This window comes from Roseateles paludis (genome assembly GCF_039872745.1).
GTDB lineage: Bacteria > Pseudomonadota > Gammaproteobacteria > Burkholderiales > Burkholderiaceae_C > Pelomonas > Pelomonas paludis.
This window is the reverse complement of the sequence record NZ_JBDPZD010000001.1, coordinates 272,671-328,034: the sequence shown is the minus strand read 5'-3', so window position 1 is coordinate 328,034 and position 55,364 is coordinate 272,671. Positions and strand designations below refer to the sequence as shown.

Sequence of the window (55,364 nt, the reverse complement as noted above, 5' to 3'; positions counted from 1 at the left end):
GCTGGCCTGGGTCGAGGGCTTGTTGCGTGGCGCCGGTGTTGCTGACGCGACGGGCGAGATCTGGCTGCACACCTTCCCGCGCGTGCTGGGCTTTGTCTTCAAGCCCGTCAGCTTTTGGTACTGCGAGCGGGCCGACGGCAGCCTCGCCGCCATCGTGGCCGAGGTGAACAACACCTTTGGCGAGCGGCATGTCTACGTGCTCTCGGGCCCGCAGCTGGCCTGGGGCCACGAGCAGGTGGCCGACAAGGTCTTCCACGTCTCGCCCTTTTGCAGCACGTCGGGGCGCTACCGCTTCCGCTTCATGCGCACGGCCGACCGCCTCGTGGCCCGCGTGGACCACGACGACGCCCTCGGCCAGCCGCTGCTGCAAACCAGCCAGAGCGGCCGCCTGCAGCCTCTCACGCCCGCCAGCGCCCGTGCCGTCTGCCTGGCCATGCCGCTGATGACGCTGGGCGTCGTCCTGCGCATCCATTGGCAGGCGCTGCAGCTGTGGCTCAAGCGCGTGCCCTTCTTCAGAAAACCCGAGCCCCCATCGCAATTCGTCAGTCGGAGTTCGACATGAGCGCCCAGAGCACCCGCCTCCATCGGCCACTGCCGCAGTCCCTGCCCGCCACCATCCCCAGCGCCGCCCACCGCGTGCTGACCCTGCTGACCCATTTGCAGCACGGCCAGCTCGACCTGCAAACCCCCGAGGGCCAGATGCTGCACTTTGGCCAGGGGCAGCCGCGTGCGTCCCTGCGCATCCGCGACTGGGCGGTGTGCGAGGCCACGCTGGCTGGTGGTGACGTCGGCTTTGCCGAGAGCTACTTGGAGGGCCACTGGAGCACGCCCGACCTCGCCGGCCTGCTGCGCCTCTTCCTGCGCAACCGCGAGGCGCTGGAGCAGCTGATCTACGGCGGCTTCTGGGGCGGCCTGCTGCACCGCGTGCAGCACCTGCTGCGCCGCAACACCCGCGCCGGCAGCCGCAAGAACATCAGCGCCCACTACGACCTGGGCAATGCCTTCTACAAGCTCTGGCTCGACCCGAGCATGAACTACTCCAGCGCCTGGTTCGAGACCGGTGACCGCAGTGGTGACCTGCGCACCGCGCAAGACGCCAAGATGCGCCGCGCGCTGCAAGAGGCCGGTGTGCAGCCGGGCCAGCGCGTGCTGGAAGTGGGCTGCGGCTGGGGCGCCGTGGCCGAGCTGGCCGCGCGCGACTTTGGCGCCACCGTCACGGGCGTGACGCTCTCCACCGAGCAGCTGGCCTTTGCGCAGCAGCGCTTGCAGGCCCAAGGCCTCGCGGGCGACCTGCGCCTGCAGGACTACCGCGACATCCCCGACGGGCCCTTTGATGCCCTCGTCTCCATCGAGATGTTCGAGGCCGTGGGCCGCGAGTACTGGGCCGGCTACTTCGAGACCGTGCGCCGCCAGCTCAAGCCCGGCGCCCGCGCCTGCATCCAGACCATCACCATCCGCGACGAGCTGTTCGACCGCTATGTACGCGGCAGTGATTTCATCCAGCAGTACGTCTTCCCCGGTGGCCTGTTGCCCAGCCCGAGCGAGTTCCGCAAGGCGGCCGCACGCGCCGGCCTGCAAGTGGTGAACGAGCTGGCCTTTGGCCCCGACTACGCCGAGACCCTGCGCCGCTGGCGCGCCGACTTTTTGCGCCACGAGCCGCAAGTGCGCGAGCAGGGCTTTGACCTGCGCTTTGTGCGGCTCTGGGAGTTCTACCTGGCCTACTGCGAGGCAGCCTTTGACACCGGCAGCACCGATGTCATGCAGTTCACCCTGCAAGCCGTCGTCTGAGCATGGACCGCCGCGCGCTGCTCGGCTTGCTCGCGTGGCCGCTTGCGGCGCAGGCCAGTGAGGAGTGGGCGGGCTTCAGCGCCCGCAGCCGCGCCACCATGCGCTTCTTCGGCCTGCGGGTGTACGACGCCCAGGTCTGGAGCGCCACACCCCTCAGCGCCGAGGGCTGGGCGCAGCAGCCCTTTGCGCTCTCGCTCAGCTACCACCGCCGCCTCAAGGGCGATGAGATTGCCAAACGCTCGCTCGTCGAGATGCGCCGCCAAGGGCCCATCCCTGATGCCGACGCCGCGCGCTGGCTGGCCGAGATGCAGGCCGCCTTCCCCGACGTGAACGAGGGCGATCGCATCACCGGCCGGCACGAGCCGGGGCAGGGCGCCCGCTTCTTCGTCAACGGCCGCTTGCAGCGCGAGGTGCGCGAGCCCGCGTTTGCAACGCGCTTCTTCGGCATCTGGCTGAGCCCGCAGACCTCGGAGCCCGGGCTGCGCGAGCAGCTGCTGCGATGAGCTCGCACGCCGCCTCCGCTCGTTACGGCTTGCTGGGGGCTGCGCTGGCCTTTGTGGCCCTGCCGTTGCACGTGCACCTGCCTGCTCATTACGCCACACACCACGGCGTGCCGCTGGCCGCCTTGGGCGCGCTGCTGCTGGCGGTGCGCGGCCTGGATGCCGTGCTCGACCCTTGGTTTGGCCGCTGGGCCGACCGCTCGCTGGGCACGCCGCGCCTGCTGCTGCAACTCTCAGCCGCGGCGGTGCTGCTCGCTGCCGGCTTTGCCGCATTGTTTGCGCCCGCCGTCGCGGGCACGCCCGCACTGCTGGCCTGGGCCGGGCTGTGCCTGGTGGCCTGCTACGGCGCCTACAGCCTGCTCAGCATCACCCACCAAGCATGGGCCGCAAGGCTGGGTGGCGACGAAGCCGCGCAGACCCGCCTCGTGGCCTGGCGCGAGGGCTTTGCGTTGGTGGGCGTGATCGTGGCCAGCGTGCTGCCCACGGCGGCCGGCTGGGGTGTGACGAGTAGCGTGCTGGCCGGCGCGCTGGTGCTGGGCTTGCTCGTGCTGCGCAGCGCCCCAACACCCCCGGTGCGAGCCGAGCAGCAGCAAGCCGCGCCCCGCGTGGCCGTGTGGGGCGTGGCGGCCTTCCGGCGCTTGCTGGCCGTGCACCTGCTCAATGGCACGGCGGCGGCCATCCCGGCCACGCTGCTGGTCTTCTTCGTGACGGACCGGCTGCAAACGCCGCAGGACCAAGGCCTCTACCTGGCGGCCTACTTCCTGGCGGCCGCCGCCTCGCTGCCGCTGTGGCTGCGCCTGGTGGCCTGGATGGGCGGCGTGCGCACCTGGCAGCTGGGCATGGGCCTGGCGGTGCTGGCCTTTTGCAGTGCGGCCGTGCTGCGGCCGGGGGATGGCACGGCCTTCCTGGCCATCTGCATCGGCAGTGGCGCTGCCCTGGGGGCGGACCTGGCCCTGCCCACCGCGCTGCTGGCCGGCGTGGTGCAGCGGGCGGGTTACGGCGGGCAGGCGGAGGGCGCTTTCTTTGGCTGGTGGCATGCCGCCACCAAGCTCAACCTCGCGTTGGCCGCAGCCCTGGCACTGCCCCTGCCGCAAGCCCTGGGCTACACGCCGGGCACGCGCGATGCGGCGGGCCTGACTGCACTGTCCTTCACCTACGCGCTGCTTCCCTGTGTGCTCAAGCTCATGGCGGTGGCGCTGCTTCATGGAGTTCGCCGATGAAACGTCGTTTGCTCATTGCTGCCTCGGCCCTGCTCTCGGCGCTGCTGTTGGCCGGCTGCGGCAGTGCCCCTCGCATCGAGGACTACGCCAACCAATCACCGCGCCTCGACCTCAAGACTTACCTCAACGGCCCGCTGGTGGCCCACGGCGTGTTCACTGACCGCTCGGGCAGCGTCAAGCGCCGCTTCACCGTGCAGATGCAGGCGCACTGGATGGGCGATGTGGGCACGCTGGAAGAGGATTTTGTCTACAGCGACGGCAGCAAGGAGCGCCGCGTCTGGACCATCACCCAGCTCGGCCCCCAGCGCTACAAGGGCACGGCGGCCGACGTGCTGGGCGAGGCCCGTGGCGAGGCGGCCGGCAATGCGCTGCGCTGGAGCTACACGCTCAAGCTGCCGGTGGACGGCAGCGTCTATGAGGTCCAGTTCGACGATTGGTTCTACCTGATGGACGACAAGGTGTTGCTCAACAAGGCCACGATGAGCAAGTTCGGTTTCAAGCTCGGCGAGGTGACACTCGCCTTCGTCAAACCTTGATCGCCCATGAGCGCCGCCGCACGGCCGCCCGAAGGGGCGCGAATCCCTCCCTCGGGGAGGTGGTCACGCAGTGACCGGAGGGTCAGTCCATGAGCCTCAACCCTCAGCTCCACGACTGGCGCGGCAAGACCGTCTGGCTGGTGGGTGCCTCCACCGGCATCGGCCGCGCCACGGCTGCGCTGCTGCACAAGCTGGGGGCCACGGTCATCGTGTCGGCGCGGCAGCAGGCCCTGCTGGAGGGCTTTGTGCGCGAGCACCCGGGCAGCGAGGCCATCGCGCTCGATGTGCTCGATGCCTCCGCCCTCAAGGCCGCCGTGGTGCAGCTGCGCGCGCGGCATGCGCGGCTCGACCTCATCGTCTACGCGGCCGGCACCTACCGCCCGCTGTCGGCCCTGGCCTTTGACCGTGCGCTTGCACAGCAGCACTTCGACATCAATGTCGGCGGCGCGCTCAACCTGCTCGATGCCGCGCTGCCCTGGCTGCTGGACCAGGGGCGGGCTGGCGCGGGCGGCCACCTCAGCCTCATCTCCAGCATCGCCGCCTCGCGCGGCCTGCCCAAGGCCCTGGCCTATGGCCCCAGCAAGGCCGCGCTCACGCACCTGGCCGAGGTGCTCTACCTGGACCTGCACCCGCTGGGCCTCGGCGTCAGCGTCATCCACCCCGGCTTTGTGACCACGCCGCTCACCGCGCAGAACGACTTCAAGATGCCCGCCGAGATCAGCGCCGAGACGGCGGCCCGTGCGATGCTGGATGGCTGGGCGCGTGGCCACTTCGACATCCACTTCCCGCGCCGCTTCACCGGCGTGCTCAAACTGCTGCGCTGGCTGCCCGACGCGCTCTACTTCCGATTCGTCACCCGTGCCACACGCTAGCTTGCCCACCCTGATCGAGTTCTATGAGCAGCTCAAGCCGCAGGACCTCGACCGCCTCGCCCAGCTCTACACCGAGGACTGCCGCTTCAAGGACCCCTTCAACGAAGTCCAGGGCGTGGCGGCGGTGCGGCGCATCTTTGCCCACATGTTCGAGACGATTGAGGCGCCGCGCTTCGTCGTGCGTGATGCGTTCTCGGAGGGCGACCAGGCCTTCCTGAGCTGGGACTTCCACGCCGGCCGCTTCATCATCCGCGGCGCCACCCACCTGCGCTTTGCGCCCGACGGCCGCGTGCGGGATCACCGCGACTACTGGGACGCCGCCGAGGAGCTTTACGAAAAGCTGCCCGTGCTCGGCGCGCTGATGCGGCTCTTGAGGCGCAAACTCGCGGCCTCCTGAAACTTGCTGACGAGGCCGACATGCGATGGCTGCGCGGGGTGGTGCTGATGTTGACTTTGGCGTGCGCCACGCAGGCGCATGCGGCTGACCTGATCAGCTTCTGGCAGCGTCCGCAGCATGGCTCCAACTGCTTCAACGAGAGCCCGCCGGACGCCGCCTACTTCAAGGCCCTGCGCGACTACGGCGCCACCTGGGTGCGCCTCACCTTCAGCAAGTGGAAGTCAGCCTCCGGCGCGCGCGACTTCCTCTACGGCAGCCTCGACGACTACCGCGCCCTCAACCCCGACGACCTCGCCGTGCTGCGCGCCACGCTCGACCGCGCCCACGCGGCGGGGCTCAAGGTCGTGCTCGTCCCCTTGGGCCTGCCCGGGGCGCGCTGGGTGCAGCTCAACAATGACAAGGATGACGACCGGCTCTGGTCCCAACCCGGCTTTGCCGCGCAGGCCGCCGCCTCCTGGCGCGACCTGGCCGAGGCGCTCAAGGACCACCCGGCCATCGCCGCCTACAACCTGCTGAACGAGCCTATCCCCGAGAAGCACGACGGCCTGCCCGAGCATGCCAGCGACGAAGACCAGGCCCGCTGGTACGCCACCGCGCGCGGCGGCCTGCGCGACCTGCCCAAGTTCTACGAAGCCGTCATCCAGCGCGTCCGCGAGGTGGACGCAAACACGCCGGTCATGGTCGATGCCGGCTACTACGCAGCCGCTGATGCCTTTGGCTACTGGCCCCGCCCGCTGAGCGACGAGCGCGTGCTCTACGGCTATCACATGTACGAACCCTGGATGGCCACCAGCGCCCCGGACAAGCTGCGCAAGCGCCCGCTGCGCTACCCAGGCGTGGTGCCTTTTGCCAGCGGCGAGCAGCCCTGGGACGCCGAGGCCGTGGCCCGCTATCTGCAAAAGCCGCTGGACTGGGCGGCGCAGCACAAGCTCCCGACCTGGCGGATGGTGGCGGCCGAGTTTGGCTGCCGGCGCACCTGGCCCGACTGCGCCCGCTACATGGAGGACGTGCTCACCGCGCTCGACGCCCACCAGGTGCACTGGGCCTTCTATTCCTTCCGCGAGCACTGGGACGGCATGGACTACGAGCTGGGTTCGGGCCGCCTGCCCCAGGCCTACTGGCAGGCCCGCGAGGCCGGGCGCGACTACCCGCTGCAGCGGGGCCCGACCCCGGTCTTCGAGCCCATCAGAAAACGGCTGGCTGCTTCGCGCTGAAACTCGCCGAAAATGGCGTGATGCCCACCTACCGCATCGCCCCCAGCATCCTCTCGGCGGACTTCGGCAATCTCGGCCAGGAGTGCCGCGACGTGCTGGCCGCCGGTGGGGACTGGCTGCACTTTGACGTGATGGACAACCATTACGTGCCCAACCTGACCTTCGGGCCCATGATCTGCGAGGCCGTGCGCCGCCACGCGGTCCACGCCGATGGCCGCCGCGCCGAGATCGACGTGCACCTGATGGTGCAGCCGGTGGACGCCCTGGCCGCCGCCTTCGCCAAGGCCGGGGCCGACTGGATCAGCTTCCACCCCGACGCCTCCACCCACGTGGACCGCACGCTCAGCGTGATCCGCGACGCGGGCGCCAAGGCGGGCCTGGCCTTCAACCCCGCCACGCCGCTCGACGTGTTGGAGTGGGTGATCGACAAGGTCGACTACGTGCTGATCATGAGCGTGAACCCCGGCTTCGGTGGCCAGAGTTTTATCGACAGCGCGCTGCGCAAGACCGAGCGTGCCCGCAAGCTCATTGACCAATCCGGCCGCAACATCCTGCTGGAGGTGGACGGTGGCATCAGGGCCGACAACATCCGCCGCGTGGCCGATGCCGGCGCCGACACCTTCGTGGCCGGCTCGGCCATCTTCAGCCAGCCCGACTACAAGGCGGTGATCGACGCGATGCGGGCGGCGCTGCGCTGATATGCCTTCCATCCTCTTCGTCTGCACCGCCAACATCTGCCGCTCGCCCATGGCCGAGCACATCTTCAAGGCCAAGCTCGCCGAGTGGGGCCCCGATGCTGCGCGGGCCTTCAGCGTTGTCGGCTCAGCCGGCGTGAACGCCGACCCACGTGGTGGCCCCATCGATGCGCGGGCGGCGGCCGCCTTGCAGCGCAAGGGCTACGAGGTCGGCCGCAAATGGCGCTCGCGCCGCTTCGACCCGGCAGCAGACTTCAGCCGCCACGACCTCGTGCTCGTGATGGAGGAAGACCACCTCGCCTCGCTGCGCCGTAAGGCTGGCGCGGAGGCTGCCGCAAGCGCCCAGCTATTGCTCAACTTCGCCCCCGGCCTGCAAGGCCGCGAAGTGCCCGACCCCTACTTCGGCCCCGCCAACGGCTTTGACGCCGTCATCGAGCTGATCGAGCAGGCCGTCAATGGCCTAGGCGCCGCGTGGCGCGAAGGACGACTGAAGGCGGCGTGACAGCCGCCCGGCTCATGCCGTCATCCGCCCTGCCTCAACCACCCGCGTATCCGGCCCCGAGCCGCTGAAGCGGTCGAGCGCCAGGTAGATCACCGGGGTGATGTAGAGCGTCACCGCTTGCGAGACGATCAGGCCGCCGACTACGGCCAGGCCCAGGGGCTGGCGCAGTTCGGCCCCGGCGCCAAGGCCCAGGGCGATGGGCAATGCACCCATCAGCGCGGCAAGCGTGGTCATCATGATGGGCCGGAAGCGCAGGCGCGCGGCCTCGCGGATGGCCTGGGGTGGCGTCATGCCGGCGTTGCGCTGCGCGTCGAGCGCGAAGTCGATCATCATGATGGCGTTCTTCTTGACGATGCCGATCAGCATCACGATGCCGATGCTGGCGATGATGGTCAGCTCCATGTTGAAGAGCTGCAGCGTCAAGAGCGCGCCCACGGCGGCCGAGGGCAGGCCAGCGAGGATGGTGATGGGGTGGATATAGCTCTCGTAGAGCACACCCAGCAGCACATAGATCACGGCCAGCGCCAGCACGATCAGCAGCACCTGCCCGCCCTGCGAGTCCTGGAACACCGCCGCATCACCGCCGTAGCTGGTGATGATGCTGGAGGGCAGCTGGATCTCGTGCACATAGGCTTCGAGCTTCTTGGTCGCGTCACCGAGGGCGGTGCCCGGCGCGAGGTTGAAGCTGATGGTGATGGCCTGCAGCTGGCCCTGGTGGTTGACGGCCGTGGGCCCGAGCGAGCGCTTGACGGTGGCAAAGGCGCTGAGCGGCACCAGGGCCCCGTTCCTGCCCCGCAGGTGGATCTTGCTGAAGGCGTCTTCGCTGAGGCGGTCGGCGTCCGAGGCCTCCATGATCACGGCGAAGGTGTTGCTCTCGGCATAGATGCTGGAGACCTGGCGCTCGCCGAAGGCGTCATAGAGCACATTGCGCAGGTCCTGCATGGCCACGCCCAGTAGCGCGGCGCGCTCGCGGTCGATCACCAGCTCGGCCTGCAGGCCGCGCAGCTGGGAGTCACTGGTCACGTCGCGGAACAGCGCATCGCCCCGCAGCTTCTCCATCACCTTGCTGGCCCAGGAGTTGAGCTCGCCGGCCGAGACCGACTGCAGCGTGTACTGGTAGCGGCTCTTGCTCTGGCGGCCACCGAGCTGCAGGTTCTGCACCGGGCGCAGGTAGACGGCGATGCCGGGCACGGCGCGCAGCTTCTTGCGCAGGCCCTCGACGACCTTGGTCATGGGCTCGCGCTCGGCACGCGGCTTCAGGTTGATGAACATGCGGCCGGTGTTGCTGGCCGAGCCGCCCGGGCCGCCGCCCACGGCCGAGGAGACGCTGGCGACGTTGGGGTCGGCCTGCACGATGGCGGTGGCCTTCTCCTGCAGCACCGTCATGGTGTTGAACGAGGTGTCCTCGGCGGCTTCGGTGCTGGCCGAGAGCTGGCCGATGTCTTCCTCGGGGAAGAAGCCCTTGGGCGACACCGCCCAGAGCCAGAGGGTCAGCGCCAGGCTGCCCACGGCCACGCCCAGCACGGCCGCGCGGTGCTGCAGGGCCACGTCGAGGGTGCGCGTGTAGGCGTTCAGCAGCCGCTCGAAGCCGCGCTCAAACGCGCGGCCGAAAGCGCTCTCCTCGTGCGCCTCGTGGTGCTTGAGCAAGCGGCTGCACAGCATGGGCACGAGGGTCAGCGACACGCCGGCCGACACCAGGATGGACAACATCACCACCACCGCAAACTCGTGGAACAGCAGGCCGATGACGCCTGGCATGAAGAAGATCGGGATCAGCACCGCCACCAGGGAGACCGAGATCGACACGATGGTGAACGCCATCTCGCGCGCGCCTTGCAGGGCGGCCGCAAAGGGCTCCATGCCGTTCTCGACGTGGCGCACGATGTTCTCCAGCATCACGATGGCGTCGTCCACCACCAGGCCGACGGCCAGGGTGATGCCGAGCAGCGAAATGTTGTCGAGCGAGTAGCCCAAGCTGTAGAGCAGGGTCAGCGCGCCGATCAGCGAGATCGGCATCGACAGCGTGGGGATCAGCGTCGCCATGGCGCGGCGCAGGAAGATGAAGATCACCAGCACCACCAGGGCCACGGTCAGCGCCAGGGTGCCGTAGACGTCGTGCAGCGAGTCGCGGATGGAGATGGAGCGGTCGTTCAGGGTGCTGACCTGGACCGAGGCCGGCATCTGGGCCTGGAAGCGCGGCAGCAGCGCCTTGACGGCGTCCACCACCTTGACGGTGTTGGCGTCGGGCTGGCGGAACACGGCCAGGGTGATGGAGCGCTCGCCCTGGAACATCGAGAAGGCCTTGATGGTCTCGACGCTGTCCTGCACCTCGGCCACGTCACGCAGGAAGACGGGCGCGCCATTGCGCGTGGCCACCACGATGGCGCCGAACTCGCGCGCGCTCTTGAGCTGGCGGTTGGCTTGGATGGTGAGGGTCTGGCGGTTGCCATCGAGCACGCCCACCGGCGTGTTGGCATTGGCGGTGCGCACGGCGGCGGCCAGCTCTTCGAGCGTGAGGTTGCGCTGGGTCAGCAGCTCGGTGCGCACCTTGATGCGCACGGCATAGCGCTTCTGGCCAAAGATGGCCACCTGGGCCACGCCGTCGATGGTGGACAGCCCGGGCGAGATCAGGTTGTCGGCGTAGTCGTTGAGCTCGGTGAGGTTGATGGAGGGCGAGGTCAGCGCCACCATCAGCACCGGCGCATCGGCCGGGTTGACCTTGCGGTAGGACGGCGGCTGCGTCATCTCGGCCGGCAGCGCGCGCAAAGACCGGAACAGCGCGGCCTGCACGTCGCCGGCGGCCGAGTCGATGTTGCGTGAGGGGTCGAACTCCAGCGTGATCGAGGTGTTGCCCAGCGAGTTGACCGAGGAGATGGTCTGCAGCCCGGCGATGGTGGAGAACTGCTTCTCCAGCGGCAGCGCCACCGACGAGGCCATGGTCTCGGGCGAGGCGCCGGGCAGCGTGGCCTGCACGCTGATGATGGGCGTGTTGTAGGACGGCAGGGCTGCCACCGGAATCTTGCTCCAGGCCGCAAGGCCCGCGATGACCAGGGACAGGTTCAGCAGCACGGTCATCACCGGCCGCCGGATGAATAGCTCAGTCCAGTTCATCGGGCGGCACCCGAGGCGCTGTCAGGGCTGGAGGCGGCGGAAGCAGCGCCCCCAGGGCGCCCACCGGCTGGATTGACCTGGGCCGGCTGTACTTTCAGCGGCGTGCCGGGCCGCAGGTTCTGCTTGCCGTCCAGCACCACTTGCTCGCCGGGCTGGATGCCTTCGATGGCCGCCAGCTCGCCAAAGGGCTGGCGCAGCTTGATGGGCACCAGCTTGGCCTTGCCCTCGGCATCGACCACGTAGACCGAGCGGTCTTGCCCGCGCAGGATGATGGCGGCCTGGGGCACGACGACGGCGTCCTTCAGCGTGCGCAGCACCAGGCGCACGCGCAGGTACTGGCCGGGCCAGAGCAGCTGAGCCTTGTTGTCGAACTCGGCCTTGACCTTGATGGTGCCGGTGCTGGCGTCCACGGCGTTGTCCACGAAGCTGACCTTGCCCACCAGCGGTGGTGCGTTGCCTGGCGCGCGGGGCGAGCCTGGCAACACGGCTTCGGCGCTCAGGCTGCCGGCGCGGGCGGCGGCCAGCAGGGCGGCGAGTTCGGTCTCGGGGACGTTGAAGGCGATGCTGATGGGGTCCAGCTGGGCGATGTTGAGCAGCGGCGTGGCCGTGGAGGCGGGCTGCACCAGGCTGCCGGGGTAGACGTTGACGCTGCCCACGCGGCCGCTGATGGGCGCGCGCAGCTCGCTGTAGCTCAGCTGCACCTGGGCGGCCTGCACGGCCACCTCGTCGCTCTTGACCAGGGCCTGGGCGGCCTCGAAGTTGGTGAGGGCGGTGTCGAGGGCGCTCTGCGCAATGAACTTCTGCTGCACCAGCTCCTGGGCGCGGCGTTGCTGGCGCTCGGCGTCGGCCAGCTGGGCGCGGTCGCGGGCCAGCTGGGCGCGAGCCTTCTCCAGCAGCGCGCGGTCGGCGCGGTCGTCGAAGCGGAACAGCAGCTCGCCCTTGCGCACCATCTGCCCCTCTTTCACCAGCACCTGGGCGATGGTGGAGGTGACCTGGGCACGCAGGTCCACGGTGTTGAGCGGCGTGACGGTGCCCGTGGCTTCGAGGCGCACCGGCACGTCCTGCTGCTGGGCCTTGACGGCGCCCACCGCTTGCGGCGGGCCCGCCGGGGCCGAGGCCCCCCCGGCGCTGGGTGCGCCCAGGGTGGGGGCGGCCGCGGTCACGTCAGGGGCCGGGCGCTTCCACCACCACAGGCCGCCAGCCAGCAGGGCGAGGGCCACAACGATCAGAGCTTTGCGCATGGGAAGACTTCTTCTTGGGATTCAGGGGTGTCGGCGGCCGACAGCATAGGCGGACAGCGCAGTCCGAGTAGTCTGGTCAGCTTAGTGAGCTTGCATTGCCACTTGATTGCTGGAGCGCACGTGCCAGCCGCGCGCCGACGACGGCGTTGTGCTGTACCAGGGCGATGTTGGTGGCCAGGCTGCGGCCGCCGCTCAGCTCCTTGATGCGGGCGAGCAGGAAGGGCGTGACGGCCTTGCCGTGGATGCCGCGCTGCCCGGCTTCCTGCAGCGCTTGCTGGATGTAGCGGTCCATGTCGGCGCGCGGCATGGCGGCGTCTTCGGGCACGGGGTTGCTGACCACCACGCCGGCCGTCAGGCCCAGTGCCCACTGGGTGCGGATGAAGCGCGCCTGTGCCTCGGCGGTGTCGAGCCGGAAGTCGGCCGGCAGGCCGCTGTCGGGCGTGTAGAAGGCGGCGAAGTTGAGTTGCCCGATCGAGATCACCGGCACGCCGTGGGTCTCCAGGTACTCGAGCGTGAGCGACAGGTCGAGGATGGACTTGGCCCCGGCGCAGACCACGGCCACCGGCGTGCGGGCCAGCTCCTGCAGGTCGGCCGAGATGTCGAACGAGGTCTCGGCGCCGCGGTGCACGCCGCCGATGCCGCCTGTCACGAAGACCTCGATGCCCGCCAGGTGCGCGCAGATCATGGTGGCGGCCACTGTGGTGGCGCCGAGCTGGCCGGTGGCCACGGCATAGGGCAGGTCGCGCCGGCTCAGCTTCATCGCGTCGGGCGCGCGGGCCAGGCGCTGCAGCTCGCTGTCCGACAGACCGATGCAGATGCGCCCATCAATCACCGCGATGGTGGCCGGCGTGGCCCCTTCGGAGCGGATCAGCGCCTCCACCTCGCGCGCCATGCCGAGGTTCTCGGGCCAGGGCATGCCGTGGGCAATGATGGTGGACTCCAGCGCCACGATGGCCCGACCTTGATCGCGCGCGGCAGCCACTTCGGGGCTCAGGTGCAGAAGGGGGTGTGGGCTCATGGGGGCAGGAGTTGAAGGCTGAGTTGCGGGCTGACACTTTGCTCGCATTGGACCGTGAGCGCCGCCAGGTGCTGGCCCAGGCGCGCGGCGCCGAACAGATCATCGGGCCGCCGGCACAGCCAGGCGCAAACGCCCGCGGCCAGCGCATCACCCGCGCCGGTCACGTCCAGCACTTCGTCTACCGGCGGTGCGGCCAGAGTCTGGCGGCCCAGGCCGGTGGGCTCGCTGACGAGCAGGCCCTCGGTCCCCAGCGAGACCAGCACCCGCTGGCAGCCGCGCGCATGCAGCTGCTGCAGCGCACGTTCAGGGTCGGGGTCCAGTGCCAGCAGCTCGGCCCGGTTCAGCAGCAACAGGTTCAGGCCGGCAAGTGCCTGCGGCAACCGCGCCATCTTGGGCTCGGAGACGCTGACATAGGCCAGCAGCCGGCTGCCCTCGGCAATCAGGCTGGCCACGGCATCCGGCGGCAGGTTGCCGTCCAGGATCACGCAGGCCGCCTCGGCCCGCAGCGCGCGGCTGGCCGCCAGGGCCCAGCTGTTGACGCGCTCCACCAGGGGCATCGCCGCCAAGCCATAGGCCAGCTCGCCATCGGCCTGCAGCAGGGCGGTGTAGCTGTCGGTCGTCTGGCCCCGCAGGCGCAGCACGGGGCCTACGTCGATGCCGCTGGCGGCGGCCGCCTCCAGCAGCGCGCGGCCGGCGAGGTCGTCGCCCACCGCGCCGACGAGGCTCACCGGCACGCCCAGCCGCGCCAGGTTCTCGGCCACGTTGCGGGCCACGCCGCCCGGGCTTTCCAGCGCGGTGCAGGGGTTGGACGACCCCCTGATCAAGCTGGCCAGCGGCCGCAGCTTGCGGTCCAGGTTGATGCCGCCCACGCAGACAATGCGCTCAACCATGCAAGCACTCTTGTTCGATCTCGACGGCACCCTCGTCGACACCCTGGGCGACTTTGTCGTCGTTCTTGGCCATGTGCACGACCGCCTGGGCCTGCCCCGGCCCTCGCGCGAGTTTTTGCTGCACACCATCGGCCGTGGCAGCGAGCACCTGATCCGCACCTGCCTGGCCCATGCCGGTGCCGGCCCCGAGCGCTTTGACGAAGCCTGGGCGCTCTACCAGCACGAATACACCGCCCGCAATGGCGACCACGCCGAGGTCTATCCCGGCGTGACCGAGACCCTGGCGCTGCTGCGCGAGCGGGGCCTGCCGCTGGCCTGCGTGACCAACAAGCCCGGCAGCTTTGCCACCGAGCTGCTGCGCCGCAAGGGCCTGCTGGGCAGCTTTACCCATGTCTTTGGCGGCGAGGCCTTTGCCCGCCGCAAGCCCGACCCCATGCCGCTGCTGGAAACCTGCCGCGCGCTGGGCACGGCGCCGGCCGAGACCTGGATGGTGGGCGACTCCCGCAATGACGCCGAGGCCGCGCATGCTGCCGGCTGCCCGCTGGTGCTGGTGACCTACGGCTACAACCATGGCGAGGACATCCTCAATGTCCCGGCGCGTGCGCACGTCGCCCGGCTCGACGACTTCAATTGGAGCGCCTCAGCTTCTTGAGGCCGAGCAGGCCTTCCTTCAGGTCATCGTCGGCCGGCTTGTCGCCCAGCCAGATGCGCATCAGGGCGGTGAAGAACTCCGGTTCCTTGATGGGGTCGATGCCGGACGGCTTGCCGTTGAGCAGCACCGTCGAGCCGACGCCGGGCACGTAGTCCACGCTGAAGAAATCGCCCTCCACCAGCGCCTTGCGGGCCGCGAACAGCTCCGACAGCTTGAGGATGCCGTTGACCGAGCGGGCCAGCTCGTCGCGCGGCGCATTGGCCTCCATGCCCTTGGTGAACAGCTTGCCGAGCTCATTGCCGTCCACCTCGCGCAGCATGTGGATGTCGATGCGCTTGGGGCCGGCCTGGCTGAGCACGGCCTCCGTGGTGGTGGCGGGCGTCTTCAGGTAGAGCGCGGCGGCATAGACCTTGAAGATGGCCTTAGTGCGGATGCCCGCACCGCTGAGCACCAGGCGCTGTCCGCCGACATCGACCTGGGTCGGGAACTTCACCTTGCCCACCTCGACGGTCTCGGCCGAGGCACCCAGGCTGACGGCCAACAGGGCCATCAGGACCAATTGCAGGAAACGACGCATGATCAACTCCGATCGAACAACGGGAGGGACGCGAAGTATCCCGTGGCGCAGCCGTCCTGGGGGCCGCTGATACACTGGCCCGATCATGTTCATCACGCGCAAGCACAGCACGGGGTCGAGCGACCGGGGAGCCTGGCCCTGGCGTCGCCAGTCCTCGTTCGACTGACCTGCTTGGCGCGCGAACCGCGCAGCCCTTGCGTGATTGAGCCGCACCCCTCGCGGCCGCCGCCAAGCCCTGAAGACTTGCATTCAAGGTTTTGGCCGTGCTCCTCACTCCATCTGAATTCCGTGCCCTCGCTGCCGAGGGCTACAACCGCGTCCCGCTGATCCGCGAAGCCTTTGCGGACCTGGACACCCCCCTCTCGCTCTACCTCAAGCTCTGCCAGGGCCAGGGGCCCAACAGCTTTTTGCTGGAGTCCGTGGTCGGGGGCGAGCGCTTCGGGCGCTACTCCTTCGTCGGCCTGCCGGCCCGCACCTTGGTGCGCGCCACGGGCGATGTCTGCGAGGTGCTGACCGACGGCCGCGTCGTCGAGACCCACACCGGCAACCCGCTGGACTTCGTCTCGGCCTACCAGGAGCGCTACCGCCCCAAGATCCCCGAGGGCCTGCCGCGCTTTTGCGGTGGCCTGGCCGGCTACTTCGGCTACGAGGCCGTGCGCGCCATCGAGAAGCGCCTGGCCGGCGTGCAAAAACCCGACGGCATCGGCACGCCCGACATCCTGCTGCTGCTGGCTGAAGAGGTGGCCGTCATCGACAACCTGGCCAGCCGCATCTACCTGATCGTCTGGGTCGACCCAGCTGCTGCCGATGCCTACGAGGCTGGCCTCGCGCGGCTCGATGTGCTGTCCGAGCGCCTGCGCCGCACCGTCAGCCTGCCGCCGGTTGAACCCCAGCCGCCGCAAGACGTCCAGCGCATCTTTGCCAAGGCCGACTACCTCGCCGCCGTCGAGCGCGCCAAGGAGTACATCGCCGCCGGCGACCTGATGCAGGTGCAAGTGGGCCAGCGCTTGGCCAAGCCCTACAGCGCCGAGCCGCTCGCGCTCTACCGCGCGCTGCGCACGCTCAACCCCAGCCCCTACATGTACTTCTACGACCTGGGCGAGTTCCAGATCGTGGGGGCCAGCCCCGAGATCCTGGTGCGCGAAGAGCACGCCACGGACGCCGACGGCACGCGCAGCCGCAAGGTCACCATCCGCCCGCTGGCCGGCACCCGGCCCCGTGGCGCGACGCGCGAGGAAGACCTGGCGCTGGAAGCCGAGCTCACGGCCGACCCCAAGGAGCGCGCCGAGCACCTGATGCTGATCGACCTGGCGCGCAACGACATCGGCCGCATCGCCCGCATCGGCAGCGTCAAGGTCACGCAGGCCTTCGTGGTCGAGCGCTACTCGCACGTGATGCACATCGTCTCCAACGTTGAAGGCATGCTGCGCAGCGATGTGGGCCAGCTCGACGTGCTCAAGGCCACCTTCCCGGCCGGCACCCTGACCGGCGCCCCCAAGGTGCGTGCGATGGAGCTGATCGACGAGCTAGAGCCCGTGCAGCGCGGCATCTACGGCGGCGCCTGCGGGTACCTGAGCTTTGCGGGCGACATGGACCTCGCCATCGCCATCCGCACCGGCATCATCAAGAACGGCACTCTCTACGTGCAGGCGGCTGCCGGCGTGGTGGCCGACTCCATCCCCGAGATGGAGTGGAGGGAGACCGAGCACAAAGCGCGTGCGCTGCTACGTGCGGCCGAACTGGTGGAAGAGGGGTTCTGACATGCTGCTCATGATCGACAACTACGACAGCTTCACCTTCAACCTGGTGCAGTACTTCGGGGAGCTGGGCGCCGACGTCAAGGTCGCGCGCAACGACGAGATCACCGTCGCTGAAATGGCGGCCTTGAACCCCGACCACATCGTCTTCTCGCCCGGCCCCTGCACGCCCAACGAGGCGGGCGTGTGCGTCGAGGCCATCCAGCACTTCGTGGGCAAGAAGCCGTTGCTCGGCGTCTGCCTCGGCCACCAGTCCATGGGCCAGGCCCTGGGCGGCAAGATCATCCGCGCCAAGCGCCAGATGCACGGCAAGGCCAGCACGCTGACGACCGACCAGCGCGGCGTCTACACCGGCCTGCCCAAAGAGTTCTCCATCATTCGCTACCACTCCCTCGTCATCGAGGAAGCCACCTGCCCGGCCGTGCTGGAGGTGACGTCCCGCAGCGAGGACGGCGAGATCATGGGCGTGCGCCACCGCGAGCTGGCCGGCACCGCCACGCCGATGGAGGGCGTGCAGTTCCACCCCGAGTCCATCCTGAGCGAGCACGGCCACGCCATGCTGCGCAACTTCCTCGACTTGAAAGCCTGACGATGGCCATCACCGACCACGAAGCCCTGTCGCGCGTCATCGAGCACCGCGAGATCTTCCACGACGAGATGCTGACCCTGATGCGCCGCATCATGGCCGGCGAGATGTCGCCCGTGATCGCCTCGGCGCTGCTGATCGGCCTGCGCGTCAAGAAGGAGACCATCGGCGAGATCACCGCAGCCGCCGAGGTGATGCGCGAGCTTTCCACCAAGGTCGTGCTGCCGCCGCTGCCCCACCTTGTCGACGTGGTGGGCACGGGCGGTGACGGCGCGCACAGCTTCAACATCTCCACCTGCTCGATGTTCGTGGCCGCTGCGGCAGGCGCGCAGATTGCCAAGCACGGCAACCGCAGCGTCTCCAGCAAGACCGGCAGCGCCGACGTGCTGGAAGCCCTGGGCGCCAACATCCAGCTCAAGCCGGATGCTGTGGCCCAGAGCGTGCAGCAGTGCGGCATCGGCTTCATGTTCGCGCCCAACCACCACCCGGCGATGAAGAACATCGGCCCCGTGCGGCGCGAGCTGGGCGTGCGGACCATCTTCAACATCCTCGGGCCGCTGACCAACCCGGCCAATGCGCCCCACATCCTGATGGGCGTCTTCCACCCGGACCTCGTCGGCATCCAGGTCCGCGTGCTGCAGCGCCTCGGCGCCCAGCATGCGCTGGTGGTGCACGGGCAGGACGGGCTCGATGAAATCTCGCTCGGCGCCACCACCCTGGTCGCTGAACTGAAGGACGGCGTGGTGCGCGAGTACGCCATCCATCCCGAGGACTTCGGCTTCACCATGGCCAGCAACCGCCAGCTGCGCGTCGAAGGCCCCGAGCAATCGCGCCAGATGCTGCTGGGCGTGCTCGACGGCCAACCCGGCCCGGCGCGCGACATCGTGCTGCTCAACGCCGGGGCCGCGCTCTACGCGGCCAATGTGGCCGGCAGCCTGGTGGAGGGTATCGAGAAGGCCGAGGCCGTGCTCGACAGCGGTGCCGCCCGCGCCAAGCTCGACGCCTTTGTGCAAACGACGCAATCGCTCGGCGCCGCCTGATCGTGCTGGCCACCGAGTCCCTGCTGCGCCGCTTGGTGGACGACGCCGGCCAGCAGCCCCTGCTCTTCCTGCCCAAACTGGAGCCGCACCCCATGGGTGCAGCGGTGGGCCTGGGCGGTGTGGCGCTGGGGCTGTATGCGGCGCGGCAAAGCGCTGCGACGCTGCTCGGCTGGTTCGCCCTGACCTTGTGCGTGGCCGGCATGTTCATCCACGCCACGTTGCGCCGCCAGGGTATCGGCTGGCAGCTGGACCTGCAAAGCCGCACTCTGCGCCCCGTGGGCCAGCCGGGTGAGGCCCAGGTGCTGGACGCCGAGGGCTGGTCGCTCTTTTGCGTGGGTGGCAGCGGCCGACGCATGCTGGCGCTGGAGTTCCGCCACCAGGATGGCGGTGCGCCGCGCCGCTTCTTCCAAACCCGCTCGGGCGCCAACCGCACCGAGCATCAACTCACCAGCCAACTGGCCGACGCCTTGGCCGCCCGCCTTCAAATGGGTCGCCAAGGCTTGAGTCTCTGAATATGGACGACATCCTCCAGCGCATCGTCGCCGTCAAGCACGAAGAAATCGCCGCCGCACGGCCCAAGCGTTCGCTCGCCTCGCTGCGCGACGAAGCCGAGAGCCGCCATGGCCAGCAGCGCGGCTTTGCCGCTGCGCTTCGCAGCACCATCGCCGCTGGCCGCGCGGGCGTGATCGCCGAGGTCAAGAAGGCCAGCCCCAGCAAGGGCGTGCTGCGCGCCGACTTCCGCCCCGCCGAGATTGCCGACAGCTATGCCCGCCACGGCGCGGCCTGCTTGAGCGTGCTGACCGACGAGCGCTTCTTCCAAGGCAGCGTGGCCTACCTCCAGCAGGCCCGCGCCGCCTGCGCGCTGCCGGTGCTGCGCAAAGACTTCATGGTCGATGAGTACCAGGTGATGGAAGCCGGCGCCATGGGGGCCGACTGCATCCTGCTCATCGCCGCCTGCCTGGACGACGCGCAGATGGCCGACCTCGAAGCCGCCGCCTTTGCGCTGGGCCTGGACGTGCTCGTCGAGGTGCACGACGGTGTCGAGCTTGACCGCGCGCTGCGCCTCAAGACCCCGCTGGTCGGCATCAACAACCGCAACTTGCGCACCTTTGAAGTCACGCTCGACACCACGCTCGGCTTGCTGGAACGCGTGCCGGCCGACCGGCTGCTGGTGACCGAGTCCGGCATCCTCGGCCCGGCCGATGTGGCCCGCATGCGCGCGGCCGATGTCAACGCCTTCCTGGTCGGCGAGGCCTTCATGCGCGCGGCCGACCCCGGCGCGGCGCTGGCGACCCTCTTCGGCTGAGGCGGCCATGCTCGACCTCAGTGGCTGCGGAGACTGGCAAGGCGTTGTCGATGCCTGGGCCGCCAGCCCGGCAGGCAGCAAGCTGCAAGCCTTTGTCGCCCAGCGCCAAGCTGCGGGCGCCGTGATCTACCCGCCCGAGCCGCTGCGCGCGCTGCGCCTCACGCCGCTCGCGCAGACCCGCGTCGTCATCCTCGGGCAGGACCCGTACCACGGCCCCGGCCAGGCCGAGGGCCTGTCCTTCTCGGTGCCCGAGGGCGTGCCCTTCCCCCCCAGCCTGCGCAACATCTTCAAGGAGATCCAGCGCGATCTGGGCAAGCCCTTCCCTCCCACCGGCTCGCTGGTGCGCTGGGCTGAGGGCGGCACGCTGTTGCTGAACGCTGTGCTCACCGTGGAAGACGGCCAGCCCGCCAGCCACGCCGGCCAGGGCTGGGAGTTGCTGACCGACGCACTGATGCGCGCCGCCGCCGAAGACCCGGCCCCCAAGGTCTTCATGCTCTGGGGCAGCTACGCCCAGGCCAAGGCCCCGCTGATCGAAGCCGCGCGGCAGGACCACCTGGTGCTCAAGGCCAACCACCCCTCGCCCCTCTCGGCGCTCAAGCCCCCCCGGCCCTTCATCGGCTGCGGCCACTTCTCCACCGCCAAGGCCTGGCTGGAGGAGCGCGGGCGCGGCGCGCCCAAGCGGGCCTGAGGCTCACCCCAAGCCCCCACCCCAAGCACGACGCCTGCAAACGTGGGGGGCGTGAGCCTTCTGGTCCGGTGGATGCGTCTTTCAGGGCATCTACTGCTCTGGAGCCCTGCCATGTCCACGCGCACTCTTGCTCGCGCCACCGCACTGCTGGCCGCCGGTGTGGCCGCCTCGCTGCACGCCGCCCCGCGCCACCAGGACATCGTGGGTCCCGGGGGCTTCATGCAGTCCTGCGCCGCGCCCAGCTCGCCCGGCGCACCGCGCACACCCGGCACCAACTTCACGGCCGACTTCGCCAGCGGGCATTGCACGCTGGCCTACTTCACGGGCAATGACACGGCCAGCGCGTCGGATGCCTACAGCGGCGGCAACATCAGCAATGCCAGCAGCGGTTCGGTGGGCATTGGGCACATCCACATGCAGTCGAGCAACACCTCGCCGGGCAACGCCTTCTTTGCCATCGCGGCGTCCAACGGTGGCTTTGAGGATCGGCTGCTGCTCAACCTGCCGGGCCAGACGGGCAAGACCGTCTACATGCTCGTCGCCATGAGCGCCGATGGCACGGTGAGCGCCAGTGGCCCGGCCGGCGCCAGCCAGATCGAGGTGACCGGCTACATGAACACCTCGGAGCTGATGGCCGGCAACCCGGGCTATAGCCGGGGCAACTCAGATCTCTTCACCACTGATCGCCAGCGCGTGGCCTGGGGGGCCAGCAGTGGGCCCAACACCAGCCGTGTCATCGATGGGCACTGGACTTTCAGCGTGCCTGTGGTGGTGGGCACGGCCTTTGACCTCGGCATCTACGCCCGTGCCCAGTCCAGCCAGCGCAGCTACGGGGCGATTTCCACCTTGTCGTCCACAGCGCTCGACTTCAGCCACAGCGTGCTGGTGCAGGGCGTGAGCGGCATCCTGCTTGATGGCAACCTCGTCACCAGCGGCTACACGGTGGCTGCAGCGAGCGGGCTTGACTGGACCCAGCCGTTGCCGGTGCCCGAGCCTGGCACCTGGGGGCTGATGCTGGCGGGTCTCGGCTGGCTGGGCCGCGTCGCGCGGCGGCGCTTGGACGCCGCCCGGAATGACGTCTAGGCTTCTGCGCTGAGCGCCAACCAGGCCCGTGGCGACTGCCCCACGGCCTGCGTGAAGGCGCGCGAGAACGCGGCCGCGCTGGCGTAGCCCAGCGCATCGCTGGCCGCCTTGACCGAGGCGCCGTCGCGCAACATCGTCTGTGCGAGCGAGACGCGCCAGCGCAGCAAATACTCGGCCGGCGTGGTGCCGAGCTGGGCGCGGAACTCGGCCGCAAAGCTGCTGCGTGACATCCCCGCTGCGGTGGCCAATGCCGCGAGCGACCAGGGCTCGCCCGGGCGCTCGTGCATCTGCGTCAGGGCCCGCGCGAGCTTGGGGTGGGCCAGGCCGCAGAGCAGGCCGGCCTGCACGCCATGGTCACCGGCATGGTCCAGCAAGTGGCGCAGGGTCTGCAGCAGCAAGACCTCGAACAATCGATTGGCCAGCAGGCGCTGGCCGCAGCGCACACGCTCCGTCTCGGCAAACAGCAGCGCGAGCGTGTGCTCGATGTCTGGCAGGGCGGCCACCGGCAAGGTCACCAGGGGCGGCAGGGCCTGCACCAGCGGGTGCTGGGCGCCGCCGTCAAAGTCCAGCGTGGCGCAGACGAAGTCGCTGCCGTCCACCGGCGCGTTGTGGAAGTCATGTGCCAGCGGCTGCGGGTAGAACAGCAGCGTGGGCTCGCTGACGACGAGGCGGCGCGGCGCACCGCTGCGGGCGGGGTGGGTCACGCGCATCTCGCCGCGCCGCAGCACGTGCAGAAAGGCCCGCCCCGGCTCCGCCGCGAAGTGCGTGACCCCGCACAGCGGCCCGGCATGGAAGAGGTGGGCGCGCACCCGGAAGCGCTCCAGCAGGGCCGAGAGCCGGTCAACGGGGTCGGGCGTGCTGATGGCGGTGCTCATGGACGAACTGCAATGCTTGGTGGACGAAATGCGTCCAATGATACGGATTGACCGGCCACAGTGCGGTCTCCACCCACTGACTGGAGACCGCTCATGACCCTCTCGCCCCGCCACCTTGCCGCCGCCCTCGCGGGGGCCACCGCCCTGGCCACCGCGCCTGCTGCCATGGCGGCGCCCACCATCCCCGGCTACACCCATGGCCAGCCCGGCCTGGCCCGCTCGCCCGTCAGCCTGCAGGAGCTGGACCCCCTCAAGCGCACCCTGCTGCTGGGCGACGACGACGTGCGCGCGCTGCGCCAGAGCCGCGAGATCCTGGCGGATCAGGTCGAGGCCATCCTCGACGTCTGGTACGGATTCGTGGGAGCCACGCCCGAGCTGCTGGCCTCCTTCAAGCACACGGGGACCGGCGCGCCCGACGCCGCCTACCTGGGCGCTGTGCGCAAGCGCTTTGGCCAGTGGATCCTCGACACCGCCGACGCCCGCTTCGACCAGGCCTGGCTCGACTACCAACACGAGATCGCCCTGCGCCATGCGCCGGCCAAGAAGAACCAGACCGACGGCGTGCAGAGCACGCCCCTGGTGCCGATGCGTTATCTGTCGGCCTTGACCATCCCGGTGACGACCACGCTCAAGCCCTTCCTGGCCAAGAAGGGCGCCTCGGCCGCCGACGTGGAGAAGATGCACGCCGCCTGGGTCAAGTCCGTGCTGCTGCAGACCATCTTGTGGAGCCAGCCCTATGCTCGTGAGGGTCAGTTCTGAGGGCCACGACCATGAAGACCCTGCTGGCCCTGCGCCACCTCGCCTTTGAAGACCTGGGCCTGATCGCCCCCTGGATGGAGGCGCGCGGCTGGCGCGTGTGCTACCACGACGTGGGTGTCGATGCGCTCGACGGCCTCGACCTCGGCCAGGTGGACCTACTGGCCGTGCTTGGCGGCCCCATCGGCGCGGAGGAGGACGCGCGCTACCCCTTCCTGGCGGCCGAGGTCGCCTTGATCCGCGAGCGCCTGGCCACGCGCCGGCCTCTGCTCGGCATCTGTCTGGGGGCGCAACTGATCGCCCGGGCGCTGGGCGCGCGGGTGAGGCCGATGGGCCACAAGGAGATCGGCTTCGCGCCCCTCCAGCTCACGCAGGCCGGCCAGGCCTCGCCCCTGTCGGCCCTGGGTGCGCAGCCGGTGCTGCACTGGCATGGCGACCAGTTCGAGCTGCCGGCGGGCGTGCCCTCCCTGGCCCACACGCCGCTGTGTCCGCACCAGGCCTTCCAGGTGGAGCAACACACCCTGGCCTGGCAGCTCCATCTGGAAGTCGATGCCGCGCGCATCGAGCAATGGCTGATTGGCCACGCCGGCGAGTTGGCCGAGCAGGGCCTCGACACCGCAGCCCTGCGCGCGGCCGCGCGTGCGCAGGCGGCGGGCCTTCCGCAGGCGCTAGATCGCGTGCTCAGCGCCTGGCATGCCAAATGGCCGTGAGGCGTCGCCACGCCCACAATCGGCGCACCTCGACCCGGGAGCCCCCATGCGCCGCCTGCTCGCCACCCTGACCTTGGCCTGCCTCAGCCTCGCTGGCCACGCGCAGACCCCGCCCGCCTACGACGCGGCCCAAGCCAAGGCCTGGGGCGCCAACGACCAGGGCCTGCGCAAGTATGTGTTCGTGCTGCTCAAGACCGGCCCCAAGCCCATGCCGGCCGGCCCGGAGCGGGATGCGATGTTCAAGGGCCACTTCGCCAACATGGGCCGCTTGGCGGCCGAGGGCGTGCTGGCCTATGCCGGGCCGTTTGACGGCGTCGATGGCTGGCGCGGCCTCTTCATCATGACCGTGCCCGACATCGCCACCGCCAAGCTCCACACCGAAACCGACCCGGTCATCCAGTCGGGCGAGATGGTGGCCGAGTACCACTTGCACTTCGGCTCGGCGGCGCTGGTGGGCGTGCCGGAGGCGCACAAGCGCATCGTCAAACCCATGCCCTGAAATGAAAACGCCCGCAGGGCTGGCGCGCTGCGGGCGTCGAGCTTGGGCGCTGAATCAGCCCTTGTTGAGCACCTTGGCCACGGCGTTGGGGCGCAGGCGGTAGGCGTCGGGCAGGTTGGAGCCGAGCAGGGGGCGCAGGTAGAGGCGGAAGGCGTCGGTGACGTCGGTGCCGCTGGCGGCGATGAACTCGTCTTCCATGTGGCGGGTCTTGCCGGCCACGGTGGCCAGCGGGATCAGCTCGTAGTTGACCGAGTAGTAGCCGACGCGCTTGATGGCGACGGAGCCGTTGTCCTTGCCATGGAAGGCGAACTGCACGGCCTTCTCGCCCACTTCACGGGCTTCGCGCTGGTCGACGTCCGACACGCAGCCCACGAAGCTGCGCTGCAGGTAGCCGAAGGTGTCGCCGCGCACGCGCTTGATGCCGGTCTTCTTGATCTCTTCGCAGAGCAGGTCGGCCAGGGCCCCGGTACCGCTGAGCTGGACGTTGCCGTGCGCGTCGCGCTCCAGGTCGCCCGCCAGGCGCGACAGGATGGGCGTGCCGTCGGCGTCGTGGATGCCCTCGGAGACGGCGATCACGCAGCGGCCGTACTTGTCGTAGGTGGCCTTGACGTCGGCGCGGAACTTGTCGATGTCGAACACGCGCTCAGGCACGTAGATGAGGTGCGGGCCGTCGTCCTCGAACTTCTTGGCCAGCGACGAGGCGGCGGTCAGGAAGCCGGCGTGGCGGCCCATCACGACACCGACGTAGACGCCGGGCAGGGCGGCGTTGTCGAGGTTGGCACCGGCGAAGGCCTGGACGACGAAGCGCGCGGCCGAGGCGAAGCCGGGCGTGTGGTCATTGCCGACCAGGTCGTTGTCGATGGTCTTGGGGATGTGGATGCAGCGCAGCGGGTAGTTGGCGGCGGCGGCCTCTTCGGCCACGATGCGCACGGTGTCGGAGGAGTCGTTGCCGCCGATGTAGAAGAAGTGCGTGATGCCGTGGGCCTGCAGGACCGTGAAGATCTTGTGGCAGTAGGCGGCGTCGGGCTTGTCGCGGGTAGAGCCCAGCGCGGCGGCGGGCGTGCCGGCAACGAGCTCGAGGTTGTGGCTGGTTTCCTGGCCGAGGTCGACAAAGTCCTCGTTGATGATGCCGCGCACACCGTGGCGGGCGCCGTAGACGGCCGTCACGCCAGCTTGGCGGCGCGCTTCGAGCACGACGCCGACAAGGCTCTGGTTGATCACGGCGGTCGGGCCGCCGCCTTGGGCGACGAGGATCTTGGCAGACATGGGGTCTCCTGGGTTGCGAACGGCCAGCACTGTAAAAGCTGCGGGCCCTTGGCGCCTCAGAGAAAGCCCCTGCGATCCGTTACGTCGGGTTTCGTGGTGAGGAGCGCCCCCAGACCTGCCGTTGCACGTCAGGCCCCCCCGGGGGGGATGAGTCAAATGGGGCGGCCCGGCGTTGACTCAGGAGACGCTGATGGGGGCTGCTGCCGCTGCTGCTGCTGCCGCGCGCTCGCCCTCCTGGGCCAGCCAGGCTTCCAGCTGCTCGGCGGGCTGCGGTCGGGCGAACAGCCAGCCCTGTCCTTCATGGCAGCCGAGGTTGAGCAGATGTTGTCGTTGCTCTTCGGTCTCGATGCCTTCCGCGATCACGGTCAGGCCAAGACTGCGACCCAGGTTCACCACCATCATGGCAATGGTGGCGCCGGCCTCTGAGGCCTGAGCTTCCTGGACGAAGGCGCGGTCGATCTTGAGTCGGTCCACTTTCAAGCGGCGCAGCTGGCTGAGCGACGAGAAGCCGGTACCGAAGTCGTCGATGGCGACGGTGACGCCAAGCTGCTTGACCTCCTCCAGCACACGCAGGATGAAGGTCGGGTCCTCCATGGCGATGGACTCGGTGATTTCGAGCTCCAGGTTCGTCGCGGGTACACCGCTGTCCCGCATGGCGGATTGCACCGAGTTCAGGAAGTTGGCGTGGCGGAACTGGGCGAGCGAGATGTTGACGGCCATGCGGAAGCCTGCGTGGCCGGCGTCGAGGATGCGGCGCAGCTCGAAGCAGGCGGTGCGCAGCACGAACTCGCCGATGTGCACGATCAGGCTTGACTGCTCGGCCAGCGGGATGAACTGGTCGGGCGGGATGAACTTGCCGTGCTCGTCACGCCAGCGCAGCAGGGCCTCGGCGCCCAGGCAGCGGCCGGTGGCGAGGTCGACCTGGGGCTGGTAGTTCAGAAAGAGCCGGTTGTCTTCAAAGCTCATGCGCAGGCCCTTGAGCAGCTTGAAGCGCTCGCGGGCGTCGGTGCCCATGGCGGCCGAGAAGTACTGCGAGGCGCCGCGGTGGGCCTGCTTGGCGCGCTTGAGGGCGATCTGGGCATCGAGCAGCAGCTCGGAGCCCACCGACTGTGACTCTCCGAGGCGCACCAGGCCCGTGGTGGCCGAGAGCTGCAGGCGTTCGCCCGCGACGACGATGGGCTCGTCGAACGCAGCGGTGACGGTCTCGGGGTTGACCTTGGACTGCACGCCGAGCACGCCAAAGATGTCGGCCCCGACGCGCGCCATCGCGGTGGACAGCCCCATCACTTCGACCAGCCGCAAGGCTACGGCGCGCAGCACCTGGTCACCAAAGGCGTGGCCGAAGGCGTCGTTGATGTCGGAGAAGTCGTCGATGTCGATCAGCGCGAGCGTGACGCCATGCGGGTCCTTGAGATTGCGGTCCAGCAGCTCGGCAAAGCGGGTGCGGTTGGGCAGGTGCAGCAACTGGTCGTTGTAGGCCTGGTCGAGCAACTGGCTGTAGAGCACGACGTTCTCGAAGCCGACAGCGATGTTGGAGCAGAAGGCGCGCAGCAGCTGGTGGTCGAGTTCGTCGAGGTCGCGGTGGGCGTCCACCAGTGCGGCCATGGCCCGGCCCTCGCCCATGCCGAAGTAGAGGCAGGTGCCGTCGTCGTAGAGGCTGGTCTTTAGCTCCAGGCAGCGCAGCAGGCGCTCGCGCACCGCGTCGATCCGGATGGCCGAGATGGGGCGATCAATCAGGCTGGCGAACTGGCCGGCCGCCGCCACGATGCGCACATCGGCCTCGCCTTCGAGCTGCGCGCAGACGAGGCCTTCGGGCAGGATGCCGAGCAGGGCGCAGATCTGGGTGACCACGCCCTCGGCAAAACGCGTCATGCCGCGGATGCGCGAGAGGCTGGCGCTGGACTCGACGATCATCTCCAGCCCACGGCGGCTGGCTTCCAGCGCGCACAGTTGCCGGTAGGAGCGGATGGCGGCCGTGAGCACCGTGTAGAGCCGCGTGCGCGTCAGCTCAGACTTGGTCTTGTAGTCATTGATGTCGTAGGCCTGGACGGTCTCGATCTCGGGGGCATAGCCCGGCTGCCCGGTGCGCAGCACGATCCGGATGGTTTCGTTGCGCAGGTCATTGCGGATGTGGTGCACCAGTTGCAGGCCGGCATCCTCGGTCTCCATGACCACATCGAGCAGCACGACGGCAATGTCGTTCTCTTGCGCCAGCACCTGGCGGGCCTCACTGGCCGAGCGGGCATGCAGGAAGCTGCAGGGCCGGCGCTCGATCAAGAGTCCCTGCATCGCCAACTCAGTGGCGCGATGCACGTCGGCGTCGTCATCGACGATCAGGATGCGCCACGGCTGCGGCCGACCTTCGGCACCCGGCCCAGGCGGGTCGGGGTCGTCCACGATGTCGAGAAGATCGTCGTCCCTGTTGTTATGGCTTTCTGGCATGTCTCCGCCGCTCACTTCCGCCATGAACCCGCCCTCACCGAGGCGTGAGCTGCCAAGCGTAGTTGAAGCGCCGCAGCTTGTCACCGCGTTTTCAACAAAAAGGGCGGCAGCCCTGGCACGCTTGCCAGGTTCACCGAGACGCCGCAGCGAGGAGGCTACATCGTCGTCTGGACGGCGTGGCCGGTCAGGCGGTCCAGCAGGCGCTGCAGCGGCGCCGAGCGCAGCTCCGCCGAAAGACCGGCCAGTGCCGGCAGCGCCAAGCGGTGACGCAGGGCCTGCATGTCGGGGCGTGGGTCGTGCAAGGGGTCGAACAAAGGATCGGCCAGGTCGCCCCCGGCAACGCGTTCGCCCAGCATGGCGCACAGCGTGCACAGCGTGAGCCCGGCCTCGCGCTCGGGCGCGGGGCGCAGGTCGGGGTCGAAGCGCAGCGAGCCGATGGTGCGGGCGTCCTGCAGGAGGTCAAAGGGCAGGTCCCAGGCGCGCATCAGCAGGTGGCCCAGCTCATGGGCGGCGAGGCCCAGTTCCTTCTGCTCGTGGACGGCACGCTCGTAGACGTTCAGGTGCGTCAGCAGCTCGGCGTCGGGCAGCAGGGCGGCGGCGGCTTGGCGGCCGAGGAAGGACAGCACCAGCAAGGTGGTGAGGTTGGCGGCGTCGGGCAGGCGCAGCCGGGTGGCGAGTTGCTGGCACAGCTCGGCCGCGATGTTGCTGGCGTGCCAGAGCCGGTCGAACTCGCGGCGCTGCGCCGCGTCACGCGGCTGGAAGCAGGCGGCCAGCATGTGCTGCAGGCACATCTGCCGCACGCTCAATAGGCCCAGGAAGGTGGTGGCCTGGCCGATGCTGCCGACGGGTTGCTGCAAGCCAAACAGCGGCGAGTTGGCGGTGGCGATGACGCGTGCGGCCACTGCGGGCTCGCCCAGCACCAAGGTGGCCAGCTCGGTGGAGCTGGCGCGGTGGACGAACTCGGAGTCCATCAGCTCGTGCAAGGCACGTGGCGGCCGGGGCAGCTGGCGCAGCGCTTCCATCAGCGGCTCGGTCAGCAGCGGGTCGAGGATCTCGACCGGGTGCAGGGGCAGCGGCATGGGCGGCGTGCGCTCGCGCAGCTCGGCGATGTCGGCGGCGGTCAGCAGCGCGGTGCGCTCGACGGCGGGCTCCATCGGCAGCGGCATGGTGAGCGTGGCCGCCAGCGTGGTGGGCGGGGCTGGCACGCGCGCCGCCGGGTGGGCGGGTGCGGGGGCCGGCTCGGGCGAGCGCGCGCCGTGGCGCGGCGTGCCGGCCGAGGACCTGGACCACCACCACAGGCCCAGCAGAGCGAGCAGTGCAAGCAGTCCGAGTAACTTGAGGGCCATGCGGCATCCTTTGGGCAAACGGGTATGGGCGCGGCAGGGCAGGGCCCACGCAGCCGTCAGCAGGATACGGAGATCACGCCGGGCGCTGGGGGGCGCGATGCGGGTGGGTCACGCGCACAGCGTGCAGATGTCTCAGGAAAGGGTCTCGGGATCGTGCAGGGACTCATGCAGGGACAATCGGGGCATGGCCGTTCTCTCCCTGTCTGATGCCCAACTCGCGTTCGGGCACGTCCCCCTGCTGGACCACGCTCACTTTGCGCTCGAAACCGGTGAGCGCGTCGGCCTGATCGGCCGCAATGGCAGTGGCAAGTCCTCGTTGCTCAAGGTACTGGCGGGCCTTGAGCGGCTCGACGACGGCCTGTTGCAGTTGCAAGGCGGCCTGCGCCTGGTCTACGTGCCGCAAGAGCCCGAGCTGCGGGCCGAGGCCAGCATTTTTGACGTGGTGGCCGAAGGCGTGGCCGAGGCCCGCGAGCTGCGCGAGCGCTTTGAGCGCCACGACCCCAGCGACGACCTGGACGCCGTGCAAACGCGGCTGGAGCAACTGGGCGGCTGGACCTGGGAGCAGCGCGTCGACGAGACCCTGCACCGCCTGAGCCTGGACGGCAGCCGCACGGTGGGCGCGCTCTCAGGCGGGCTCAAAAAGCGCGTGGCGCTGGCGCGTGCGCTGGTGGCCCAGCCCGAGGTGCTGCTGCTGGACGAACCCACCAACCACCTGGATCTGGACGCCATCGCCTGGCTGGAGGAGCTGCTGAACGGATTTGCCGGCAGCCTGCTGCTCATCACCCACGACCGCGCGTTTCTCGATCGCGTCTGCAACCGCATCGTCGAGCTGGATCGCGGGCAACTGCGGGGCTACCCAGGCAACTTCACCGCGTTCCAGGCTGCCAAGGCCTATGAGCTGGAGAACGAGGCGCTGGCCAATGCGCGTTTCGACAAGCTGCTGGCGCAGGAGGAGGTCTGGATCCGCAAGGGCGTGGAGGCGCGGCGCACCCGCTCGGTGGCGCGCGTGGCGCGGCTGGTGGAGATGCGTCAGCAGCACCAGGCACGGCGCGACGTGCAGGGCAAGGTGAGGCTCGACCTGGACCGTGGCGAGTCCAGCGGCAAGATCGTGGCCGAGCTGGAGGGCGTGAACAAGGCCTTTGGCACGCTCACCGTGGTGCGCGACTTCAGCACCACCATCCTGCGCGGCGACAAGCTCGGCCTGATCGGCCCCAATGGCGCGGGCAAGACCACGCTGCTCAAGCTCATCCTCGGTGAGCTGGCGCCCGACAGCGGCACCGTGCGCACCGGCGCGCGGCTCTCGGTGGCTTACTTCGACCAGATGCGCGAGGGCCTGAACCTCGACGCCACGCTGGCTGACACCATCAGCCCGGGCAGCGAGTGGATCGAGATCGGCAACCAGCGCAAGCACGTCAAGAGCTACCTGGGCGACTTCCTGTTCTCGCCGCAGCGCGCCAACTCGCCGGTGCGCACGCTGTCGGGGGGCGAGCGCAACCGCTTGCTGCTGGCGCGGCTGTTTGCGCGGCCGGCCAATGTGCTGGTGCTGGACGAGCCCACCAACGACCTCGACATCGAGACCCTGGAGCTGCTGGAGGAGTTGCTGGCCGAGTACGACGGCACGGTCTTCCTCGTCAGCCACGACCGGCGCTTCCTGGACAACGTGGTCACGTCCACCTTGGTCTACGAGGGCGATGCGAGCTGGCGCGAGTACGAGGGCGGCGTGCAGGACTGGCTCGACCAGTCGCGCCGTGCTGCACAGCTGGCGACGGCGACGGCCAAGTCCGCCGCGGCTGCCCCGGCACCCGTGGCTGCGGCAGCTGCCGCAACTGCCCCAGCGGCCGCACCCAAGCGCAAGCTGTCTTACAAAGAGCAGCGCGAGCTGGAGGAGATCCCCGCCCGCATCGAAGCCCTGGAGACCGAGCAGGCCGAGCTGGCCGCTCTGATCGGGGGCAGTGAGCTCTACACCCAGGGCGCTGCGCGCATCCAGGCGGTGACGGAACGCGCCTCGCAAGTCGAGGAGGCGCTGCTGACCGTGCTGGAGCGTTGGGAGCAGCTGGAGGCCGCCGTCAAGCCATCTTGACCTTGTCGAGCGGCACGAACGAGGCCTGGCCCTTGAGCTGCAGCACCGTCTCGCCATGGCGGTGCACCACATGCATCACGGTGTGCCGGTTGCCGCCAAACACGACTTGGTCGCCCGGCTTGACGATGGGCGCGGGCGGCACCACCGGCACCACCACGCGCGGGCGTAGCGGCGCACTGCTGGCGGCGCTTGGGGCGCTTGCGGGTCGCATCGACGTTGCGGGCGTGCCGGCCGGATGCAATTTCGCCTTGATGGCCGGCAGCGTCGGCGCCATGGCCTCCAGGGCGCGGCCCATCTCGGCGCGCAGTTGCTCGGCAGTGAAGGGCTTCTTGAGCAGGAAGTGCGCCCCCAGCGCCTTGGCCTGGGCTTCGTGCTCGGCCGTGCACTCAAAGCTCAGAAAACCCAGATGCAGACCCGGCACGGCGCTCTTGAGCCGTTCCGCCAGCGCCACGCCGGTCAGCGCCGACTTGCCGAACCAGTCGGTCACCAGCAGGGCCGGGGCGCAGTCCAGGCCTTGGGCGAGGGCGCTTTCAGGGTCGCTGCAGCAGATGATGGAATCGGCCGCGAAGCCGTGGCTCAGCAAGAGCTGGCGGCTGAAGGATTGCACGCCGGCCAGCGCGTCAACGACGAGGAACTTCAAGGTGTCGGTGCTCACGTGCGTAGCGGTTGTGGCGTCGTGGGCCACACCGCGCTCTCTAGATGTGAGCTGATTTTGGCCCAGCGCACCGGCCGGCCGACCGGGCTACTGGGTGGCGGCGCGCAGAATTTCTCGGTGCGCGCCGGTGCCGTCACACCTGCCCGCCAGACACCCGACCTCGGTGCGCAGAGCTGTCACGGGGTGCTCAGAAATGCGGGCGAGCGCGGGTTTGGTCAGCCTCCCCGGAGGGCCTCAATGCAGCGCTGCAGGTCGCGCCAGAAGGCGGCGGTTTGCGCGGTGGCGAAGTTGATGCGCATCAGCGAGCCCGGCTGGCGGGTGGCGGAGAAGAGCACGCCGGGGGCGGTCAGCCAGCCGGCGTCGAGCAGGGGCTGGGCGAGGCGTTCGGTGTCCACGCCAACGTCGATCCAGCCGAAGAGGCCGCGTGGCGGGGAGACGAAGCGGGCGCCGGCTCGCTCGGCCAGCGCGACGCTGCGGGAGCGGGCGGCGTCGAGGCGCTGCTGGACGCGCTCGGCGTGGCGGCGCAGCTGGCCCTGGTCCAGCACATGGGCCACGGCGCGTTCGGGCAGGGCATTGCTGGTGAGGTTGCTGAGCAGCTTGAGGTCGATCAGGCGCTGGGTGCGTTCGGGCGACGCGGCCAGGTAGCCCACGCGCCAGGCGGGCGACAGGAACTTGGAAAAGCCCGAGACGTAGATGGTGCGCTTCAGGCCGTCGAGCGCGGACAGCCGCACGGTGTGCTCGGGTGCCAGGAAGGCGTAGGTGTCGTCCTCGACGATCAGCAGGTCATGCTGGTCGGCCAGCTTGAGGATGGTGTGGGCTTGCGCGGCACTAAGGCTGCTGCCGGTGGGGTTGTGCAGCACCGAGACGGTGACGTAGGCGCGCGGGTGGTGTGCCTCGGCCAGTTGCTGCATGACGGTGAGGTCGGGGCCGCCGTCAGGGTGGCGGGGCACGGGCAGCAGGCGCATGCCGCTGTTGGCCAGGCGGGCAAATTCGACGGCCCAGCCGGGGTCGTCCACCAGCACCGCATCGCCGGGTTGCAGCAGGCCGCGGGTGATGAGGTCGAGCGCCTGGGTGGCGCCGGCCGTGGTCAGCAACTGCTCGGGCGCGGCCTGGATGCCGAGGTCGGCCAGGCGGCGCGTCAAGGCCAGGCGCAGGCGGGCGTCGCCCGCGGGCTCGCCATAGGCCACATGCAGATCGGGGCTGCCGGCTTGCGCGCGGCGCAGCGCGGACTGCAGCAGGCCGATGTCCAGCCAGTCGGCCGGCAGCACGCCCGAGCCCGGCGCGCGGGTGGTGTCGGTCCCGAACATGCCGCGGATCAGGGTCGTGGCGTCCAGCGGTACCTGGCGCGGCACGGGCCCACCGGCGAGGGCCGGCGCCGGCGGGCGAGCGCGTGTTTCACGCACAAAAAAGCCGCGCTGGCGGCGCGCCTCCAGCAGGCCCTCGGCCTGCAGCTGGTCATAGGCCGCGACCACGGTGTGCGGGCTGACGCCGTGGTGCCGAGCGCATTCGCGCACCGAGGGCAATCGTGCACCGGGCAGCAGCAGGCGCTGGCGGATGCGCTCGGCATAGCGCTGCGCGAGTTGGTGCGCCAGGGGCAGGCTGGCGTCGCGCTGCAAGGGCGCTGCTGGCGGGGTCGGTGTGTTGGTACTCATGCCAGTACAGATGCCGATTCTGTTGGGTTATCTGTACTGTATCTGTGTTGGTGTGCTGCCTACAGTTGGCGCTATGGATGCCCGACTTGCCACCGCCCCGCCCCACCTTGCGCCGTTGAGCTCGCCGATGGCGCGCGGCTACGCGCTGGGCCTGCTGGGGGTGGTGCTGTTTGCGCTGACCATTCCGATGACGCGGCTGGCCGGCGGCACAGCGCTGGCGCCCGAGCTGCCGCCCAGCTTTGTGGCCCTGGGCCGCGCGGCGGTGGCGGGCCTGTGTTCGGTGGCCTACCTGCTGGCGGTGCGCGCCGCCTGGCCGGCGCGGGCGGACTGGCCCTGGCTGGCGCTGACCTGCCTGGGGGTGGTGTTTGGCTTCCCGCTGCTGCTGGGCCTGGCCGTGCGCGAGGTGGACGCCGTGCATGCGGCGGTGGTGACGGGGCTGTTGCCCATGGCAACGGCGGCGCTGGCGGCTGCCTTCTTGCGGCAGCGGGCCAGTTGGGGATTTTGGCTCAGCGCTTGGGCGGGGCTGGGCTTGGTGCTGGGCTATGCCGCCTGGCGCGGTGCGGGCGCCCTGAGTGCCGCCGACGGCCTGCTGTTTGTCGCCGTGCTCCTGGGCGCCGCAGGCTATGTGGGCGGTGGCCAGTTGGCGCGGCGCATGCCGGCGCAGCAGGTGATCTGCTGGGTGCTGGTTCTGGCCCTGCCGGTGACCTTGCCGAGTGCCGGCCTCACCTGGCCTGAGCGGCCGGCCTCGGTGGCGGCCTGGGCGGGCTTTGCCTATGTGTCGCTGGTGTCGATGTGGCTGGGCTTTTTTGCCTGGTACCGGGCGCTGGCCTTGGGCGGCACGCTGCGCATCAGCCAGGTGCAGGTGTTGCAGCCGTTCTTGTCGATGTTGTTTGCCGTGCCCCTGCTGGGCGAGCCGCTGGAAGCCGGCAGCCTGGCCTTTGCTGCGGCGGTGGTGGCGGTGGTCTGGTGGGGCAGACGGCAGGCCGTGCAAGGAGGACCGACGCGATGAAGCTCCCGCAGTTTGAACAGCACCTGTCTGGCGCCGACGTGCTGCGCCTGGCGCCGGACCGGCAGGACCGCAGCCTGCTCATCACGCACGGCCTGGTCTGGCTGACCCTGGACGGCCAGCGCTGGGACCACTGGCTGGCCGGCGGTGAGTCGGCCCTGCTGCCGGCGGGCAGCGCCGCCATGCTGCAGGCTTGGCCTGCGGCGCGCTTCCAACTGCTGCTGCCGCCCCAGGCCGCCCGCCAGCGCAAACGCCGACTATGCTGGCCCCTTCTTTCCACCCGGCGATTGAGCCTCCAGCCCCTTTCGACGCAATGAGTTCCGTCTGGCATCAAGCGCGGCGCGCCGCGCGCATGAACCCGTCCATCATCCGGGAGATCCTCAAGGTCACCGAGAAGCCCGGCATCCTGTCCATGGCCGGTGGCCTGCCCAGCAGCGACACCTTCCCCGTCGAGGCCATCCAGGCGGCCTGTGACCGCGTGCTCAGCGCCACCCCGCGCGAGGCCTTGCAGTACGCCGCGAGCGAAGGTTTCGGCCCGCTGCGCGAGTGGGTGGTGGCGCGGGTGGCCCAGCTGGGCGTTCAGGCCACGCCGGACCAGGTGCTCATCACCACCGGCTCGCAGCAGGCGCTCGACCTGGTCGGCAAGGTGCTGTGCGACCAAGGCGCGCCGGTCGGCGTCGAGACCCCAACCTATCTCGGCGCGCTGCAGGCCTTCACGCCCTTCGAGCCCGTCTTCGCCAGCCTGGCCAGCGACGCCGATGGCGTGGACCCCAATGCCATCGCCAACCTGCCCAAGCAGGCGCCCGGCGCGCGCTTTGCCTACCTGCTGCCCAATTACCAAAACCCCACCGGCCGGATGATGAGCGCCGTGCGGCGCATCTCGGTCATGCAGGCGGCGCAGGCGGCGCGGCTGCCCATCGTCGAAGACAACCCCTATGGCGACCTGTGGTTCGACCATCCGCCGCCGCCGGCGCTGTCGTCCTACTGGCCTGAGGGCTCCATCTACCTGGGCTCCTTCTCCAAGGTGTTCGCGCCAGGCTTCCGCCTGGGCTACATGATTGCGCCCAAGGAGCTCTACCCCAAGCTGCTGCAAGCCAAGCAGGCCGCTGACCTGCACACCCCGGGCTTCAACCAGCGGGTGGTCTACGAGGTCATCAAGGGCGGCTTCCTGGATACGCACGTGCCCACCATCCGCGCGCGCTACAAAGCCAGCCGCGACGCCATGGCCGTGGCGCTGCGGGAGCACCTGCCACCCGGCTGCGAGTGGCAAGCCCCCGAGGGCGGCATGTTCTTCTGGGTGCGCCTGCCCGAGGGCTTCGATGCCCTGGCACTGCTGCCCAAGGCGGTCGAGGCCGGCATCGCCTTCGTGCCCGGCAGTGCGTTCTACGCGCACGAGCCCGACGTGCGCACCCTGCGCCTGTCCTTCGTCACCCTGTCGCCCGATCTCATCCACGAGGGCGTGGCCCTGCTGGGCCAGGTGCTGCGCGAGACGATGGAAGGCGCGGTGGAGCTGACGCCTTGAGCCCAGCCGTGCCCGAGGCGGCGGTGCGCCACCTGGCTGGGCGCTACTATGAATTGCGCTTCGACCAGGTGGACGTCGATGCCGCCCACGCCTACCTGCGCACCGCCTACTGGTCCGAGGGCGTCCCGCGCGAGATCGTCGAACGCGCGGTGCGGCATTCGCTCTGCCTGGCGCTCTGGTGCGATGGGGCCCAGGTGGGCTTGGCGCGCGTCGTCACCGACCGCGCCACCTTCGCCTACCTGTGCGATGTCTACGTGCTCGAAGCGCACCGCCGCCAGGGCCTGGCCGACTGGATGATCCAGAGCCTGCAGCAGCACCCCGACTTGCAGGGTCTGCGCCGCCAATTGCTCTTCACCCGCGACATGCACCCGCTCTACCGCCGGCACGGCTACGAGCCCCTGGCCGCGCCCGAGCGTGGCATGGAGATCGTCCGGCCCGGCCTCTACCTCGCTGCCCAACCATGAGTCTTCGACGCTTTGCCCAGGTGGATGTCTTCACCGCCGTGCCGCTCAAAGGCAATCCCCTCGCCGTGGTCGTCGATGCCGAGGGCTTGCGCGATGCCGAGATGCAGGCCTTTGCGCGCTGGACCAATCTGTCCGAGACGACCTTCCTGCTGCCGCCGACGCGGCCCGAGGCCGACTACCGGGTGCGCATCTTCACCACCGCGCGCGAGCTGCCCTTTGCCGGGCACCCGACGCTGGGCTCTTGCCATGCCTGGCTGGCGGCCGGTGGCCAGCCCAAGGGCGCGGACGTGGTGCAGGAGTGCGGCGTCGGCCTCGTCACCGTGCGGCGTGCCGCTGAGGGCCGCCTTGCCTTTGCCGCCCCGCCGCTGCTGCGCACCGGGCCGCTCGACGATGCGACCTTGGGCCAGGTCTGCCTGGCGCTGGGCATCGGTCGCGACGAGGTGCTGGCCCACCAGTGGGTGGACAACGGCCCCGGCTGGTGTGCCGTGATGCTGGGCTCGCGCGAGCGGCTGCTGGCGCTCAAGCCCGACTTCAAGGCCCTGGCGCCGTTGGAGCTGGGCGTCGTCGCACCGGTGCAAAAGGTGGGCGTGGTGGCGCAGCAGTCCGGCGCGGCTGATTTCGAGGTGCGCGCCCTGCTGTCGCTCGAGGCCGTGCCGGAGGACCCAGTGACGGGCAGCCTCAACGCGGGCCTCGCGCAGTGGCTGATCGGCGCCGGCCTCGCACCCGAGCGCTATGTGGTCTCGCAAGGCACCGTGCTCGGCCGCGACGGCCGCGTGTTTGTCGAGAAGCAAGGCGACACGATTTGGGTCGGCGGGCAGGTGACGCCGCTAGTGCAAGGCCAGGTGCGGCTCTGAAGGGCGTGGCCTCGTACACTGCCGCCCGCTATGTCTGGCCCTGCTGTCGAGCTCATTCAGCCCGCAAACCCCGAGGACTGGGAGGCCGCGCGCGAGATCCTGCGTGAGTACGCGGGCACCTTGAACGTGGACCTGTGCTTCCAGCAGTTCGACCGGGAACTCGCTGAGCTGCCGCAGGAGTACGCCGCACCGGGCGGCCTGATGCTGCTGGCGCTGGTGGACGGCGCGGTCGCGGGCAGCGGCGCCTTCAGGCCCTTGCCCGATTCCGACTACCCCGACGCCTGCGAGATGAAGCGGCTCTATGTGCGCCCTGCCTTTCGCCGCTTCGGCCTGGGCCGCCTGATCGCCGAGGCCCTGCTCGACCGCGCCACCGAGGCCGGCTACTCGACCATGCTGCTCGACACCCTCGACGACATGGAGGCCGCTCGGGGCCTCTACGAGGCGCTCGGGTTCGTCGAGATCCCGCCGTACTACTTCAATCCCATCCCGGGTGCGCACTACCTCAAGGCCGAGCTCGGCCCCGAGTCGCTCTCGCGCTTCGTCAGCCTATGACCGATATCCGCCCTCTCGGCGAGCACGCCTGCCTGCTCGGCGAGTCCCCGCTGTGGCATCCGCTGGAGGCCGCCTTTTATTGCGTCGACATCCCAGGCCGCGAGATCCTGCGCTGGCGTGCCGGCCAGAGCGAGCCTGAGCGCTGGCCCCAGGATTCGGAGCCCAGTTGCGTGGCCGCCCATGCCGACGGCGGCCTGCTGGTCACCCGGCGCGACGGGCTGTTCCGTTTCATTGACGGTGCGCTCACCCGGCTGGCCCCGCCGCCCTATGACCCGGCCCGGCTGCGGCTCAATGACGGCAAGGTTGGCCCCGATGGGCGTCTTTGGGTGGGCAGCTTGTCCGACGCCCGTGAGCCCGAGGCTGTGCTTTATGTCTGGACCGGTCAACGCTTCGAGGCGCGCGTCGGCGGCCTGCATGTGAGCAATGGCCTCGCCTGGAGCCCTGACGGCCGGCGGCAGTATTGGTCTGACACCAAGCTGCACCGCGTCTACACCGCCGACTTCGACCCTGCGACCGGCGCCAGCGGAGCCGCCCAGGTCTTCGCCGAGTTCCCGGCCAAGGTGCCGGGGCAGCCCTATGGCGGCCGGCCGGACGGTGCGGCCGTGGACGCCGAGGGCGCGTACTGGTCTGCGCTCTTCGAGGGCGGCGCGCTGGTGCGTCTGTCGCCAACCGGCGACGTGCTCCAGCGGGTCTCGCTGCCGGTCACCTGCGCCACCATGCCCACCTTTGGTGCCGACGACCTGCGCACCGTCTATGTCACCACCGCCCGGGAGAAGCGCCCCGCCGACGAGCTGGCGCGCGAGCCATGGGCCGGGCGCGTACTGACTTTCCGGGTCGATGTGCCCGGGCTGCCTGCGAACCTCGTCCGGGCTTGATCTCCCGGCCGCGAAGGCACCACGCGACTCAGCGTCTTCCCTAGGGGGTGACTAGTCACATATAATGAGTGGCTTTGTCGATGGCGCATCGCGTCATTTCGGTGTAGGCCCTCATGACCCAAATTCGGCTGTCTTCGGCGCCTTCCTCCCCCAAGCCTCGCGCGATCGCGGCGGCTGACTGGGATGAAGAGCAGGAGGAGCCGGTCCGGGCTCTGAGCGAGCGTGAAGCGCGCGAGCTCAAGGCACGGTTGCCGATGTTGTCGCCCTGGCGTGTGCTCGGGTGGCAGGCGGCGGTGGGCTTGGGTGTGGCGGCTGTGATCGGCGGTGTGACGGCTTCGGGCGTCATCTTCTGGTCAGCGCTCTACGGCATGGTTGCTGTGGTGGCGCCCGGCCTGCTACTGGCTCGCGGCATGACAAAGCCCGTGAATTCGGCGGTTACAGCAACTGCCAGGTTCATGGCCTGGGAATTTTTGAAGATTGGTGCATCCATCGCGATGCTGGCGCTGGCGCCAAAGGTGGTGCCGGGTCTGAGTTGGCCTGCATTGCTGGTCACGCTTGCGGTGTGCATCAAAGTGAATTGGCTGGCGCTGCTCTGGCGCAGCCGCTGACGGACAACACGAGGCAGATCGAAACATGGCAGCAGAAGGCCACGAAGCAGCATTGCCCAGCTCTGGTGACTACATCATTCACCATCTGAAGCACGCGCAGAACGGCAAGCAGATCGACATCGTCGACTTCTCGTACGTCAATCTCGACTCCATCTTCTTCAGTGTGCTGCTTGGCGTGCTGGGGTGCTTCTTCCTCTGGCGCGCCGCCAAGTCGGCCACGTCGGGCGTCCCCGGTCGTTTTCAAGCTGCCGTCGAAATCCTCGTCGAGATCGTCGCCGACCAGGCCAAGGGCATCGTCCACAACGCCAACAGCCGCAAGCTCGTCGCCCCGCTGGCTCTGACCGTCTTCGTCTGGATCTTCCTGATGAACGCGATGGACCTGCTGCCGGTCGATCTGCTGCCCTGGGCTTGGCAGAACATCACAGGCGACCACCACGCCTACCTGCGCGTGGTGCCCACGGCCGACCTGTCCATGGCCATGGGCCTGTCGATCGGCGTGCTGATCACCTGCCTGATCTACAACGTCAAGATGAAGGGTGCTGGCGGCTGGGCGCATGAACTGGTGTCAGCCCCCTTCGGCGACAAGGTCGCGCTCTACCCCATCAACTTCGCCATGCAGATGGTCGAGTTCGTTGCCAAGACGGTTTCGCACGGCATGCGGTTGTTCGGCAATATGTATGCCGGCGAACTGATCTTCCTGCTGATCGCCCTGATGGGCGGCGCCTGGGCCAGCGTCGGCCCCGTGGGCGGCGTGCTGCTGGCTGCGGGCCATGTGATCGCAGGCTTCATCTGGGCCGCGTTCCACCTGATCATCATCACGCTGCAGGCCTTCGTGTTCATGATGTTGACCCTGGTCTACATCGGTCAAGCGCACGACGCCCACTGATCGCAGCCCCGTTTTCCCCAAGCAGTTTTCCCTCAACCCTTTTTCTCTCGTCCCCTCAAAGGAGTCATCGTGGAAGTCATTAGCTTTGTTGCTCTCGCCGCTGGTCTGATCATTGGTCTGGGTGCCTTCGGTGCCTGTATCGGCATCGGCATCATGGGCAGCAAGTACCTCGAATCCGCCGCTCGCCAGCCTGAGCTGATGAACGAACTGCAAACCAAGATGTTCCTGCTGGCCGGTCTGATTGACGCTGCGTTCATTATTGGTCTGGGTATCGCCCTGTGGTTCGCCACTGCCAACCCCTTCTTGGGCCAGATCGCCCAGTTGGCCGCCAAGTAATTCGACGTCGCCGCCCCGCCCTCGGAATCCTGGGGGCGGCTTCAAGCACTCGAACTTTGTGAGGCACCCAGGTGTTTATTAACGCATCGCTCATCGTTCAGATGATCGTGTTCCTGCTCTTGGTCGGGTTCACGATGAAGTTTGTGTGGCCGCCCATCGTCAAGGCGCTCGATGAGCGCGCCGAGAAGATCCGCGAAGGCCTGTCCGCCGCTGACAAGGCCAAGGCCGAACTCAAGGGCGCCGAAGCCCAGATTGCCAAGGAACTCGCCGCCACCAAGGCCGAGTCGGGCAAGCTGATCGGCGATGCCGAGAAGCGCGCCGCCGCGATCGTCGAAGAGGCCAAGAAGAAGGCCGAGGAAGAAGGCGCCAAGATCGTCGCCGCCGCCAAGGCCGATGCCGAGCAGCAAGTGGGCCGTGCCCGCGAAGCGCTGCGCGAGCAGGTCGCTGCGCTGGCCGTCAAGGGTGCTGAACAGATCCTGCAGCGTGAAGTCAACGCCGGCGTCCACGCCGAGCTGCTTTCGCGCCTGAAGACGGAGCTGTAAATGGCCGAGATCGCCACCATCGCCCGCCCCTACGCTGAAGCCCTGTTCCAGGTGGCCAAGGGCCAAGATCTGGCCGCTTGGGGTCAGCAGCTCGACGCGCTGGCCCAGGTGGCGCAGGACGCCGAGCTGCGCCAGTTCGCAGATCACCCCAAGGCGAGCGCCCAACAGGTGTTCGACGTGATGGCGGCAGCCGCCAAGACCTCGCTCGCGCCGGGCGTGCAGAACTTTCTGCTCACCGTGATCGAGAACGGTCGGCTCGCTGCGCTGCCCACCATCGTCGCCCAGTACCACGCCCTGGCCAATGCGGCCTCGGGCGTGTCTGACGCGCAGATCTTCAGCGCCTTCGAGATCTCGGCCGAGCAACTGGCCGACCTCAAGGCCACGCTCGAGAAGCGCTTTGGCCGCAAGCTGGACGCCCATGTCCAGCTGGAGCCAGGCTTGATCGGCGGTGTGCGCGTGGTGGTTGGCGACGAGGTGCTCGACACCTCGGTCAAGGCCCGCCTCGAACGCATGAAAGTGGCCCTGACCGCCTAAGTTCAGGCCAGACGACGAATTCCCTTCACTCGCCCCGACTGCGCGCAGCGCGCCAGCCGAGGACCGGAGACCCAGCATGCAACTCAATCCCGCTGAAATTTCCGAACTGATCAAGAGCCGCATCGAGGGTCTTGGTGGCAGCACGGACATCCGCAATCAGGGCACCGTCGTGTCCGTTTCCGACGGCATCGTCCGCGTCCACGGCCTGTCCGATGTGATGCAGGGCGAAATGCTCGAATTCCCGCCTGCTGCGGACGGCACGCAGACCTTCGGTCTCGCGCTGAACCTCGAGCGTGACTCGGTGGGTGCCGTGGTGCTGGGCGCCTACGAGCACATCTCCGAAGGCGACACCGTCAAGTGCACGGGCCGCATTCTGGAAGTGCCGGTCGGCCCCGAGCTGATCGGCCGCGTCGTGAACGCCCTCGGCCAGCCGATCGACGGCAAGGGCCCGATCAACGCCAAGATGACGGACGTGATCGAGAAGGTCGCCCCGGGCGTGATCGCACGTCAATCGGTGGACCAGCCTGTCCAGACCGGTCTGAAGTGTATTGACACCATGGTGCCCGTCGGCCGTGGCCAGCGCGAGCTGATCATTGGTGACCGCCAGACCGGCAAGACGGCCGTCGCTATCGACGCGATCATCAACCAGAAGGGTCAGAACATGACCTGCGTTTACGTCGCGATTGGCCAGAAGGCCTCGTCGATCAAGAACGTGGTGCGTGCTCTGGAACAAGCCGGCGCCCTGGAATACACCATCGTCGTGGCCGCCTCGGCTTCCGAGTCCGCCGCCATGCAATACGTGTCGGCCTACTCGGGCTGCACCATGGGCGAGTACTTCCGCGACCGCGGCCAAGACGCGCTGATCGTCTATGACGACCTGTCCAAGCAGGCCGTGGCCTACCGTCAGGTCTCGCTGCTGCTGCGCCGCCCGCCGGGCCGCGAAGCCTTCCCTGGCGACGTGTTCTATCTCCACAGCCGCCTGCTCGAGCGCGCTGCCCGCGTGAATGCCGACTACGTCGAAGCCTTCACCAAGGGTGAGGTCAAGGGCAAGACCGGCTCGCTGACCGCGCTGCCGATCATCGAAACCCAAGCCGGTGACGTGTCCGCCTTCGTGCCGACCAATGTGATCTCGATCACCGACGGCCAGATCTTCCTGGAAACCAACCTGTTCAACGCCGGTATCCGCCCCGCCATCAACGCCGGTATCTCGGTGTCGCGCGTCGGTGGTGCTGCCCAGACCAAGCTGGTGAAGTCGCTGTCCGGCGGTATCCGTACCGACCTGGCCCAGTACCGTGAGCTGGCTGCTTTCGCGCAGTTTGCCTCCGACCTCGACGCTGCCACCCGCAAGCAGTTGGACCGTGGTGCCCGCGTGACCGAACTGCTCAAGCAGGCCCAGTACCAGCCGCTGTCGATCAGCCTGATGGGCGCCTCGATCTACGCCGCCAACAAGGGCTTCCTGGACGACATCGACGTCAAGAAGGTTCTGGCCTTCGAGCACGGTCTGCACCAGCACCTCAAGACCAGCCACGCAGCCCTCATCGCCAAGCTCGAGAACGACAAGGCGATGGACAAGGACGCTGAAGCCGAACTCAACGCCGCGATCGCTTCCTTCAAGAAGAGCTTCGCTTAACCACGGACCCTTGCGAGATCGGGCTTGCCCGGTCTCCAACTGACGAGGAGCCTTTATGGCATCAAGCAAGGAAATCCGCGGCAAGATCAAGTCGGTCGAGAACACCAAGAAGATCACCAAGGCGATGGAAATGGTCGCCGCGTCCAAGATGCGCAAGGCGCAGGACCGGATGCGCGCGGCTCGCCCCTACGCTGAGAAGGTCGGCAATATCGCGGCGGAACTGGCCAAGGCCAACCCCGAGTACCGCCACCCCTTCCTGGTGAAGAACGAGTCGGCCACCACGACCGGCATGGTCGTCGTCACCACCGACAAGGGCCTGTGCGGCGGCCTCAACACCAACCTGCTGCGTGCAGCGACCCAAAAGCTCAAGGAGCTGGAGGGCGCGGGCCAGAAGGCTGAAGTGGTGGCCATCGGTGGCAAGGGCCTCGGCTTCATGAACCGTATCGGCGCACGTGTGGTGGCTCAGGCCACCCAGCTCGGTGACCAGCCGCACATCGAGGCCCTGATCGGCCCCGTCAAGGTGCTGCTCGACGCCTATGCCGCGGGCAAGCTCTCGGCCGTCTACCTCTGCTACACCAAGTTCATCAACACGATGAAGCAAGAGGTGACGGTGCACCAGCTGCTGCCGCTCAAGGCTGCAGACCTGGCCAGCAACAGCACCGAGCCCAAGCCGGCCCACTCGTGGGATTACATCTACGAGCCCGACGCCGCCACCGTCATTGACGAGCTGCTGTTGCGCTACACCGAGGCCCTGGTCTACCAGGCCGTGGCAGAGAACATGGCCAGCGAGCAGTCTGCCCGCATGGTGGCCATGAAGTCCGCCACCGACAACGCCGGCAACCTCATCAAAGAACTCAAGCTGGTCTACAACAAGACCCGTCAGGCCGCGATCACGAAGGAACTCTCCGAGATCGTCAGTGGCGCCGCTGCGGTGGGTTGATCAAGTTTCGGCACGCAAAGATTTGGAAATTGAAGGAACGCACAAATGTCTAACACGCAAGCAGTTGGCAAGATCGTTCAGTGCATCGGCGCCGTCGTGGACGTGGAATTCCCGCGCGACCGCATGCCCAAGGTGTACGACGCCCTCAAGATGGAGGGCTCGGCCCTGACGCTGGAAGTCCAGCAGCAGTTGGGCGACGGCATCGTCCGCACCATCGCGCTGGGCTCGTCCGACGGCCTGCGCCGCGGCACCGAAGTCTTCAACACCGGCGACACCATCAAGGTGCCCGTCGGCAAGGCGACCCTCGGCCGCATCATGGACGTGCTGGGCAACCCCATCGACGAGCGCGGCCCGGTCTCTGCCGAACTGACCGCCTCCATCCACCGCGCGGCCCCCGCGTACGACGAGCTCTCGCCTTCGCAAGACTTGCTCGAAACCGGCATCAAGGTGATCGACCTGATCTGCCCGTTCGCCAAGGGCGGCAAGGTGGGTCTGTTCGGTGGCGCCGGCGTGGGCAAGACCGTGAACATGATGGAGCTCATCAACAACATCGCCAAGGCGCACTCGGGTCTGTCCGTGTTTGCCGGCGTGGGTGAGCGTACCCGTGAGGGCAACGACTTCTATCACGAGATGTCGGACTCCGGCGTCGTGAAGCAGGACAACCTGGCCGAGTCCAAGGTGTCCATGGTTTACGGCCAGATGAACGAGCCCCCGGGCAACCGTCTGCGCGTTGCACTGACCGGCCTGACCATCGCCGAGTCCTTCCGTGACGAAGGCCGTGACGTGCTGTTCTTCGTGGACAACATCTACCGCTACACCCTGGCCGGTACCGAAGTGTCCGCACTGCTGGGCCGCATGCCTTCCGCCGTGGGCTACCAGCCGACGCTAGCCGAAGAAATGGGCCGTCTGCAAGAGCGCATCACCTCGACCAAGGTCGGCTCCATCACGTCCATCCAGGCCGTCTACGTGCCTGCCGATGACTTGACCGACCCCTCGCCTGCCACGACCTTCGCCCACTTGGACGCCACCGTCGTGCTGTCGCGTGACATCGCGGCTCTGGGTATCTACCCCGCCGTGGACCCGCTCGACTCGACCTCGCGCCAGATCGACCCCAACGTGGTCGGCGAAGAGCACTACAGCACTACCCGCGCCGTTCAGGCCGTGCTGCAGCGCTACAAGGAACTGCGCGACATCATCGCGATTCTGGGCATGGACGAACTGTCGCCGGAAGACAAGCTGGCCGTGGCTCGCGCCCGCAAGATCCAGCGCTTCCTGTCGCAGCCCTTCCACGTTGCTGAAGTGTTCACCGGCACGCCTGGCAAGTACGTGCCGCTGAAGGAAACCATCCGCGGCTTCAAGATGATCGTCAACGGCGAGTGCGACAGCCTCCCCGAGCAGGCCTTCTACATGGTCGGCACGATCGACGAAGCCTTCGAGAAAGCCAAGAAGATTCAATAAGCGGCGCATACGGCGCGCTGGCGTTGTTGCCGTGCTCGGTGGACGCGAGTCCACCTCCGCGCGGCGCCTAGCCAGCCCACCGTCTGCTTGCTTCTTGAACCTTCTTGTTCGCTAAGGAAAGTACGAGCATGGCAACCATTCACGTCGACGTCGTCTCCGCCGAAGAGCAGATCTTCTCCGGCGAGGCCAAGTTCGTCGCCCTGCCTGGCGAGTCCGGCGAGCTGGGCATCCTGCCGCAGCACACGCCCTTGATCACCCGCATCAAGCCGGGCGCCGTGCGCATCGAGCGTGCTGACAACGGTGAAGAGGAGTTCGTCTTCGTCGCCGGCGGCATCCTGGAAGTGCAGCCGCATCGCGTCACCGTGCTGGCCGACACCGCCATCCGTGGCCATGACCTCGACGAGGCCAAGGCGACCGAGGCCAAGCGTCTGGCTGAGGAAGCGCTGCGCAATGCCAAGGACAAGCTCGACCAGGCAGCGATCCAGAACGAGCTGATCGGCCTGGCCGCGCAGATCGCGGCGCTGCGCAAGTTCCGCAAGAAGTAAGCGGACCGAGGCACTCTCCACACGACCCCGAAGCTGCGATGGAACACGACAGGCCCAAGCCAGGTCGCACCAAAGCAGCATCCAAGAGCGCGGCCAAGGCCGCGCTTGGTCCTTCTGCGGCGGGTCCGGTACCCGCTGCGCCAACGGCTCCGCCCGTGCTGACGGACGCCGTCCCGCCCCCGCCCAGCAGCGGCCATGTGCTGGTCGAACTCGACGGCACCCAGGCCGGGCGACGCGTCGACATCCCGCTGGGCCCGCCCTTCATCATCGGCCGGCGTGCCTCGGCCGATCTGGTGCTGGCCGACCTGATGGTGTCGGGCATCCATGGTCGGCTGGAGGCGCTGGCTGATGGTGAGCTGCGCTACACCGACTTCAAATCCACCAACGGCAGTTTCGTCAATGGCCGCCGCATCCAGGGCAGTGTTGACTTGCCGCCTGGCGCGGTGCTCAAGCTCGGGTCGCACCGTTTCCGTCACGAGCGGATCGCGCCGGCCGGGGACCGCAGCCTGGCCGACACGCAACCGCTGCCGCTGACGACCAGCCACAGCGACGAGCCCCAGTCCTTCGACCTGCTCACCAGCCTGCACCCCGCCGAGCCGGCGCGTGGCGCGGCGGTGGGCTGCTTCCAGCTGGCCGATGAGCGCTGGGCCGTCTATGTGATGCAGGGGCGCGAGAGCGTCTCCACCGCCGAGATCACGGTCAGCTGGTTGCATCGCGCCTTCAATGCCGGCGAGTCCATGCTGGTGGCGTCGGACCTGCTCGTCGCTTGGCAATCTGCCCTCGCGCTCGACCATGGCGACCCTGCGGGCCCGCCCTTGCTGTGGTGCGCGGTGGTGGACGAGCGCACGCGCACGCTGACTTGGGCCGGCTTTGACGCCCCACCCGCACTGCTGCGCACGCCTGACGGCGAAATGCACCGGCTGGAAAACAGCGGCACCTGTGCCAGCCTGCGTGAGCAACTCGCGGCCGGCGCCGGCGCCCTGCGCGTGCAAGCCGGCACGCGGCTTTACGCCTTCAATGCGGGGGCCTTCGCGGTCAGCCCGCGCGGCGGCCAGCCCTGGTCGCTCGACGACTTCGAGGCCACCATCGCCTGCCTGCACGCCGGCCGTGGCCCCACGCCCGATGAAGTCTTCGCCGCGCTGCGACGCATCGACCCCGCGCTGCCGCACCGTGACGACTTCGCCCTCATGTCCCTCGCGTTCCCAGAAAGCTGATCCGCCATGACCGACCGCATCCTGCTCAAGTCGCCCGATGGCGCGCAGGCCGAGATCGCGCTGCATGGCGCTCACGTGCTCTCCTGGGTGCCCGCTGGCGCGCCCGAGCAGCTCTACCTGTCACCGCGCAGCGAGTTCGCGCCGGGCAAGGCCATCCGGGGCGGCGTGCCCGTGTGCTTCCCGCAGTTTGCCGAGCGTGGCCCGTTGCCCAAGCATGGCTTCGCCCGCAACCAGGCCTGGCGTCTGGTCAGTCAGGATGTGAGCCGAGACGACGCCATGGCCGTGCTGGCACTCGATGGCGCCACGGCCGATGTCGGCGCCTGGGCGCGCCACTTCGAGCTGGAACTGACGGTCCGCCTGGCCGGCCAGGTCCTCGACCTGGAGCTGGCCTGCACCAACACCGGTGAAGCGCCGCTCAGTTTCACCGCCGCGCTGCACACCTACCTGCGCGTGGCCGACCTCAATGCCACCAGCCTCGCGGGCCTTTCGGGCCTGCGCTATTGGGACTCGATCGCGCAGCGCGACGAGCGCCAGCGCGTCGAACTGCTGCTGCCGGGCGAGTCCGGCGTCGTCGACCTGGACCGCATCTACTTCCAGGCCAAAGAGCCGCTGCTGCTCAGTGAGCACCGCCTCAATGGCCGCGTGCGCCGTGTCCTGATCACCAGCCAGGGCTTTGACGATGCCGTGGTCTGGAACCCCGGCCCCGAGCGCTGCGCCAAGCTGGCCGACATGCCCGCCGATGGCTGGCGCCACATGCTGTGCGTGGAGGCCGCGAGCGTCGGCATCCCGGTGGAGTTGCCCGCAGGCGAGACCTGGGTCGGCCGGCAGTCGTTGAGCCTCGAATCTGCCGGCTGAAGTCATGCCGCCCAGCAGGACCGGCATGACCTGAATCAGGGCGTGGCGAGGTGGGGCCCCGGATAATCGCCGGATGTTTGCACCGCTCCAGAACGACAACTTCCTGCGCGCCTGCCTGCGCCAGCCGACCGACCACACGCCCCTGTGGCTGATGCGCCAAGCCGGGCGCTACCTGCCCGAGTACCGCGCCACACGCGCCAAGGCCGGCAGCTTCATGGGCCTGGCCACCAATACCGACTACGCCACCGAGGTCACGCTGCAGCCGCTGGAGCGCTACCCGCTCGACGCGGCCATCCTGTTCAGCGACATCCTCACCGTGCCCGATGCCATGGGCCTGGGCCTCTCCTTCCAGCAGGGCGAGGGCCCGAAGTTTGAGCGCGTGGTGCGCGATGAAGCCGCAGTTGCCCAGCTTGCCGTGCCCGACATGGACAAGCTGCGCTACGTGTTCGATGCGGTCACGTCCATCCGCAAGGCCCTGAACGGCCGCGTGCCCTTGATCGGCTTTTCCGGCAGCCCCTGGACCCTGGCCTGCTACATGGTCGAGGGCGGTGGCTCGGACGACTACCGCCTGGTCAAGAGCCTGATGTACTCGCGGCCCGACCTGATGCACCGCATCCTCGAGATCAACGCGCGTGCCGTGGCGGCCTATCTCAACGCCCAGATCGAGGCCGGCGCCCAGGCGGTGATGGTCTTCGACTCCTGGGGCGGTGTGCTGGCCGACGGGGCCTTCCAGGCCTTCAGCCTCGCCTATTCGCGCCAGGTGCTGGCGGCGGTCAAGACCGAGCATGAGGGCGTGCGCATCCCGCGCATCTTGTTCACCAAGGGCGGTGGCCTGTGGCTCGATGAACTGGCCGACGCCGGTGCCGATGTGATCGGCCTGGACTGGACCATGAACCTCGGCACCGCTCGCGCCCGCGTGGGCCACAAGGTGGCCTTGCAGGGCAATCTCGACCCCAATGTGCTCTTTGCGCCACCCGAGGCCGTGCGCGCCCAGGCGCGCGCCGTGCTCGACAGCTTTGGCCCGCCGCAGCGGGCCGATGGCGGCTGGGATGGCCACATCTTCAACCTCGGCCATGGCATCGCGCAGCAGACGCCGCCCGAGCATGTGGAGCACCTGGTGGACGAGGTTCACACCCACTCGCGGCGCCTGCGTCAAGGCGTGAAATAAGGACAGCGGCTTCGAGTTATCCCCAAATTTGTGCTAGCGAGCGCCGCGCCGGGAAATTTGAGAACCGCACCTAGGACTTACCCGAAAAGTCCGCTAAGTGCTTGATTCACTGTCATTCGCGTCGGCGCAAGCCGATTTCGTCCAGCGCGAGGGCCAAGCCGGCCTTGGCGTCCATGGCGCAGATTTTCACAAAGTTATCCACAGGAATTGTGAGCAACTGGAAAGTCTTTCTGAATCATGGATTTGGCGAGCTTTCTGGAAGTGACGCTGAAGCATGAGCGCGCAGGCGATTGATTCAACGCCGGCCGCCTCCGGGCGGGTGTCGGTGCTGGTGGAGACGCCTCAGCACAGCGGCCTTGGCGGGCCGCTTGACTACCTGAGTGAGCGGGCGCTCGCCCCCGGCAGCCTGGTGCGTGTGCCGCTCGGCAAGCGCGAGGTGCTGGGCCTGGTGTGGGACGCACCCGAAGGCGACGACACCCCCACCGCCGCCGCGCTCAAGCCCGTGCTAGACCACTTCGAGGGCCTGGCCCCGCTGGACGACGGCTGGCGCCGCCTCGTCGCCTTTGCGGCCAGCTACTACCAACGCGGCCAGGGCGAACTGGCGCTGGCCGTGCTGCCCCCCGCGCTGCGCGACGACACCCCCGCGCAGCTTGCCCGGCGGCTCAAGCGCCTCGCGCCCAAACCGCCCAAGCCCGCACGCAAATCCGCCCGCAAGCCCGCGCAGGTGGAAGCGCCTGCAGCAGCACCCCCACCCCCCGTCCTGCCCGACCTCAGCCCCGACCAGCAACGCGCGGTCGATGACCTCTGCGCCCAGCTGCATCACGCCAACCCCAAGCCGCGCCTGCTCTTTGGCGTGACGGGCAGCGGCAAGACCGAGGTCTATCTGCGCGCCGCCGAGGCTGCACTGGCAGCCGGCCGCCAGGTGCTGGTGCTCGTGCCCGAGATCAACCTCACCCCGCAGCTCGAAGCCCGCTTCACCGCCCGCTTTGCCCATCTGCTGCCCGCGCAGCATGCCATCGTCTCGCTGCACAGCGCGCTCACGCCGGCGCAGCGCATGGCCTCGTGGCTGGCGGCGCACACGGGCCAGGCACGGCTGGTGCTGGGCACGCGGCTGGCCGTGTTTGCCTCGATGCCTGAGCTGGGCCTCATCGTGGTGGACGAAGAGCACGACCCCTCCTACAAGCAGCAGGACGGCGCCCGCTATTCGGCCCGCGACCTCGCTGTCTGGCGCGCGCACGGCCTGCGCATCCCCATCGTGCTGGGCTCCGCGACGCCTTCGCTGGAAAGCTGGCAGCAGGCCGAGACGGGGCGCTATGTGCGCCTCAACCTGCCGGGCCGCGTGGGCGGCAGCCTGCTGCCGCGCGTGCGCCTCTTCGACATGAAGGCCCTGCCGCCCCAGGCTGGCGTCACCACCGCGCTCACGGCGCCGCTGCTCGCTGCGCTGCAGGAGCGCCTGGCGCGTGGCGAGCAAAGCCTGGTCTTTCTCAACCGTCGCGGCTACGCGCCCGTGCTGCATTGCGGCGAGTGCCAGTGGAAGAGCGACTGCCCGCACTGCAGTGCCTGGCGCGTCTTCCACAAGCGCGACCGCACGCTGCGCTGCCACCACTGCGGCTTCACAGAGCGCGTGCCCCGCCACTGCCCCAGCTGCGGCAATGCCGACATCGCGCCCCTGGGCCGGGGCACCGAGAAGCTCGAAGAGCAATTGCAAGAGGCGCTGCCCACTGCGCGCATCCTGCGCATCGACGCCGACTCCACCCGCCTCAAGGGCGAGCTCGAAGCCCAGCTCCAGACCGTGCACGACGGCGACGTGGACATCCTCGTCGGCACCCAGATGGTCACCAAGGGGCACGACTTCCGGCGCATCCGCTTCGTGGCCGCCGTCAACCCCGATGGCGCGCTGTTCAGCAGCGACTTCCGCGCCCCCGAGCGGCTTTTTGCCCTGCTGATGCAAGCCGCCGGGCGTGCCGGCCGGGACGCCGCCGGCGGCAGCGAAGCCGAGATGTGGGTCCAGACCTGGCATCGCGACAACGCCGTCTACCAGGCCCTGGCCAGGCATGACTACGAGGCCTTCGCGCGCAGCCAGCTCGACGAGCGCAAGACCGCCCATCTGCCGCCTTTCTCCCACCTGGCCCTGCTGCGCGCCGAAGCCCGCACCGAGCAGGCGGCGCGCGACTTTCTCAAGGCCGCCGCGCAAGCCGCCGAGGCCATCAGCGGCGCTGACGACCGCTTTGTCTACCCGCCCGTGCCTCATCCCATCGCGCGCGTCGCCAATGTCGAGCGCATGCAGATGCTCGTCGAAGCCAGCCAGCGCGCCCGGCTGCAGGCCTTCCTGCGCGAGTGGCTGCCCGAGCTGCTGCTGCTCAAGCGCCAGCACAAGGGCGTGCTGCGCTGGGCGGTGGATGTGGACCCGCTGGCGATCTGAGAGCTCGATGCCACAGATCGCCGCAGCAGGCTGACGCAGACCTGCCAACGTTGTGTTGAGCCCAATCAATTGTGGCGGCGCACAAATCAACCTAAGCTTGTGATTGAGTGACGTGAGCGCCTGCGCCGAGTGGGGGGCGGGGCGACCGTGACGGGCCCAACGCCGGGCGCGTCGCGCGTGGGATGCCCTGTATGGGAGTGCAGATGCCAGCGAACATGCTCGCGCGACACCAGGTGACGCGGCAGGGCCAGGGCGAGGTCACGCTGCTGTTCTTGCACGGGTTTGGCACCGACCAGACCATCTGGCGCTTCGTGGCGCCCGCGCTGGAGTCGCGCGCCCAGACCCTGACCTACGACCATGCTGGCTGCGGTGCAGCGCTCGCTGCCTGGGACGTGCGCCGGCATGCCAGCCTGCAAGGCTATGCCCAGGACCTGATCGACATCCTCGACCAGGCCGGGCTGGAGCGGGTGCTCTGCGTGGGCCACTCCATCGGCAGCATCATCGCCATGCTCGCGGCCTTGCAGCAGCCCGCGCGGTTTGAGCGCATCGTGGCGCTGTCGGCCTCGCCCTGCTTTGTGAACCATCCGCCCGACTACCTGGGCGGGTTCGAACGCTCGGACCTCGACGCCCTGTTCCAGCTGATGCAGTCCAACCACTTCGGCTGGGCGCAGTTCCTCGCTCCCAAGGCCATCGGCGAGGGGAGCCCTCTGGCCCTCACCCAGCAGTTCGAGGAGGGCCTGTGTTCGCTGGAGCCCAGCGTGGCCCAGCACTTTGCCCGGCTCGTTTTCCTGGTGGATGTGCGTGAGGAGTTGCAGCGCCTGAGCGTGCCCACCCTGCTGGTGCAATGCCTGCGCGACAGCATCGCCCCTGCGGCGGTGGGGCGCTGGCTGGCGGCGCACCTGCCGCAATCGCGCCTGATCGAGCTGGCGGTGTCGGGGCACTGCCCGCACATCAGCCATCCGCACCTGATCCTGCAGATCCTGGAGGAGGTGCTGGATGCGCGATCTGGTGCCTGAGCTCGACGGGCTGCCTGTCGGCGTCTTGCATGTGGACCTGACCGGCCAGGTTCGGGCCCTCAACGCTTGCCTGGCTGAGTGGCTGGGCATTGACGCCGCCCAGGCGCGCAACCAGCCGGTCGATCAATTCCTCAGCCCGGCCGGCCGCGTGCTGTACCACACCCACCTCGTGCCCACGGTGAGCCAGCGCGGGCGCCTGCAGGAGCTGACGCTGGAGCTGCAGGGCAGTCAGGGTAGCTTGCATGCACTGGCGTCGGCCGCCCTTTGCGGCGAAGGCGCAGCCGCATGGATCCAGCTGGTGCTGTCCCCCATGCGCGAGCGCCTGCGCATCGAAGCCGCGCTGCTGCGGGTGCAACGCGCCGCCGACTCCGCGCCGCAAGCCCTGTTCGAGTACGCGCTGGAATCCGACGGGCGTGGGCATCTGCCCTATGCCAGCGCCGGCTTGTTGACGCTGTACGGCGTGGCGCCGCTGCGCGTGCACAGCGCCGACATGCCCTGGCTCGACCACATCCACCCCGATGACCGCCAGGCCGTGCTGGGCGCGCGTGACGCCTCGGCCCAGAACCTGACGCTGTGGCATGCCGAGTTCCGCGCGCGTGTCGATGCAGACGGGCCCTGGCGCATCCACACCCTGCGCGCCCAGCCCCAGCGCGAGCCGCAGCGCGTCGTCTGGTACGGCATGGTCGAGGACGTGACGCACCAGCGCGAGGTCGAGAAGGCCGCCAGCGAGCGTGATGCTGCCGAACTCGCCACGCGTGCCAAGACCGAATTCCTGGCCCGCGTCAGCCATGAGCTGCGCACACCGCTCAACGCCATCATTGGCTTTGCCCACCTGCTCAGCGAGCAAGGCACCACGCTCGACGCCGAGCAACACCGCCGCCTCGGCATCATCGAGTCCTCCGGCTACCAACTGCTCAGCCTTATCGACGAGGTGCTCGACATCTCGCGCATCGAAACCGGCCGGCTGCAGCTGTCCTTGCGGCCGCTGCTGCTCCGCGCCCTGCTCGACCAGGTCGTGGCCCTGCTGGAGCCGCTGAGCCGCGTGCGCGCCATCGACATCGCGCTGGACTGCCCCGAGGACCTCGTCGTTGAGGGCGATGCCAGCCGCGTGCGGCAGGTGCTGATCAACTTGCTCTCCAACGCCGTCAAGTACAACCACATGGCCGGCCGCATCGACGTGGCCGTGCGGCTCGACGGCCCACATGCCGTGATCGACGTGCGTGACACCGGCGTTGGCATGTCAGCTGAATCATTGGCGCAGCTGTTCCAGCCCTTCAACCGCGTCGGCGCCGAGCAGACCCGCGTCGAAGGTGCGGGTCTGGGCCTGGTCATCGCCCGTGGCCTGGCCGAAGCCATGGGCGGCGCGCTCGACGTGACGAGCGTTTTGGGCCAAGGCACCTGCTTCAGCCTGCGGCTGCGCGTCTCGACCGGCACGCCCGCTCCCACCGGCGACACCGCGGCAGCGCCCGGTGCGGCCGTCCAGGTGCAGCGTGACCGGCCCTGGCAGGTGCTCTACGTCGAGGACAACACCGTCAATGCCCTGCTGATGGAAGCCGCGCTGGCCGCCATGCCCTCGATCGCGCTGCACATCGCGCCCGACGGCGCCTCGGCCCTGCGCAGCGCCGCCCAGCAGCGCCCCGACCTGCTGCTGCTCGACCTGCAGCTCCCCGACATGGACGGCTTTGGCCTGCTCGAGCGCCTGCGCCGCGAGCTCGGCTTGCAGCAGGTGCCCGCCGTCGCCGTGTCGGCCGACGCCATGCCTGATGACGTCAACCGCGCGCTGGCCCAGGGCTTTACCGCCTACTGGACCAAGCCCCTGCAGCTGACCAGCCTGGCGCGCAATCTCGAACAGATTCTGGGCGGCGCGGCGCCTGGCTAAGCAGGCGCTGACTGCGCGCCGGCCAGGTGCGAATAGGTCCCGCGCCCAAAAGGCTCATTCAAAACCCCGTGGGCGGGTGGTGGTGGTGCGCATCGACGCTCACC

At 68.7% G+C, this 55,364-nt stretch carries 55 protein-coding genes (1 of these 55 running past the window's edge); 44 read left to right on the top strand and 11 right to left on the bottom strand.

The genetic code is table 11. The annotated features are described in order from the left end of the window. The 10 genes from ABDJ85_RS01610 to ABDJ85_RS01565 form a co-directional block, all read left to right on the top strand. Positions 1-562, top strand: partial view of a DUF1365 domain-containing protein gene (locus tag ABDJ85_RS01610; RefSeq protein WP_347702978.1) — the 3' portion only. It extends 194 nt beyond the left edge of the window; only the last 562 of its 756 coding nucleotides appear in the window; its start codon lies off the left edge, out of view; its stop codon occupies positions 560-562. Beyond that, positions 559-1,788 (top strand): class I SAM-dependent methyltransferase, encoded by a 1,230-nt coding sequence (locus tag ABDJ85_RS01605; RefSeq protein WP_347702977.1) that lies wholly within the window; start codon positions 559-561, stop codon positions 1,786-1,788. The genes ABDJ85_RS01610 and ABDJ85_RS01605 overlap by 4 nt, the downstream gene beginning before the upstream one ends. A 2-nt stretch (positions 1,789-1,790) precedes the next feature. Next, positions 1,791-2,291 carry a chalcone isomerase family protein gene (locus ABDJ85_RS01600; protein ID WP_347702976.1) on the top strand — a complete coding sequence of 167 codons (501 nt, stop codon included), beginning with the start codon at positions 1,791-1,793 and terminating at the stop codon, positions 2,289-2,291. Then, positions 2,288-3,508, top strand: a complete 1,221-nt coding sequence (locus ABDJ85_RS01595) for an MFS transporter (RefSeq protein ID WP_347702975.1) — start codon at positions 2,288-2,290, stop codon at positions 3,506-3,508. The genes ABDJ85_RS01600 and ABDJ85_RS01595 overlap by 4 nt, the downstream gene beginning before the upstream one ends. Continuing rightward, positions 3,505-4,044 (top strand): DUF3833 domain-containing protein, encoded by a 540-nt coding sequence (locus ABDJ85_RS01590; RefSeq protein ID WP_347702974.1) that lies wholly within the window; start codon positions 3,505-3,507, stop codon positions 4,042-4,044. The genes ABDJ85_RS01595 and ABDJ85_RS01590 overlap by 4 nt, the downstream gene beginning before the upstream one ends. An 89-nt stretch (positions 4,045-4,133) precedes the next feature. Beyond that, positions 4,134-4,916 (top strand): SDR family NAD(P)-dependent oxidoreductase, encoded by a 783-nt coding sequence (locus tag ABDJ85_RS01585; protein WP_347702973.1) that lies wholly within the window; start codon positions 4,134-4,136, stop codon positions 4,914-4,916. Next, positions 4,903-5,313 carry a nuclear transport factor 2 family protein gene (locus ABDJ85_RS01580; protein WP_347702972.1) on the top strand — a complete coding sequence of 137 codons (411 nt, stop codon included), beginning with the start codon at positions 4,903-4,905 and terminating at the stop codon, positions 5,311-5,313. Before ABDJ85_RS01585 ends, ABDJ85_RS01580 begins: the two co-directional genes overlap by 14 nt. A gap of 20 nt (positions 5,314-5,333) precedes the next feature. Then, positions 5,334-6,527: a glycoside hydrolase family 5 protein gene (locus ABDJ85_RS01575; protein WP_347702971.1), complete on the top strand. Its 1,194-nt coding sequence runs from the start codon at positions 5,334-5,336 to the stop codon at positions 6,525-6,527. A 20-nt stretch (positions 6,528-6,547) separates the two neighbouring features. Beyond that, entirely contained in the window at positions 6,548-7,225 is a 678-nt protein-coding gene (gene rpe, locus ABDJ85_RS01570) for a ribulose-phosphate 3-epimerase (protein ID WP_347702970.1), read from the top strand. A gap of 1 nt (position 7,226) precedes the next feature. After that, entirely contained in the window at positions 7,227-7,724 is a 498-nt protein-coding gene (locus ABDJ85_RS01565) for a low molecular weight protein-tyrosine-phosphatase (protein WP_347702969.1), read from the top strand. A 12-nt stretch (positions 7,725-7,736) separates the two neighbouring features. Here the strand turns inward: ABDJ85_RS01565 and ABDJ85_RS01560 are convergent, their stop codons facing one another. From ABDJ85_RS01560 to ABDJ85_RS01545, 4 genes are all read right to left on the bottom strand, one after another. Continuing rightward, on the bottom strand, positions 7,737-10,835 hold the full coding sequence (locus ABDJ85_RS01560) for an efflux RND transporter permease subunit (protein WP_347702968.1): 3,099 nt from the start codon (positions 10,833-10,835) through the stop codon (positions 7,737-7,739). Next, on the bottom strand, positions 10,832-12,076 hold the full coding sequence (locus ABDJ85_RS01555) for an efflux RND transporter periplasmic adaptor subunit (RefSeq protein WP_347702967.1): 1,245 nt from the start codon (positions 12,074-12,076) through the stop codon (positions 10,832-10,834). The genes ABDJ85_RS01560 and ABDJ85_RS01555 overlap by 4 nt, the downstream gene beginning before the upstream one ends. 76 nt (positions 12,077-12,152) lie before the next feature. Continuing rightward, a complete protein-coding gene (locus tag ABDJ85_RS01550; protein ID WP_347702966.1) occupies positions 12,153-13,094 on the bottom strand; it encodes a pseudouridine-5'-phosphate glycosidase in 942 nt (313 codons plus the stop codon). Then, on the bottom strand, positions 13,091-13,984 hold the full coding sequence (locus tag ABDJ85_RS01545; RefSeq protein WP_347702965.1) for a carbohydrate kinase family protein: 894 nt from the start codon (positions 13,982-13,984) through the stop codon (positions 13,091-13,093). The genes ABDJ85_RS01550 and ABDJ85_RS01545 overlap by 4 nt, the downstream gene beginning before the upstream one ends. Here ABDJ85_RS01545 and ABDJ85_RS01540 point away from each other — a divergent pair. Beyond that, a complete protein-coding gene (locus tag ABDJ85_RS01540) occupies positions 13,983-14,636 on the top strand; it encodes an HAD-IA family hydrolase (RefSeq protein ID WP_347702964.1) in 654 nt (217 codons plus the stop codon). The genes ABDJ85_RS01545 and ABDJ85_RS01540 overlap by 2 nt on opposite strands. Here ABDJ85_RS01540 and ABDJ85_RS01535 read toward each other — a convergent pair. After that, entirely contained in the window at positions 14,611-15,213 is a 603-nt protein-coding gene (locus ABDJ85_RS01535; RefSeq protein WP_347702963.1) for a chalcone isomerase family protein, read from the bottom strand. The two genes, ABDJ85_RS01540 and ABDJ85_RS01535, sit on opposite strands and share 26 nt — an antisense overlap. Before the next feature lie 263 nt (positions 15,214-15,476). On the opposite strand from ABDJ85_RS01535, the gene trpE reads away from it, so the two are divergent. The 7 genes from trpE (at position 15,477) to ABDJ85_RS01500 (ending at position 21,673) form a co-directional block, all read left to right on the top strand. Continuing rightward, the gene (trpE, locus tag ABDJ85_RS01530; protein ID WP_347702962.1) at positions 15,477-16,973 is read left to right on the top strand and encodes an anthranilate synthase component I; all 1,497 of its coding nucleotides are present in this window, start codon (positions 15,477-15,479) and stop codon (positions 16,971-16,973) included. 1 nt (position 16,974) lies between these two features. Continuing rightward, positions 16,975-17,559, top strand: a complete 585-nt coding sequence (locus tag ABDJ85_RS01525) for an anthranilate synthase component II (RefSeq protein ID WP_347702961.1) — start codon at positions 16,975-16,977, stop codon at positions 17,557-17,559. Between the two features lie 2 nt (positions 17,560-17,561). After that, a complete protein-coding gene (gene trpD / locus ABDJ85_RS01520) occupies positions 17,562-18,596 on the top strand; it encodes an anthranilate phosphoribosyltransferase (protein ID WP_347702960.1) in 1,035 nt (344 codons plus the stop codon). 2 nt (positions 18,597-18,598) lie between these two features. Then, the gene (locus ABDJ85_RS01515; RefSeq protein WP_347702959.1) at positions 18,599-19,108 is read left to right on the top strand and encodes an SH2 domain-containing protein; all 510 of its coding nucleotides are present in this window, start codon (positions 18,599-18,601) and stop codon (positions 19,106-19,108) included. Between the two features lie 2 nt (positions 19,109-19,110). Then, positions 19,111-19,902, top strand: coding sequence for an indole-3-glycerol phosphate synthase TrpC (trpC, locus tag ABDJ85_RS01510; protein ID WP_347702958.1), 792 nt, complete (start codon positions 19,111-19,113; stop codon positions 19,900-19,902). A gap of 7 nt (positions 19,903-19,909) precedes the next feature. Then, positions 19,910-20,590, top strand: coding sequence for a uracil-DNA glycosylase (locus ABDJ85_RS01505; RefSeq protein WP_347702957.1), 681 nt, complete (start codon positions 19,910-19,912; stop codon positions 20,588-20,590). Between the two features lie 111 nt (positions 20,591-20,701). Then, the gene (locus ABDJ85_RS01500; RefSeq protein WP_347702956.1) at positions 20,702-21,673 is read left to right on the top strand and encodes a PEP-CTERM sorting domain-containing protein; all 972 of its coding nucleotides are present in this window, start codon (positions 20,702-20,704) and stop codon (positions 21,671-21,673) included. Here ABDJ85_RS01500 and ABDJ85_RS01495 read toward each other — a convergent pair. Continuing rightward, entirely contained in the window at positions 21,670-22,548 is an 879-nt protein-coding gene (locus tag ABDJ85_RS01495) for an AraC family transcriptional regulator (protein WP_347702955.1), read from the bottom strand. The two genes, ABDJ85_RS01500 and ABDJ85_RS01495, sit on opposite strands and share 4 nt — an antisense overlap. Positions 22,549-22,641: 93 nt before the next feature. Here ABDJ85_RS01495 and ABDJ85_RS01490 point away from each other — a divergent pair, with 93 nt between their 5' ends. From ABDJ85_RS01490 to ABDJ85_RS01480, 3 genes are read left to right on the top strand one after another with little or no spacing between them, the layout of a single operon-like run. Further along, on the top strand, positions 22,642-23,307 hold the full coding sequence (locus ABDJ85_RS01490) for a protoglobin domain-containing protein (protein ID WP_347702954.1): 666 nt from the start codon (positions 22,642-22,644) through the stop codon (positions 23,305-23,307). An 11-nt stretch (positions 23,308-23,318) separates the two neighbouring features. Beyond that, positions 23,319-24,014 (top strand): glutamine amidotransferase, encoded by a 696-nt coding sequence (locus ABDJ85_RS01485; RefSeq protein WP_347702953.1) that lies wholly within the window; start codon positions 23,319-23,321, stop codon positions 24,012-24,014. 46 nt (positions 24,015-24,060) lie between these two features. Then, the gene (locus ABDJ85_RS01480; protein WP_347702952.1) at positions 24,061-24,513 is read left to right on the top strand and encodes a YciI family protein; all 453 of its coding nucleotides are present in this window, start codon (positions 24,061-24,063) and stop codon (positions 24,511-24,513) included. A 54-nt stretch (positions 24,514-24,567) separates the two neighbouring features. Here ABDJ85_RS01480 and ABDJ85_RS01475 read toward each other — a convergent pair whose 3' ends face one another. The 3 genes from ABDJ85_RS01475 to ABDJ85_RS01465 form a co-directional block, all read right to left on the bottom strand. Next, positions 24,568-25,779 (bottom strand): 6-phosphofructokinase, encoded by a 1,212-nt coding sequence (locus ABDJ85_RS01475; RefSeq protein WP_347702951.1) that lies wholly within the window; start codon positions 25,777-25,779, stop codon positions 24,568-24,570. A gap of 177 nt (positions 25,780-25,956) precedes the next feature. Next, positions 25,957-28,221, bottom strand: a complete 2,265-nt coding sequence (locus ABDJ85_RS01470; protein WP_347702950.1) for an EAL domain-containing response regulator — start codon at positions 28,219-28,221, stop codon at positions 25,957-25,959. Positions 28,222-28,376: 155 nt separating this feature from the next. Then, positions 28,377-29,567, bottom strand: a complete 1,191-nt coding sequence (locus ABDJ85_RS01465; RefSeq protein ID WP_347702949.1) for an HDOD domain-containing protein — start codon at positions 29,565-29,567, stop codon at positions 28,377-28,379. 184 nt (positions 29,568-29,751) lie between these two features. On the opposite strand from ABDJ85_RS01465, the gene ABDJ85_RS01460 reads away from it, so the two are divergent. After that, positions 29,752-31,647: an ATP-binding cassette domain-containing protein gene (locus tag ABDJ85_RS01460; RefSeq protein ID WP_347702948.1), complete on the top strand. Its 1,896-nt coding sequence runs from the start codon at positions 29,752-29,754 to the stop codon at positions 31,645-31,647. Here ABDJ85_RS01460 and ABDJ85_RS01455 read toward each other — a convergent pair. After that, positions 31,634-32,302, bottom strand: coding sequence for a DNA-binding transcriptional response regulator (locus ABDJ85_RS01455; RefSeq protein ID WP_347702947.1), 669 nt, complete (start codon positions 32,300-32,302; stop codon positions 31,634-31,636). The genes ABDJ85_RS01460 and ABDJ85_RS01455 overlap by 14 nt on opposite strands. A 215-nt stretch (positions 32,303-32,517) precedes the next feature. Continuing rightward, positions 32,518-33,954: an aminotransferase-like domain-containing protein gene (locus ABDJ85_RS01450; RefSeq protein WP_347702946.1), complete on the bottom strand. Its 1,437-nt coding sequence runs from the start codon at positions 33,952-33,954 to the stop codon at positions 32,518-32,520. Positions 33,955-34,027: 73 nt separating this feature from the next. Between ABDJ85_RS01450 and ABDJ85_RS01445 the strand changes: the two genes are divergently transcribed. From ABDJ85_RS01445 to ABDJ85_RS01340, 22 genes are all read left to right on the top strand, one after another. Continuing rightward, positions 34,028-34,963, top strand: coding sequence for a DMT family transporter (locus ABDJ85_RS01445; protein WP_347702945.1), 936 nt, complete (start codon positions 34,028-34,030; stop codon positions 34,961-34,963). Continuing rightward, on the top strand, positions 34,960-35,277 hold the full coding sequence (locus ABDJ85_RS01440) for a DUF2917 domain-containing protein (protein ID WP_347702944.1): 318 nt from the start codon (positions 34,960-34,962) through the stop codon (positions 35,275-35,277). Before ABDJ85_RS01445 ends, ABDJ85_RS01440 begins: the two co-directional genes overlap by 4 nt. Then, positions 35,274-36,482, top strand: a complete 1,209-nt coding sequence (locus tag ABDJ85_RS01435; RefSeq protein ID WP_347702943.1) for an aminotransferase-like domain-containing protein — start codon at positions 35,274-35,276, stop codon at positions 36,480-36,482. The genes ABDJ85_RS01440 and ABDJ85_RS01435 overlap by 4 nt, the downstream gene beginning before the upstream one ends. Beyond that, positions 36,479-36,946, top strand: a complete 468-nt coding sequence (locus ABDJ85_RS01430) for a GNAT family N-acetyltransferase (protein ID WP_347702942.1) — start codon at positions 36,479-36,481, stop codon at positions 36,944-36,946. Before ABDJ85_RS01435 ends, ABDJ85_RS01430 begins: the two co-directional genes overlap by 4 nt. Then, entirely contained in the window at positions 36,943-37,800 is an 858-nt protein-coding gene (locus ABDJ85_RS01425; protein ID WP_347702941.1) for a PhzF family phenazine biosynthesis protein, read from the top strand. Before ABDJ85_RS01430 ends, ABDJ85_RS01425 begins: the two co-directional genes overlap by 4 nt. A gap of 30 nt (positions 37,801-37,830) precedes the next feature. Next, entirely contained in the window at positions 37,831-38,352 is a 522-nt protein-coding gene (locus ABDJ85_RS01420; RefSeq protein ID WP_347702940.1) for a GNAT family N-acetyltransferase, read from the top strand. Then, on the top strand, positions 38,349-39,227 hold the full coding sequence (locus tag ABDJ85_RS01415) for an SMP-30/gluconolactonase/LRE family protein (protein ID WP_347702939.1): 879 nt from the start codon (positions 38,349-38,351) through the stop codon (positions 39,225-39,227). Before ABDJ85_RS01420 ends, ABDJ85_RS01415 begins: the two co-directional genes overlap by 4 nt. A 113-nt stretch (positions 39,228-39,340) precedes the next feature. Next, positions 39,341-39,835 carry an ATP synthase subunit I gene (locus ABDJ85_RS01410; RefSeq protein WP_347702938.1) on the top strand — a complete coding sequence of 165 codons (495 nt, stop codon included), beginning with the start codon at positions 39,341-39,343 and terminating at the stop codon, positions 39,833-39,835. A 25-nt stretch (positions 39,836-39,860) separates the two neighbouring features. Next, a complete protein-coding gene (gene atpB, locus ABDJ85_RS01405; protein ID WP_347702937.1) occupies positions 39,861-40,721 on the top strand; it encodes a F0F1 ATP synthase subunit A in 861 nt (286 codons plus the stop codon). 69 nt (positions 40,722-40,790) lie between these two features. Continuing rightward, positions 40,791-41,057 (top strand): F0F1 ATP synthase subunit C, encoded by a 267-nt coding sequence (atpE, locus tag ABDJ85_RS01400; RefSeq protein WP_430765506.1) that lies wholly within the window; start codon positions 40,791-40,793, stop codon positions 41,055-41,057. 71 nt (positions 41,058-41,128) lie between these two features. Next, positions 41,129-41,599 carry a F0F1 ATP synthase subunit B gene (locus ABDJ85_RS01395; protein WP_347702936.1) on the top strand — a complete coding sequence of 157 codons (471 nt, stop codon included), beginning with the start codon at positions 41,129-41,131 and terminating at the stop codon, positions 41,597-41,599. Continuing rightward, a complete protein-coding gene (locus ABDJ85_RS01390; protein ID WP_347702935.1) occupies positions 41,600-42,133 on the top strand; it encodes a F0F1 ATP synthase subunit delta in 534 nt (177 codons plus the stop codon). Between the two features lie 76 nt (positions 42,134-42,209). Then, a complete protein-coding gene (gene atpA, locus ABDJ85_RS01385; RefSeq protein WP_347702934.1) occupies positions 42,210-43,763 on the top strand; it encodes a F0F1 ATP synthase subunit alpha in 1,554 nt (517 codons plus the stop codon). A 55-nt stretch (positions 43,764-43,818) separates the two neighbouring features. Next, positions 43,819-44,703: a F0F1 ATP synthase subunit gamma gene (gene atpG / locus ABDJ85_RS01380; RefSeq protein WP_347702933.1), complete on the top strand. Its 885-nt coding sequence runs from the start codon at positions 43,819-43,821 to the stop codon at positions 44,701-44,703. 45 nt (positions 44,704-44,748) lie between these two features. Continuing rightward, a complete protein-coding gene (gene atpD / locus ABDJ85_RS01375) occupies positions 44,749-46,161 on the top strand; it encodes a F0F1 ATP synthase subunit beta (RefSeq protein ID WP_347702932.1) in 1,413 nt (470 codons plus the stop codon). Positions 46,162-46,289: 128 nt separating this feature from the next. Next, positions 46,290-46,706 carry a F0F1 ATP synthase subunit epsilon gene (locus ABDJ85_RS01370; protein ID WP_347702931.1) on the top strand — a complete coding sequence of 139 codons (417 nt, stop codon included), beginning with the start codon at positions 46,290-46,292 and terminating at the stop codon, positions 46,704-46,706. A 155-nt stretch (positions 46,707-46,861) separates the two neighbouring features. Beyond that, on the top strand, positions 46,862-47,920 hold the full coding sequence (locus tag ABDJ85_RS01365) for an FHA domain-containing protein (RefSeq protein WP_347702930.1): 1,059 nt from the start codon (positions 46,862-46,864) through the stop codon (positions 47,918-47,920). Between the two features lie 6 nt (positions 47,921-47,926). Then, positions 47,927-48,775, top strand: coding sequence for a D-hexose-6-phosphate mutarotase (locus ABDJ85_RS01360; protein WP_347702929.1), 849 nt, complete (start codon positions 47,927-47,929; stop codon positions 48,773-48,775). Positions 48,776-48,848: 73 nt separating this feature from the next. After that, complete coding sequence (gene hemE / locus ABDJ85_RS01355) at positions 48,849-49,943, top strand: uroporphyrinogen decarboxylase (protein WP_347702928.1); 1,095 nt, start codon at positions 48,849-48,851, stop codon at positions 49,941-49,943. A 274-nt stretch (positions 49,944-50,217) separates the two neighbouring features. Further along, positions 50,218-52,365: a primosomal protein N' gene (locus tag ABDJ85_RS01350; protein WP_347702927.1), complete on the top strand. Its 2,148-nt coding sequence runs from the start codon at positions 50,218-50,220 to the stop codon at positions 52,363-52,365. 215 nt (positions 52,366-52,580) lie between these two features. Next, entirely contained in the window at positions 52,581-53,381 is an 801-nt protein-coding gene (locus tag ABDJ85_RS01345) for an alpha/beta fold hydrolase (RefSeq protein ID WP_347702926.1), read from the top strand. Further along, entirely contained in the window at positions 53,362-55,260 is a 1,899-nt protein-coding gene (locus ABDJ85_RS01340) for a PAS domain-containing hybrid sensor histidine kinase/response regulator (protein ID WP_347702925.1), read from the top strand. The genes ABDJ85_RS01345 and ABDJ85_RS01340 overlap by 20 nt, the downstream gene beginning before the upstream one ends. The last annotated feature ends 104 nt before the right edge of the window (positions 55,261-55,364 follow it).

Bases quoted from the DNA above. Each gene is read 5' to 3' on its own strand.
- ABDJ85_RS01410 (WP_347702938.1), top strand. From the start codon at position 39,341: ATGACCCAAATTCGGCTGTCTTCGGCGCCTTCCTCCCCCAAGCCTCGC.
- ABDJ85_RS01565 (WP_347702969.1), top strand. From the start codon at position 7,227: ATGCCTTCCATCCTCTTCGTCTGCACCGCCAACATCTGCCGCTCGCCC.
- atpD (WP_347702932.1), top strand. From the start codon at position 44,749: ATGTCTAACACGCAAGCAGTTGGCAAGATCGTTCAGTGCATCGGCGCC.
- ABDJ85_RS01415 (WP_347702939.1), top strand. From the start codon at position 38,349: ATGACCGATATCCGCCCTCTCGGCGAGCACGCCTGCCTGCTCGGCGAG.
- ABDJ85_RS01585 (WP_347702973.1), top strand. From the start codon at position 4,134: ATGAGCCTCAACCCTCAGCTCCACGACTGGCGCGGCAAGACCGTCTGG.
- atpB (WP_347702937.1), top strand. From the start codon at position 39,861: ATGGCAGCAGAAGGCCACGAAGCAGCATTGCCCAGCTCTGGTGACTAC.
- trpC (WP_347702958.1), top strand. From the start codon at position 19,111: ATGGACGACATCCTCCAGCGCATCGTCGCCGTCAAGCACGAAGAAATC.
- ABDJ85_RS01360 (WP_347702929.1), top strand. From the start codon at position 47,927: ATGACCGACCGCATCCTGCTCAAGTCGCCCGATGGCGCGCAGGCCGAG.
- ABDJ85_RS01600 (WP_347702976.1), top strand. From the start codon at position 1,791: ATGGACCGCCGCGCGCTGCTCGGCTTGCTCGCGTGGCCGCTTGCGGCG.
- trpD (WP_347702960.1), top strand. From the start codon at position 17,562: ATGGCCATCACCGACCACGAAGCCCTGTCGCGCGTCATCGAGCACCGC.
- hemE (WP_347702928.1), top strand. From the start codon at position 48,849: ATGTTTGCACCGCTCCAGAACGACAACTTCCTGCGCGCCTGCCTGCGC.
- atpG (WP_347702933.1), top strand. From the start codon at position 43,819: ATGGCATCAAGCAAGGAAATCCGCGGCAAGATCAAGTCGGTCGAGAAC.
- rpe (WP_347702970.1), top strand. From the start codon at position 6,548: ATGCCCACCTACCGCATCGCCCCCAGCATCCTCTCGGCGGACTTCGGC.
- ABDJ85_RS01390 (WP_347702935.1), top strand. From the start codon at position 41,600: ATGGCCGAGATCGCCACCATCGCCCGCCCCTACGCTGAAGCCCTGTTC.
- ABDJ85_RS01560 (WP_347702968.1), bottom strand. From the start codon at position 10,835: ATGAACTGGACTGAGCTATTCATCCGGCGGCCGGTGATGACCGTGCTG.
- ABDJ85_RS01590 (WP_347702974.1), top strand. From the start codon at position 3,505: ATGAAACGTCGTTTGCTCATTGCTGCCTCGGCCCTGCTCTCGGCGCTG.
- ABDJ85_RS01535 (WP_347702963.1), bottom strand. From the start codon at position 15,213: ATGCGTCGTTTCCTGCAATTGGTCCTGATGGCCCTGTTGGCCGTCAGC.
- ABDJ85_RS01555 (WP_347702967.1), bottom strand. From the start codon at position 12,076: ATGCGCAAAGCTCTGATCGTTGTGGCCCTCGCCCTGCTGGCTGGCGGC.
- ABDJ85_RS01350 (WP_347702927.1), top strand. From the start codon at position 50,218: ATGAGCGCGCAGGCGATTGATTCAACGCCGGCCGCCTCCGGGCGGGTG.
- ABDJ85_RS01460 (WP_347702948.1), top strand. From the start codon at position 29,752: ATGGCCGTTCTCTCCCTGTCTGATGCCCAACTCGCGTTCGGGCACGTC.
- ABDJ85_RS01440 (WP_347702944.1), top strand. From the start codon at position 34,960: ATGAAGCTCCCGCAGTTTGAACAGCACCTGTCTGGCGCCGACGTGCTG.
- ABDJ85_RS01540 (WP_347702964.1), top strand. From the start codon at position 13,983: ATGCAAGCACTCTTGTTCGATCTCGACGGCACCCTCGTCGACACCCTG.
- ABDJ85_RS01420 (WP_347702940.1), top strand. From the start codon at position 37,831: ATGTCTGGCCCTGCTGTCGAGCTCATTCAGCCCGCAAACCCCGAGGAC.
- ABDJ85_RS01595 (WP_347702975.1), top strand. From the start codon at position 2,288: ATGAGCTCGCACGCCGCCTCCGCTCGTTACGGCTTGCTGGGGGCTGCG.
- ABDJ85_RS01495 (WP_347702955.1), bottom strand. From the start codon at position 22,548: ATGAGCACCGCCATCAGCACGCCCGACCCCGTTGACCGGCTCTCGGCC.
- ABDJ85_RS01445 (WP_347702945.1), top strand. From the start codon at position 34,028: ATGGATGCCCGACTTGCCACCGCCCCGCCCCACCTTGCGCCGTTGAGC.
- ABDJ85_RS01605 (WP_347702977.1), top strand. From the start codon at position 559: ATGAGCGCCCAGAGCACCCGCCTCCATCGGCCACTGCCGCAGTCCCTG.
- ABDJ85_RS01500 (WP_347702956.1), top strand. From the start codon at position 20,702: ATGTCCACGCGCACTCTTGCTCGCGCCACCGCACTGCTGGCCGCCGGT.
- ABDJ85_RS01545 (WP_347702965.1), bottom strand. From the start codon at position 13,984: ATGGTTGAGCGCATTGTCTGCGTGGGCGGCATCAACCTGGACCGCAAG.
- ABDJ85_RS01370 (WP_347702931.1), top strand. From the start codon at position 46,290: ATGGCAACCATTCACGTCGACGTCGTCTCCGCCGAAGAGCAGATCTTC.
- ABDJ85_RS01470 (WP_347702950.1), bottom strand. From the start codon at position 28,221: ATGCCAGAAAGCCATAACAACAGGGACGACGATCTTCTCGACATCGTG.
- ABDJ85_RS01490 (WP_347702954.1), top strand. From the start codon at position 22,642: ATGACCCTCTCGCCCCGCCACCTTGCCGCCGCCCTCGCGGGGGCCACC.
- ABDJ85_RS01485 (WP_347702953.1), top strand. From the start codon at position 23,319: ATGAAGACCCTGCTGGCCCTGCGCCACCTCGCCTTTGAAGACCTGGGC.
- atpA (WP_347702934.1), top strand. From the start codon at position 42,210: ATGCAACTCAATCCCGCTGAAATTTCCGAACTGATCAAGAGCCGCATC.
- ABDJ85_RS01450 (WP_347702946.1), bottom strand. From the start codon at position 33,954: ATGAGTACCAACACACCGACCCCGCCAGCAGCGCCCTTGCAGCGCGAC.
- ABDJ85_RS01550 (WP_347702966.1), bottom strand. From the start codon at position 13,094: ATGAGCCCACACCCCCTTCTGCACCTGAGCCCCGAAGTGGCTGCCGCG.
- ABDJ85_RS01465 (WP_347702949.1), bottom strand. From the start codon at position 29,567: ATGGCCCTCAAGTTACTCGGACTGCTTGCACTGCTCGCTCTGCTGGGC.
- ABDJ85_RS01475 (WP_347702951.1), bottom strand. From the start codon at position 25,779: ATGTCTGCCAAGATCCTCGTCGCCCAAGGCGGCGGCCCGACCGCCGTG.
- ABDJ85_RS01525 (WP_347702961.1), top strand. From the start codon at position 16,975: ATGCTGCTCATGATCGACAACTACGACAGCTTCACCTTCAACCTGGTG.
- ABDJ85_RS01345 (WP_347702926.1), top strand. From the start codon at position 52,581: ATGCTCGCGCGACACCAGGTGACGCGGCAGGGCCAGGGCGAGGTCACG.
- ABDJ85_RS01425 (WP_347702941.1), top strand. From the start codon at position 36,943: ATGAGTCTTCGACGCTTTGCCCAGGTGGATGTCTTCACCGCCGTGCCG.
- ABDJ85_RS01340 (WP_347702925.1), top strand. From the start codon at position 53,362: ATGCGCGATCTGGTGCCTGAGCTCGACGGGCTGCCTGTCGGCGTCTTG.
- ABDJ85_RS01480 (WP_347702952.1), top strand. From the start codon at position 24,061: ATGCGCCGCCTGCTCGCCACCCTGACCTTGGCCTGCCTCAGCCTCGCT.
- ABDJ85_RS01505 (WP_347702957.1), top strand. From the start codon at position 19,910: ATGCTCGACCTCAGTGGCTGCGGAGACTGGCAAGGCGTTGTCGATGCC.
- ABDJ85_RS01575 (WP_347702971.1), top strand. From the start codon at position 5,334: ATGCGATGGCTGCGCGGGGTGGTGCTGATGTTGACTTTGGCGTGCGCC.
- ABDJ85_RS01435 (WP_347702943.1), top strand. From the start codon at position 35,274: ATGAGTTCCGTCTGGCATCAAGCGCGGCGCGCCGCGCGCATGAACCCG.